Raw genomic sequence first — 55383 nt, forward strand, 5'->3', positions numbered from 1 at the left:
GTGCGCCACCTTGCAATCCACCATCACCGCGCGCAGGTCGCGCTTGTATTTGGCGAGCGCCGCGTACAGCAACAGCTTGCGCTCATGCTCGGGCAAGTCCAGCACATGGCTGAGCATGTCGATATTGCGTACCAGCAGCACGCGCTCGCCGTCGAGACGCGCTGCCAGCGCAGCCGCCGACGCGTCGAACACGGCAAACATATCCTTGGCGTGATGCTTGACGTACTCATCCAGGTAGTAGAACAGCGCGCTCTCATCGAACGCGCTGTTCCATTGCCCGTGCCGCTCCAGGAATTCTTCGGGCGTGAGGCGCGCGGCGCCCTTCCAGGCCGGCATATCGGCGCAGCGCGCGGCAAGGAAGCGCTGGACGCGCAGCACCACGCCGTACGGCCACACCATCTCCTGGGCGCTGACCGTCAGGATGTCGTTGATATTGCTGCGCAGGTTGAATCTTGGCCCGAGCGAGCACACGACCCGCAGGGCGAACTGGGCGCACATCCAGTCAAGCGCGGAGGTGCATGGCGCGCCGGTAGCGGCACGCAGGAGGGTCGAGCGGTCGTCTTCGGCGAAACGGGTGAAGTCCATGGCCTGGTCCTCTCGCACGGGGGAGCGCCGTGGCCGGCGCGGCGAAATGCTCGAATGGCTCGTCTTTTTCCTATGCTAGCGCGCTTTGTGGCAGATCGGGCATTGCCGGCAACCCTGTGCCGTGCGAGAGCGCGCATTTTGTCGCAGCCGCGGGAAGACATCGCCAAATCGGCGTATAAAGACGGCTGCGCGGCAGCGATTCAATGCATTGCACAAAATTCCACCAAATAAGAATCATTATCGTTTATACTGGGCACCTGACACGCTGCCTCGAGAGCGGCGCTCCCACCGGCATCACTGTTGAAGGAGCGTTTATCATGGAATTGCTGCTTAGCTTGCTGGTCGGTTGTGGCATCTCGCTGATCCTGTTCTATCGCAAATAGGCCCTATCGCTAATAAAGCCGGCGCCGCGCCAATTCGCCGACATCTGCTGTTTTCTCATGTTCGATCAACGTTTTTTCAAGATCACGCTCGCCGTCCTGCTGTTCCACGTCGGCCTGCTTTACCTGATCCAGAGCGGGCTGGGGCGCAAGATCACGGAGGCCGTGATCTCGCCTGAAATCGTCGCCCGCATCATCCCGCTCGAGCCGCCTCAAAAGCCCGCCGTCGAGACGCCCAAGCCAAAGCCGGAAGCCCCGCCCAAGCAGGTGAAGGTGACCACACCCAAGCCTGCCACGCCGCAACCGCGCCCCACGCCGACGCCGGTGGCATCGCTGCCGCCTTCGCCCAATGCCGTGGAAGCGCCGCCCGCGCCGCCTGCACCACCGGCGCCGCCTGCGCCCGCCCCCGAGCCGCCCGCCGCTGTGTCGGCAGCGCCACGCGCGGTTGGCATCGGCGAGATCCAGTGCAGCCCGCCGCAACCTGCCTATCCGTCGCAATCGCGCCGCATGGGTGAAACTGGCAAGGCCGTGGTGCGTCTGACTACAGACGAGACCGGCAAGGTGGTCAAGACCGCGGTCGTGACCTCTAGCGGGTCCTCCAGGCTGGACCAGGCTGCCGTGGACGCGGTGCAACGCATGCGCTGCAAGCCCTATCTGGACAACGGTCGTGCCGTGGCGGTTACCGCCCAGCAGCCGATCGGGTTCGAACTCAACTGATTTCAATACCGACCTTACCAGGAACCCAACATGCAGGACCTCGGACTTTCTCACCTCTGGACGCAAGGCGATTTCGTCATGCGCACCACCGCCATCATTCTGCTCATCATGTCGCTGGCTTCGTGGATCGTGATTCTCACGAAGGCGTGGGATCTCTTCCGGCTCAAGAAGATGGCGAATGGCGCTGAAAAGCAGTTCTGGCACTCCGACGATTTCGACCACGCCCTCGAAACCCTCGGCAGCAGCGAAGCCAACCCGTTCCGCACGCTCGCCATGACCGGCAAGGAAGCCGCGCAGCACCATCGCGCCAGCCAGCCGCAACTGCACGACGTGATGGACATCTCTGACTGGATCACCCGCTCGCTCAAGAGCGCCATCGACGAGGCCGTTGCACGCATGCAATCGGGCCTGGCCGTGCTGGCTTCCGTCGGTTCCACGGCGCCGTTCGTTGGCCTGTTCGGCACCGTGTGGGGCATCTATCACGCGCTGATCAACATTGGCGCCTCCGGCGTGCCAACCATCGACAAGGTGGCAGGCCCGGTGGGCGAGGCACTGATCATGACCGCTTTCGGCCTGGCCGTTGCGATCCCCGCCGTGCTCGGCTATAACGCACTGACCCGCGGCAACAAGGGCGTGATCTCGAAGCTCAATCGCTTCGCCCACGACCTGCACGCCTACTTCGTCACCGGCGCCCGCGTACGCCCGACCAGCGCCGGTGCGCGCGCCGCTGATGACAACAATGTGCGCCTCGCAGTCAAGAATCAGTAAGGCCGCAAGCAAGGCAAAAAGGAAGTCATCATGGCATTCGGCACCCTCGACTCGGACGAAAACGAAGTAATGAGCGAAATCAACATGACGCCGCTGGTCGACGTCATGCTGGTGCTGCTGATCATCTTCATCATCACCATCCCCGTGATCAACCACGCGGTCAAGATCGACCTTCCGCGTGCCACCAACACGCCCAACGATCCCAAGCCGCAGAATATCAACCTGTCGATCGACGCCAGCGGCAAGGTCTTCTGGAACCAGGCCGAGATCGATGAGCCCACGCTCGAGGCCAACATCGCGCAGGCCGCGCAGCAGCAGCCGCAACCCGAACTGCACCTGCGGGCCGATCGCGACGTGCGTTATGAGCGTGTGGCAGAAGTCATGGCAGCCGCGCAGCACGGCGGATTGGGCAAGATCGGTTTCATTACGGAACCCAAGCACTAGCGTTAGTCGCGCCGCACCCTTTGGGCCGGCAGCGAACATCGACAAAAAGGGCACTCCATGGAGTGCCCTTTTTGTTTGCGTCGGCCCGCTAGCCCGATTAAAAATCCCTATTGTAATGATAACAATTCTCATTTAAGATTGGACCAACTTGAACCCGGTCGTGACAGCACGCAGTCCCGCGTTGCCGCCACAGACCACCGGACCGGAGCCCACCCATGAGCACCCTGACCCTGCCGCTGTCGCAACCGCATGAAGTCACCCGCCGCCGCCTTTCCCTGCGCCGCGTGGAAGTCAATTCCAACAAGGCTGCGCAGGCGCGGCGCGAAAACCCCGCCAGCGCGGCTATCGAATCGATGAAATCTGCCGTAGCTGCCCTGCCCGCCCGGATCGAAGCTCTGGTGCGCGATAGCCTTCCCGCAGCGCCCGCCGGCGATGCAGTGCCCCTGGATTCGTTGATGCGCGGCACCAACCTGCTGCCGATCCTGCATAACGGCGAGGTCTACACGCTGCGCATCACGCGCTATGGCAAGCTGATCCTGACGAAGTAACCGCGCACAGGCGTAAGCCCGCGCCAGCGCAAGCCATGCCGCGGGAGACCATGTAACGCTGTATGGATTTCTATGGATGCAGGAAGGGCTACCGGAACCGGCAGCCCGGCGCTAATGCCCCTCGACAGGCTTCAGCATCAGGGAGCAACAGCAATTTGTTCCGCAATAAGCAGGAGGTGCCTGGACAGTGAGCCGCGCTCACTGTCGGCACTACGCCCGCCTCTGCTTGCAGACGAGTATCAGACGCCCAGGGCGGCAATGCCCGCGCGCGCGATCTGTGCGTCTTCGGTCGACTTCACGCCCGACACGCCAACCGCACCCACTACCTGGTCATTGACCACGATAGGCACACCACCCTCCAGCATGCCTTGCAACACCGGCGCGGTCATGAACGAGTGACGGCCGTTGTTGATCATGTCTTCGTAGACCTTGGACTCGCGACGGCCCAACGACGACGTACGTGCCTTCTCGGTGGCGATATAGCTCGAGATCGGTGCGGCGCCATCCAGGCGTTGCAGTGCCAGCAGGTGACCACCATCGTCAACGATGGCAATCGAAACCGCCCATTGGTGATTCTTGGCTTCCAGCTCGGCTGCGGCCAGTACCTTCTTCACATCATCTGCCGTCAGCACGGTTTTTTGCTGCATACCACTCTCCTCGAAGATCATTTCAGTGAGCCGGAAGTATAGCGCCACGGCCCTTGGCATGACCATGCCACCACCGTCCTGGCACCTGCCCGCAAAAAGCAAAAGACCCGCTCGACGCGGGTCTTTTGATGATTCACGGCGTTGCTGAATGCGGACTGCCGAAGCCCTCAGGGCTGCGGGCTTGTGTCCGGCAAACTCAGGCTCCGTCGCTGAACTGGTCGCGGCGATCGCCAACCTTGGCGCCGTCGGTGAACGGATCAACCTTGCGTGCGCCGTCGGTGTACGGGTCAACCTTGCCAAGCTTGGCGCCATCGGTGTAGGGATCGACCTTGCCGATCTTGGCGCCATCGGTGTAAGGGTCTGCCTTGGCAATACCGGCTGCAAAGGCGGAGGCGGAGAGTGCGGAGAGGGCGGTCAGGGCTGCGATCGCCACCAGGCTGTTTTTGATCTTCATGGGCGGATCCTCTTGGGAATTAGGTCGTGCTGGAGGGGCGCTGGATGATGAAGCATTGCGGAATCTTGTCATCACGGCGTCACAGCAGCAGTATAGGGGGAAACCCTAATAACGATATGAGCGCCGGTTTGACCTGTCTCTTCAAATTTTTTGAACCTGCTGATAACTATGGAACCTTGTCCCGACTGCCGCCTACAGTTTGTCTCCCAGGGCTATGCCTGAAAAACGAAAGGGCCCCGCAGGGCCCTTTTCACCAGCCTGCGCGAGGCAGGTCGTTCATGCTTATCGCCAGTGGCGTCCATGTCCCGGGCCATAGTGGCCCCGGCCATAGTAGCCCCGCTCGTAGTAGCCGCGGCCGTAGTAACGCGGGCCATAGTAGCCCGGGCCGTAGTAGCCCGGGCCCGGACCGTAATAGACCGGAGGCGGACCATAGTAGACAGGAGCAGGCGCCATGATCACGGGCGGCGCGGCAATATAGGCTGGGGGCGGATAGTACGCCGGGCCGCCGACAACAACGCCAGGCACGCCAATCGCCACGCCAACGCTCACATGGGCCATTGCCGCACTGGATGCCAGCGCCCCAAGCAAAGCGAGTCCTGCGAGCCACCAACGTTTCATGATCCTTGCCTCTTGCAATGCGTTATTCGATACAAGGTATTGTAGGTTCTTGAAAAAAAGCAGGTGAAACCGAGAACGTTACATTGTTACCAGGAGTAACAATCGACACATAAACACGCTGCCCCCGCCCACTTGGCTGCCTGCGGCGCAAATCCCGCGCGGAGCTTGCATCACCGCGCCCAACCGACCACAATATCGGGCTTGCCGTGCGGCCGTGGAGAAATTGGTAGACTCAGCAGACTTAAAATCTGCCGCCTTTACGGGCTTACGGGTTCGACCCCCGTCGGCCGCACCAGCATCCACCCTTCCCTCGGCTTCGCGTGCTCAGGCCACCGCCGCGCACAACAGCGCGCCACCGCACACCAGGAACACAAACAACAGACCGGCCAGAACCAGGGGCTTGCGCCCGGCGCGCAGCAAGGTGCCAATGCGGGTGTGCAAGCCAATTGCCAGCATCGCGCAGGCAAGCAGCCAGTTATCGAAGTCAAGCAGGGCAGGCTTCCAGTCCTGGGGCACGAGGCCCGCGGAATGCACGGCCATCACCGCCACAAACCCCACCGCGAACCACGGAATCGCCTTCAGGATAGCGCCCCAAGGACGCCCGCCTGCCGCCTTCGCGCCTTTGCCCTCTTCCTCGAGCCCGATGCCGGCCTTCGGCAACAGCGCCAGCACCAGCAACAGGGGGCCCAGCGCCAGCACGCGCACCATCTTGGTCACCACGGCGGCATCCGCGGTGGCATCGCTGACCATCTTGCCCGATGCGATGACCTGTGCCACTTCGTGCAGCGTGGCGCCGGTGTAGATGCCAAACGTGCGCTCGCTGATGGCCAGGTGCCAGTGCTGCGTGGCCAGCTCGAACAGATAGGGATACAGCAGCATGCCGGCCGTGCCGAACAGCACCACCGTAGCCACGGCCACGGCCGTCTGGCGGTCGTCGGTGCGCACCACCGAAGCCACCGCGATGGCTGCAGCGGCGCCACATACCGCGCTGCCCGCGCTGACGAGGATGGCTTCCCGGCGGCTCAGCCCCAGCAGCGAAGAACCGATCCAGATCCCCAGCAGCATGGTCGACACCAGCATGGCCAGCGGCACCAGCACGCCTGCCAGGCCCAGGTCGGCGATAGCGCCGAAGGTGAGGCGCAGGCCATACAGCGCCACGCCGAGGCGCAACAGTTGCTGGCGCGCCAGCTGCATGCCCGGCGCAAGCGGAGTGAGCCAGCGTTGCGGGAGCGTGTTGCCCGCCACCATGCCGGCGAACATGGCCAGCGTCAGCGCGCTCATGCCGAGGTGGGAGACCGCCGGGTGTGCCGAGAACACCATGGCCAGCCAGGCGATGAAACCCAGCGGCACCAGCGTCAGGATCCGGGTCGGCCACGAGGGGGGTTCGACGCCGAGATTGGCAACTGCGGACGAAGGAGTGGAAGACATGGCGGGGGTCCTGCCCGTAACGCCGGAGGGCTTCGGGGCGCATATTGAGTATGTCCGAAGCGTACTTAGCTGGCCTAAATCTGTAAAACAGGTAATATCGCTATACGTTACCTGTTTTGCAGATATGAACCATCGCCCGCTTCGCCTGACCCTTCGCCAGCTCTCCGTTTTCGTCGCGGTGGCGCAGCACGGCAGCACCGTGGCTGCGGCCGATGCGCTGGCCATGTCGCAATCCGCGGTCAGCGCCGCGCTGGCGGATCTGGAGGCCGCACTGGGCGGCGCGCTATTTGACCGGGTCGCGCGCCGCCTGAGCATCAATGAGACCGGCCGGCTGTTTTTCCCGCGCGCGCTGTCGCTGCTGGACCAGGCACAGGAACTCGAGCGCTTCACCGTGCAACCCGGGGTACAACTGCGCATTGCCGCCAGCAACACCATCGGCAGCTATATCCTGCCGGGCCTGCTCGCGGGCTTTCGACATGCGCAGAGCGGGCCCTGCGCGCTCGACATGCGCATCGGCAATACGCGCGAGGTCCTGCAGGCGCTGCTGCATTTCGAGGCAGATATCGGGTTGATCGAGGGCACATGCCACGAGCGCGACCTGCGCAGCGCCCACTGGCGGGACGATGTGATGGTGGTGGTGGTCAGCCCGTCACACCCGCTCGCAAGCTACCCTGGCAATCTGGCCGCCTTGCGCGACGCCGACTGGGTCGTGCGCGAACCCGGCTCGGGCACGCGCGAGATCATCGAGCAGCGGCTGGCACCACTGCTGGGCGAGTTGCGCTTCGCGCTGGAGCTGGGCAACTCCGAAGCGATCAAGCGCGCCGTGATGAGCGGCTACGGGGTGAGCTGCCTGTCGCTGCAGGTGGTGGAAGACGAATTGCGGCACGGCACCCTGGTGGCGCTGCGCGACGGCCTGCCCGACGTGGTGAGGCCGCTGCATCTCGTGGTCCACCAAGACAAATACCCTACGCAGGGCCTGCTGGCCTTTACGGAGTATCTCCGCCGCGATGCCGCGGCAACCAGCCAGTGAGCCGCAAAATCCGCGGCAAGCCCACGATCAGGCGGGCTGGGGATCCGCTTCGCCTTCCTGCTTGGCGGTATAGCGATCGAGCAGGTGGAACAGCAGCGGGTTGAGCACGATGGACAGCAGCGCGCCGGCCAGGATCAGGGCGTGGCCCCGCTCGGGGAGGATCTTCAGGTAGACGCCGAGGCCCGCGAGGATAAAGGAGAACTCGCCGATCTGGGCCAGGCTGACCGCAATGGTCATGCCGGTACGGGTGGAATGCCCGAACACCCGAACGATGCAAAGCGCGGCGAGCGATTTGCCCACCACGATGATGAACAGCGTGGCCAGCACGCCCCAAGGATCATTGATCAGCACCTTGGGGTTGAACAGCATGCCGACCGATACAAAGAACAGCACCGCGAACGCGTCACGCAGGGGCAGCGACTCCTCTGCCGCGCGGTGACTGAACTCCGATTCCGCCAGCACCATGCCGGCAAAGAATGCACCTAGCGCAAACGACACGCCGAACAGCGAGTACGCGCCAAAGGCCACGCCAAGCGCCGTTGCCAGCACCGCCAGACGGAACAGTTCGCGGCTCCCGGTCCAGACGATGCGCTCCAGCATCCAGGGAATAAAGCGACGGCCGATTACCAGCATCACCGCGACGAAGGCGGCCACCTTGCCCAGGGTAGCGAACACGGCGAACACGATGTCACCTGACTCCGGTGCGGCCGCGCCTGAAGCCGTGGCGTCTGCGGACGGCGTGAGCAGGCCGGCCAGCGCCGGCAGCAGCACCAGCGTCAGCACCATGGCCAGGTCCTCCACGATCAGCCAGCCCACCGCGATCCGGCCCTGCGGCGACTCCACCAGCTCGCGCTCCTGCAAAGCCTTGAGCAACACCACGGTACTCGCCACGGAAAGCGCCAGCCCGAAGACCAGGCCTGACCCCCATTCCCAGCCAAAGCCCCAAGCTGCGCCCATCCCGAGCAAAGTGGCAATGCCAATCTGCACCACCGCACCCGGAATGGCGATCGTTTTCACCGCCATCAGGTCCTTGAGCGAGAAATGCAAGCCAACCCCGAACATCAGCAGAATCACGCCAAGCTCCGCCAGCTCCGGTGCCAGCGCCTGATCCGCGGTGTAGCCCGGCGTATACGGGCCGACCACGATGCCCGCGCACAAGTAACCGATCAGAGGCGGAAGCTTTAGCCGGTTGGCCAGCGCGCCCAATATAAACGCCAGGACGAGACCGCCGACGATGGTGCTGATGAGCGGGGTAGCGTGATGCATGCGATCTGGGTTCCTCGTGCTTGGCCATGGCGGCGGTGACTGGATGCCCCGCCCGCCCCCAGCGGCAATACGGCGGGGACCACAAAGCGCCCTCTGGGCTGCGTGGCGGCGTTGAACGCCGGGCGCAGGCCGAGAGGTACCGCACTGATTGAGGGAAAACGGGAACGGGGGTTTTACAGCAGCCCGGGGGCGAAAAGCGTGGCATGGGTCCAAGCGGACGACGATGGCACGCTGTTCAGGTCGGATATCCCCTGAACGCCCCGTGAAGACTACACCATGGAATGTAACACGATCACCACAATGGCAAAGCGCGGAATCGGGGCAGGATGTACCCCCCATCACCGCAGAAACTCTCTGCCGCCCCCTGCCACCCTGCCGCCTGCAGTCCTATCGCCCAGCTAGATGGAACGTCGCCACGGTATCGCGCAACTTGTGGGACTGTTCCTCCAGCGAGTGCGCGGCCGCTGCCGCCTGCTCCACCAACGCCGCGTTCTGCTGCGTGACCCGGTCCATCTGCCCGACGGCCTGGTTGACCTGCTCGATCCCGGTGCTCTGCTCGCGCGAGGCCGCGGCAATCTCCCCAATGATGTCGGACACGCGCCGCACTGCCTGGCGAATCTCGCTCATGGTCCTGCCCGCATCCTCGGCCTGTGCCGAACCCTGGCGAACCGTGCCGACCGAGGTGTCGATCAAGTCCTTGATTTCCTTCGCCGCGCTGGACGAGCGCTGGTCCAGGCTGCGCACCTCGCCGGCCACGACCGCAAAGCCACGGCCCTGCTCGCCGGCGCGAGCGGCTTCGACCGCCGCATTGAGCGCGAGGATATTGGTCTGGAAGGCGATGCCTTCGATCAGCGTGGTGATTTCAGCGATGCGGGTGGAGCTGCTGCTGATTGCACCCATGGTTTCCACCATCTGCTGCACGGCCGTGCTGCCGTACTCCGCCACCTCGGCGGCATTGTCCGCCAGGCCGCTGGCCTGGCGCGCATTGTCGGCATTCTGGCGCACGGTCGCGGTCAACTCCTCCATGCTGGCGGCAGACTGCTCCAGCGATGCCGCCTGCTGCTCGGTGCGCGTGGACAGGTCCTCGTTGCCCGCCGCAATCTGATGGGCGGCCGTACTCACCGAATCGGTCGCCAAGCGGACTGCACGCAGTGCCGACGCCACGCGCTCGATCAACTGGTTGAAGGCAACCGCCGTGCGCCCGATCTCATCCTCGTGGCGCACCGACGCGCGGCGATCGAGGTCCAGCGACGCGCTCACATAGCGCAGGGTCTGCTCGATCTCGGCCAGGCTGTTGTGGATGCGGCGGTAGAGCGAATAGCCCAGCGCACCGGTGACAAGGAAGGCGCAGGCAATGATCGCCGAGAAGACCGTCAAGGCCAGTCCGTACGCCTTGCCGTTGCTCGTCACCACCTGCTCGCCCAGACCCGCGTTGTACGCCACGTGCTCGTTGATGGCCGTGCGCAGCGCCTTGGTCGCGGCAAAGAGCGAGCCCCCCCGTCAGCATGCCCCGCGCGCCTTCGTCGTCGCTGGCGGCGAACCGTTCCAGGAAGCGCTCCCGCTCCGCGCGATATTGCTTCACCGCAGCGCGGTCCACCTCCAGCAGCTTGCGGTCGGTCTCGTCGGAAAGATCGCTGCGCTCGTAGTTGGCGACCGCGCTATCGAAGGCCTCGTCCGCCTTGGCCAGAGCCGCCACGGCTTGCGCGCGGCTGCTTGCCTCCGGCGACAAGGCATAGCGGTAGAGCGACACGCGCATGGTGCTGACGGTATCGCGCAGGTCGCTCAGCGTGCGCACGCTGGCGAGCGTGTTGTCATTGAAGTAGGTAAAGCGCTCCTGCGACTCGCGGAGCTGCCAGAGGCCGCCAACTCCGACGGCAAGCATGGCAAGCAAGGCCAGCGACAAGGTGGCCAACAGGCGTTGAGTAATGTTCATGGCACATGATCAGTGCGCGCGAGGGCGACACCGATTCTCCAGGAAAGGTGGACGATGACATGCCTCCCCGTGGGCAACGGGAACGGGGCCAGGCAACCTGCTTTCGAAGCGCGCTTGCAACAATCTCGGGATCCGGCGGGCCGTCTTTTGAACGACTCTCACCTCCGCCTTTACGGCAGCCGCCGGAATAGCTGAAGCAGAATCGTGAAATAAAACGAAAATAAGCGATGATCTTAGGAGTAATCCTAAAAATCGAAGAGGATAAGAGACAATGAGAGGGAACGAGATGCCTGATCAGGCGGAAACTCGAAGAGGGAAGGAATCGCCGCAGCGGATGGCGTCCGTGATCGGATCGCCAGAAAGCAAAAAGCGCCACCGGTGAGGGTAGCGCTCTGTGCTTTGACTATCTTGGAGGCGGGGGTCGGAATCGAACCGGCGTACACGGCTTTGCAGGCCGCTGCATGACCACTCTGCCACCCCGCCGGGTGACGGCTGCTGGATTGTAACCGCATTCGCCAGACCCTGCCGGGCTGCGCTTGCGCATTACCATCACAAACAAAAAGGGAAGCGGTGCTTCCCTTTGGGATTGGAGCGGGAGACGAGGCTCGAACTCGCGACCTCAACCTTGGCAAGGTTGCGCTCTACCAACTGAGCTACTCCCGCATTGACTACTCTGCGTGCCAATCTGGAACCACACGACAAACACCGTGGGCTTCCACATCTAACCGAAACCTGGAGCGGGAGACGAGGCTCGAACTCGCGACCTCAACCTTGGCAAGGTTGCGCTCTACCAACTGAGCTACTCCCGCAGGATCCTGCTAACTTCTTACTTAAAACGCAGTTTCTGTGCCGATACCGCTCACTTCACGCTACGTTCTTGCTGCTTTTCGCTTCGTTCGGTTTGTTTCGTCAGAAGCGAGAACAGGATTATTGCAAATCAGCGGCGTGGTCGTCAAGCATATTTTTCATCGGATCATCACTTTTGTGCGGTGGCCTCGCTACTCAGCCCACTGCGTTCGCGAATCTGCGGCCACGCCAGCTTCATGTAATAGAACATCGACCACAGGGTCAGCACCGCTGCCACATAGATCAGCCACGCGCCGAGCACGGAAGCATCGACGATGCCGAGCAGGCTGTCGTTGAAGAGCAGCAAAGGGATCGCGATCATCTGGAAGGTGGTCTTGAGCTTGCCGAGGAAATTCACCGCGACGCTCTTCGATGCCCCGATCTGCGCCATCCACTCGCGCAGCGCGGAGATGGTGATCTCCCGGCCGATGATGACCAGCGCGATCAGGTCGGCCACCCGGCCCAGCGCCAGCAGCGACAGCAGCGCTGCCGCCACCATCAGCTTGTCGGCCACCGGATCGAGGAACGCGCCGAAGGAAGACGTCTGGTTCCAGCGCCTGGCCAGGAAGCCATCCAGCCAGTCCGTGACCGCGGCCACGATGAAGAAACCGGCTGCCGTCATGTTTTTAGCATGCATCGGCAGCCATGCTTCGGGCAGGTAGAACACGCCCACCACGAGGGGAATCATGGCAACACGGAGCCAGGTCAGCAGGATCGGTATATTCAGCGGCATGGGGGCTCGGAACGAGGCAACAGCAATGGGCAACGCCGAGATTGTCGCCTATTTCAACGATGGCCGAGCATTTCCTGCCACATGGGTGTCGGATTTGGCCGGATCAATGCAGCTGCCGATAGATTTCCTCGGCCAGCGCGTGCGAGATGCCATCGACGCTGGCCAGCTCGTCGATGCTGGCCGCGACCACCCCGCGCAGGCCGCCAAAGCGCGTGAGCAGCTTCTGCCGGCGGCGGGCGCCGACGCCCTCGATCTCCTCCAGCCGCGAGGTATTGCGCACCTTGGCGCGGCGCGCGCGCATGCCGGTGATGGCAAAGCGGTGCGCCTCATCGCGGATCTGGGCCACCAGCATCAAGGCCGCACTGCCCTGCCCCAGCTCGAGCGAAGGACGGCCATCGGCGAAGATCAGCGTCTCCAGCCCGACTTTGCGGCCCTCGCCCTTGGCCACGCCGACCAACAGGCCGATATCGAGGCCAAGCTCCTCGAACACTTGGCGCGCGACCTCCACCTGGCCCTTGCCGCCGTCGATCAGCACCACGTTCGGGACCAGCGTCAGCGCGCTGGATGCACTGGACGCACTGGACGCACCCGCCTCGCCGCCTTGCCCGCCGCCCTCGGGGCCGGGTTCCTGCGCCTGCTCCAGCATCTCCACCAGCTTCTGGTAGCGGCGGGTCAGCACCTGGCGCATGGCGGCGTAGTCGTCGCCAGGCGTGATGTCCTGGATGTTGTAGCGGCGGTATTCCGCGTTCTGCATCTCGTGATGGTGGAAGACCACACAGGACGCCTGAGTGGCCTCGCCAGCCGTGTGGCTGATGTCGAAGCATTCGGCCCGCAGCGACGCCAGGTCTTCCATGTCGATGCCGATCGTATCGGCCAGCGCCCGCGTGCGGGCCTGCTGGCTACCCTGCTCCGCCAGGCGCCGCGACAACGCCAGCTCCGCGCCCTTCTGGGCCATCTCCAGCCAGGAGCGGCGTTGCCCTTGTGGCTGGCGCACCAGCGTGACCTTGCGCCCGGCCTGCATCGAGAGCGCCTCCAGCAGGGCCTTGTCCGGCGGCACGTGGCTCACCACCAGGATCGGCGGCACGGCCTGGTCCAGATAGTGCTGCGCCATGAAGGCGGACAACACCTGCGCGGCGATCCGCTCGACCGGTATGCCGGCCGGGCCGCCGGGCACTGCCGCGCCTTCGCCACCCGCCTCGCCCGGCTCGATCACCGCGCTGGCGCCGACATCCTCGTCCTGGTGCTCGACAATCATCGCGCCTTCCTCGGCGTGCGCCGGGAAGTAGGCCTTGTCGCCAAGATGGCGCCCGCCGCGCACCATCGCCAGGTTGACGCACGCACGGCCACCCTCCACCGCCACCGCCAGCACGTCGATGTCGCTGGACTGCCCGACCTCCTCCACGGCCTGCCGCTTGAGCACGGTGGACAGCGCGCCGATCTGGTCGCGCACCGCCGCCGCCTGCTCGAACTCCAGCCGCCCGGCGTGCTCTTCCATCTTCGCCTGCAAGCCGTCGAGCACCTCGTTCTGACGGCCTTGCAGGAAGCGCGCCGCATTGCTGACGTCGCGCGCGTAATCCGCCTCGCTGATGGCGCCCACGCAAGGCCCGGTGCAGCGGTGGATCTGGTGCAGCAGGCACGGCCGCGTGCGGTTGGTGAAGACGGTGTCCTCGCAGGTGCGCAGCTGGAACACGCGCTGCAGGATCTGCATGCTTTCGCGCACGGCGCCCGCGCTGGGGAACGGCCCGAAGTACTGATGCTTGCGATCGGTGGCGCCGCGGTAATAGGCCATGCGCGGGAAGCGATGGCTGGTCAGCTTGACGAACGGATACGACTTGTCGTCGCGGAACAGGATGTTGTAGCGCGGCGCCAGCGCCTTGATCAGGTTGTTCTCCAGCAGCAGCGCCTCGGCCTCGGTGCGCACCACCGTGGTATCGATGCGCACGATCTTGGCCACCATCATGGCAATGCGCGGCGACAGCAGCGTCTTGTTGAAGTAGCTGGAGACGCGCTTCTTCAGGTCGCGCGCCTTGCCCACATAGAGGACATTGCCCTGGGCGTCGAAGTAGCGGTAGACCCCGGGCAGGCCGGGCAATTGCGCAATCACGGCCTTGGCGTCGAACGGCGCCTCCGGCACTGGCTCGGGAGGTGCCGCGCAAGGGGTCGCCAAGGACGCCTCGGCCGGCTGCTCGGACAGTCCTTCCGGCTGGGCGGCGGCGGACGCGCCCTGATCGTGGGTTTCAGGTTCCTGCTGGGACATCGGGAGCGAATTGACCGTGGGATGGCACGCGGCGCGCATGACCGGCAGGGCCATGGCGCAACAAGCTTTAAAATCGCAAGTTTAGAGCAAATCCTTGCGGAATCACGTCACCATGCCCACTCAGCCCGATCGCGCCATCCGCTCCTGGGACATCTTCTGCACCGTGATCGACAACTATGGCGATATCGGCGTCTGCTGGCGGCTGGCGCGCCAGCTGGCCCAGGAACACGGCCACACCGTGCGCCTGTGGGTGGACGACCTGGCCAGCTTCGCGCGCCTGGCGCCAGGTCTGGACATCGCCGCCCCGGAGCAAGCACTTGCCGGCGTGACGATTCGTCCGTGGCGGCGCCCGGACCAGGAGAGCGCGCAGGAGAGCGCCGCGCGCTTCGCGGGTGTCACGCCGCACGATGCGGTGATCGAATCCTTCGCCTGCGACCTGCCGGCCACATTCCTGGCCGCCATGGCCGCATGCGAGCCCAAGCCAGCCTGGATCAATCTCGAATACATGAGCGCCGAACCCTGGGTCAGGGAACACCACGGCATGGCCTCGCCCCACCCGCGGCTGCCGCTGGTCAAGCATTTCTTCTTCCCCGGCTTCGAGCCCGGCACGGGCGGCCTGCTGCGCGAAGCCATGCTGGGCTCGCAGCGCGAACACCTGCGCACCAGCCCCGCCGCCCAGGCGGCGCTCTGGCATCGCCTTGGCTTCCAGCCCGTCGACGGCGCCCTGAAAGTCAGCTTGTTCGCCTATGCCAATGCCGCCTTGCCCGCGCTGCTGGCCCAATGGCGCGATGGCCCCGAGCCCGTCCAGTGCCTGGTGCCGGCAGGCCTGGCCGCCCAGCAGGCAAGCGCATGGTTCGGGGGCGCCGGCTGCGCACCTGGCAGCGCCTTCGCGAGCGGCAACCTGGTCGTGCAGGTGGTGCCCTTTGTGCGCCAGGAGCACTACGATGAACTGCTGTGGCTGTGCGACCTTAACTTCGTGCGCGGCGAAGATTCGTTCGTGCGCGCGCAATGGGCCGGCCGTCCCTTTATCTGGCATATCTACCCCCAGTCGGACGAGGCGCACATGGTCAAGCTCGATGCCTTCCTCGCTTTGTTCCTGCAGCGGCTGGAACGAAGCGGCAAAATCGAGGTTGCCAATGCACTTTCCACCTTCTGGCACGGCTGGAATAAGGACGATGAATCACCTGACTGGGCGCGCCTGCGCGCCCATCTGCCCGTGCTGGGCGCCGCCACGGAGCAATGGCAGCGCAGCCTGCAGCACCTTGGCGACCTGGCCGCAAATCTCGTGGCCTTTTGCGAAAATCGGGTAAAATAGTGGGTTATTTTGATGGTGACCAGGCCGGAAGACGGAAACGCCCCGCGCAAGCTTGCGCGCAAGTGTGTCGGCAGAGCGCCTTCGCCATACCGAATTCCGAGACATTCTTTTTCAGGAAATAGTTCAGATGAAAACCGCACAAGAACTCCGCGTCGGCAACGTATTCATGATCGGCACCGACCCGATGGTCGTGCAGAAGGCTGAGTACAACAAGTCGGGCCGCAACTCCGCCGTGGTCAAGATGAAGTACAAGAACCTGCTGACGGAAGCCCCGGGTGAATCCGTCTTCAAGGCTGACGACAAGTTTGAAGTCGTGATGCTGGAACGCCGCGAATGCACCTACTCGTACTTCGCCGACCCGATGTACGTGTTCATGGACACCGACTTCAACCAGTACGAAGTCGAGCAGGACAGCATGGGCGACTCGCTGAACTACCTCGAAGACGGCATGACCGTCGAAGTGGTGTTCTACAACGACAAGGCCATCTCGGTGGACATGCCGACCACGCTGGTCCGCGAGATCACCTACACCGAACCGGCCGTCAAGGGCGACACCTCGTCGGGCAAGGTGCTCAAGGGCGCCAAGATCAACACCGGCTTCGAGCTGCAAGTGCCGCTGTTCTGCAGCATCGGCGACAAGATCGAAATCGACACCCGTACCGGCGAATACCGCAGCCGCGCAAACTAAGCGCAGCTGGTTCGCCGCCATCCGCGGCGCGGGTGGCGCAACGAAAAAAAGGGCAGCCTCGGCTGCCCTTTTCTTTTCCCTGCTGCCATCGGCTTTCAGCGAATGCCTTCAGCGAATGAAGCCTCAGGCAATCAGGCAATCAGGCCGTGGCTCTTGAGCACGCGCATGGCGGCGGCGTACTCCCCCTCCTGCATCAGCTTGTTCCAGTCCAGCGGCTTGCGGCGCCCGAACAGGCGGCGGATGCGGCGTTGCGAGGTCTTGCCGATGCGCACATCGAGCTCACCCAGCAACTGGTCGGCCCGCTCCGGATGGTTGCAGATCAGCACCATGTCGCATCCCGCGCCCAGGGCAGCGCGCGCGGCCTCGGTCACCGTGCCGGCCACGCTGGCGCCTTCCATGCTCAGGTCGTCGCTGAAGATCACGCCTTCGAAGCCAAGCTGGGTGCGCAGCACGTCCTGCAGCCAGTAGCGCGAGAAGCCGGCCGGATGCGGGTCGACCTTGGGGTAGATCACGTGCGCCGGCATCACCGACGATAGCGCCATCCCCATCCACTCGTACGGACGCGCGTCCTGCGAGAGGATCTCGTCGAGGCCGCGCTCGTCCACTGGCACGGCCACGTGCGAATCCGCGGCGACAAAGCCGTGCCCCGGGAAATGCTTGCCGCAATTGGCCATGCCGGCCAGCAGCAGGCCGTGGGTCAGGTGGTTGGCGAGCAGGGTCACCACGCGCGGGTCGGCGTGGAAGGCGCGGTCGCCGATCACGGCGCTGAGTCCGTAGTCCAGGTCGAGCACCGGGGTGAAGCTCAGGTCGATATCGCAGGCGCGCAACTCCGCCGCCAGCACATAGCCGCAGGCCACGGCCGCCTTGGTTGCCGCCAGCACATCCTGGTCCCACAACGCGCCGAGCCGGGCCATGGCCGGCAGGTGCGTGAAGCCATCGGTCCTGGCGCGCTGCACCCGGCCACCCTCGTGATCGATGCAGATGAGCACATCGTCGCGCACGGCGCGGATGTCATGCGTCAGCGCCTGCAGCTGCGCGCGCGACTCGAAGTTGCGCGCGAACAGGATCACGCCGCCGGTCAGCGGATGAGAGATGCGGCGGACATCGTCCGCATCGAGCTGCTTGCCTTTGACATCGAGTACAACCGGGCCCGGCCGTTTGCCGGAAATCTTCTTGATCATTTGGAGTCTTCACTAGGCTGGGAGGCGAGCGGCAAGCCGGCGCTGACGCCAGCGCCACCCGGCTCGGCGATCGCAAAAGCGACCGCGTAATCGTGTTCGTCGCTGACACTGACCCGTACCACGAGGCCGCGTTCCCGCAGCCAGGCATCGAGCTCGCCGTGGCAATGCGGATACGGCTCGCCGGAGGGCAGGTTCAGCAGTTCCATCGCGCGCCAGGTCATCGGCCAGCGCATGCCCAGGCCGATCGCCTTGGAGAAGGCCTCCTTGGCGGCGAAGCGCGTGGCCAGGAAGGCGAGCCCGCGTTTTTCCGAGCGCGCCTTGCGGGCGTGGTACTTCTGGAATTCCTGCGGGCCGAGCACCTTCTCGGCAAACCGGCCGCGCGTGCGCTCCATCACGCCCTGCACGCGATCGATCTGGATGATGTCGGTGCCGATGCCGTAGATCACGCTGCGGCGTCCGGACGCGGATAGGTGGTGCCGAGACGCGCCGCCACCATGATGGCCTTCATCTCGCGCACGGCGTTCTGCCAGCCGACAAAGACCGCATGCGCGACGATGGCGTGGCCGATGTTCAGTTCCTTGATGCCGTGCAGCGCGGCAACCGGCTGCACATTGGTGTAGTGCAGGCCGTGGCCGGCGTTGACCACCAGGCCAAGCCGCACGCCGGCATCGACGCCTTCGGCCACGCGGCGCAGCTCGGTGGCCTGCTCCTCGGCCGAATGCGCATCGGCATAGCGCCCGGTGTGCAGTTCCACCACCGGCGCGCCGCAAGCGGCGGCGGCTTCGATCTGCTCGATCTGCGCGTCGATGAACAGCGAGACGCGAATGCCCGCGTCGGCCAGTTGGCGGCAGGCGGCCTTGACCTGCTCGAAGCGCCCGGCCACGTCCAGGCCGCCTTCGGTGGTGACTTCCTCGCGCCGCTCGGGCACCAGGCAGACATCCTGCGGGCGGATCCCGCAGGCGATGTCGAGCATCTCCTGGGTGATCGCGCATTCCAGGTTCATGCGTGTGGCCAGCAGCGGACGCAGCGCGTGCACGTCGGCGTCGCGGATATGGCGTCGGTCTTCACGCAGGTGCAGCGTGATCAGGTCGGCGCCGGCCTGCTCGGCCTGCAGCGCTGCCTGGATCGGATCGGGATAGACCGTGCCGCGCGCATTGCGCAGCGTGGCCACGTGGTCGATATTGACGCCAAGGTCGATGACGCCGGGATGCGCGTGGAAGATCATGCAGGTGGGCTCGAAGGGCTCAGAAGTAAATCAGAGATAGTGCAGGTCGATCAGGATCTGGCGCGTCTTCAGCGGCGCGCCTTGCAAATAATAATGCAGCAGGAAGCGCATCAGGGCACGACTTTGCGTGACAGTTTGTGTCCGGCTATAGTCGTCCTGCGACATGTCGAGCAGCGTCTGCCCGGAAACCACCGGCCAGGATGACGGATCGCTGGCCTGCGCGCGGCGCACGCCACGCTCGGGCTGGTAGACATAGTCCAGCTCCGGCTCGACCGTCTCGCCGGAATTGGCGCATTCATCGAAGGCCACCGCAAAGCCTGTTTCCTGCAGCAGCACACGCTCGAAGCCGCGCAGCACCAAGCCAGCCGGCTCGCCCTGCGAGAGCTGGGTCAGCGTGGCCATGTACTGGCGGAACAGGGTAACGTGGGCGTCTTCGCGGGCGCAAAAGCGCAACAGCAATTCGTTGAGATAGAAGCCCGAGAGCAAGGCGTCGCTTGCCAGCGGCAGCATGCCGCCAACCCACTCCGCGCGCGTCAGCGTCTTGACCTCGCCGCGGCCGCTCCATGACAGGGAGATCGGCTGGAAATGCTGGAGCACCGGGCGCAGCGCCGAATGCGGCCGCTTGGCGCCCTTGGCCACCATGGCCACGCGGCCGTGGTCGCGCGTGAACACATCGAGGATCAGGCTGGTTTCGCGGTAGGGCCAGGCATGCAGCACGAAGCCGGGCTGGTTGGCGACGCGCAGCTCCGTGCGCGCCGGCACGATGCGCAACGCGCGATCCATCATCGCGCGTTGCTCCGCCACCGCCATGCCGGGCACGGCGTGGCTGTCCAGCAGTTCGGCGGCTTCTTCCACCACCGGGTCAATGCGGCGGGCCTTCAGGGCAGGCCCGCCCGCTCTCTCACTCATAGCCGTAGGCGCGCAATCCAGCTTCGTTGTCGGCCCAGCCGCTCTTGACCTTGATGAACATCTCCAGGTAGACCTTGCCGTCGAACAGCTTCTCCATGTCGATGCGGGCCTCCGTGGAGATGGTCTTGAGCTTGGCGCCCTTGTTGCCGATGATCATGGCCTTGTGCCCGTCGCGCTCGACCAGGATGGTGGCAAAGATGCGCCGCAGCCGGCCTTCGGTCTCGAACTTTTCGATGATGACCGTGCTGGTGTACGGCAACTCGTCGCCGGTCCACCGGAACACCTTCTCGCGGATGATCTCGGAGGCCATGAAGCGCTCGCTGCGATCGGTCATGGAGTCGGCGTCGTACATCGGCTCGCCTTCCGGCAGGTAGGGCCGGATGATGGCGAGAAGGCGCTCGATGTGGTCGTGCGTCTTGGCCGACATCGGCACCACTTCCGCGAACTGGAACTGGTGCCCCATCTTTTCCAGGAAGGGCATCATCACCTCGGCCCGGTCCGCGCCAAGGCGATCCAGCTTGTTGGTGACCAGCAGCACCGGCACCTTCTTTGGCAGCAGCGACAGCACCTTCTCGTCGTCGGCGCCGTAGTAGCCGGCCTCAACCACGAACAGCACCAGGTCCACCGACGACAGGGTCGAGGTGACGGCGCGGTTCAGCGAGCGGTTCAGCGCGCTGGCATGGCGGGTCTGGAAACCCGGCGTATCGACGAAGACGAACTGGGCGTCCTCGGTGGTCTGGATGCCAACGATGCGGTGGCGCGTGGTCTGCGCCTTGCGGGAGGTGATGCTGACCTTCTGGCCAACCAGCGCGTTCATCAGCGTGGACTTGCCGACGTTGGGACGCCCGACAATGGCCACGGTGCCGCAGCGGAACGCTGCGGTAGGGGTACCCGCGGCGTCTTGCTGCGGATCGGTAGATTCGGTCATTCCTTCAACCTGAGAGACAACTGGGGATCGGGTGGCACCGGTTGCTTGCGCGTCTTGCCGGTGCGCTCGGCCCGGCTGCGCTTGAGCAACTGGGGCACGAGCTTTTGCACCTCGTCGAGCGCCAGCTTGGCGGCGGCTTGTTCGGCGGCACGGCGCGACGCGCCGGTACCGAACACCCGCACTTCCAGTTTAGGCACGGTGCACTCGACTTCAAACTGCTGGTTATGCGCGGCGCCATGGGTGGCGATCACGTTATATTGCGGCAGGGCTATCTTGTGGCCTTGCAGGTACTCCTGCAACAGCGTCTTGGCATCCTTGCCCAGCGTGCGCGGATCCACTTGCTCGAGGATGGGGATGTAGAGCTTGCGGATCAGCGTGCGCGCGCCTTCGAAGCCGGCATCGAGGAAGACGGCGCCGACGATGGCTTCCAGCGCATCGGCAAGGATCGAAGGGCGGCGGAAACCGCCGCTCTTCAGTTCGCCCTCGCCCAGGCGCAGCGCCTCGGACAACTGCAGCATCTGGGCAATTTCATACAGCGCCTGCTGCTTGACCAGATTGGCGCGCACGCGGGAGAGATCGCCTTCGTCGAGCTTGCTGAACATGCCGTACAGCATATCGGCCACGGCGCAGTTCAGCACCGAATCGCCCAGGAATTCCAGGCGTTCGTTGTGCAAGGCACTGTGGCTGCGGTGCGTCAGCGCCTGCTGCAGCAATTCTGGCTTGCTGAAGCGGTAGCCGAGGCGTTGCTGCAAGGCATCGAGGTTCATGTCAGTACTGCGTTCCCGAATAGGTAATCATAAGGCTCAGAGGGCCGTATAACGGCACCTCGTTACGGTAGGAAAAGCCCACCGAGCGGATCGTGCCATTGTCGTCTTCGTGAATATCCAGATCGTCGCTGCGCACAGCGGTAATACGGTCAATCTGTGCCTGCTTGGCGAAATAATCGGCCACTTCGCGCTTGTTGGATGCCTGTTGCTTGGCATAACTGACGGCGCGCTTGACCGAAAAGTACTCCAGCAAGCTTGGGATCGCCCTGACCGCCGGGATCACGATGCCCCCGACGACCAAGATGACGATCAGCAAGCTGCCAAGGGAGAATCCGCGCGCCTTGTACCGCCCCGCCAGACGCGCTTTCCCCCTCTTTGAACCAACCTCCCGACGCGATTGATCCACTTGTTCCACTTGTTCTGCTAGTGCCGTTTGACCAGCTTGACCAGCTTGACCCTTTTGACCGTTTTGACCGTTTTGACCGTTTTGACCCATGTTGCGCTTTCCCTCGCTTGACTGGAGTGATTTATTCGCGCCGCGGAAGGCTTACTTGAACGCCCCCACGCGTCCGATATTGCCGAGGTTCATCCAGATCAGGAATGCCCGGCCGACAATATTCTGATCGGGCACGAAGCCCCAATAACGTGAATCCAGGCTGTTGTCGCGGTTATCGCCCATCACAAAATAGTGACCTTGCGGCACCTTGCAGGTCAGCCCTTGCTGATTGTAAGTGCAGTTTTCGTGGAACGGAAAATCGGGATCCGCGCCGGAGACAAACGACGGCCGGTCGGCGTCGTTGAGGATACCGTGCTCCGGGCCGTCGGGCAGCTTCTCGTGGAAGTGCTTCGAATACGAAAGCCGTTCTTCATCCAGGTAGTCGGGCAGCGAGCCGTAATCCGCGGCCTTGCCGTTGATGGTCAGGCGCTTGTTCTGGTAGCTCACCACATCGCCCGGTACCCCGATGACGCGCTTGATGTAGTCGAGGGACTGATCCTTCGGGTAGCGGAACACCATCACGTCGCCGCGCTTCGGGTCGCCGACCGAGAGGATCTTCTTGTTCACCACCGGCAGCCTGATGCCGTAATCGTACTTGTTGACCAGGATGAAGTCGCCGATCAGCAGCGTCGGGATCATCGAGCCGGACGGGATCTTGAACGGCTCGACCACGAAGGAGCGCAGCACGAACACGGCCAGGATCACCGGGAAGAAGCTTGCCGAATACTCCAGCCACCACGGCTGGCGCAGCTTTTCCTCGGCGAGGCGGCTACGCGACGTGTCGATCTCGCCGACGCCGTAGCGTCCCTGGAGATCGGATTTGCGCGCATCGAACTCGGCCAGCGCCGATTGGGCGGAAAGCCGCCGCTGCTTCTCGAACACCAGTTTGTCGGCCACCCAGGCAATGCCCGTAATAACCACCAGCACAAAAAGGATCAGTGCAAAATTCATGTCGGCTAGATCTTCGTGTTGTTTTGATTGAGTCCGCGTCAACCACTGCCGAAGAGCCTGCCGGCAGCGCCGGCGCGGCCCTGCCGGCTTACTTGTCGCCCACCTGCAGGATTGCGAGGAAGGCCTCCTGGGGAATCTCGACCGAGCCCACCTGCTTCATGCGCTTCTTGCCCGCCTTCTGCTTCTCCAGCAGTTTCTTCTTACGCGAGATATCGCCGCCGTAGCACTTGGCAAGCACGTTCTTGCGCAGCGCCTTGACGTTCTCGCGCGCGATGACGTTGACGCCGATGGTGGCCTGGATGGCTACGTCGTACATCTGGCGCGGGATGATCTCGCGCATCTTGGATACGACTTCGCGGCCACGGTATTGCGAGTTGGAGCGGTGCACGATCACGGACAAGGCATCGACCTTGTCGCCGTTGATCAGGATGTCGACCTTGACCACATCGGCGGCGCGATATTCCTTGAACTCATAGTCCATCGAGGCATAGCCGCGCGACACGGACTTCAGCCGGTCGAAGAAGTCCATGACGATTTCCGCCATCGGGATCTCGTATGTAAGCTGCACCTGCTTGCCGTGGTAGCTCATGTTGATCTGCGTGCCGCGCTTCTGCGTGCACAGCGTGATCACCGAGCCGACGTAGGCCTGCGGCATGTACAGGTTGACCGTGACGATCGGCTCGAGGATGTTCTCGATACGGCTCGGGTCCGGCATCTTGGCCGGGTTCTCCACGATCAGCTTGGTCTTGTCGCGCATGTCGACCTCGTACACCACCGTCGGTGCGGTGGTGATGAGGTCCATGTCGAATTCGCGCTCCAGGCGCTCCTGCACGATCTCCATGTGCAGCAGGCCCAGGAAGCCGCAGCGAAAGCCGAAGCCAAGCGCCTGCGACACCTCGGGCTCGTACTGCAGGGACGCGTCGTTGAGCTTGAGCTTTTCCAGGGATTCGCGCAGGGCTTCATACTGGTTGGCTTCCACCGGGTACAGGCCGGCGAACACCTGCGGCTTGACTTCCTTGAAGCCAGGCAGCGGTTCGGCCGCCTTGCGCGCCATGGTGGTGATGGTGTCGCCCACCTTGGCAGCCTTCAACTCCTTGATGCCGGCGATCACGAAGCCCACCTGCCCTGCCTGCAATGACTCGCGCGGCAGCGACTTGGGCGAGAATACGCCGACCTGCTCGACCAGGTGCTGCGAGCCCGTGGCCATCAGCAGGACCTTGTCCTTGGGCCTGAGGGTGCCGTTGACCACGCGCACCAGCATCACCACCCCCACGTAGTTGTCGAACCACGAGTCGATGATCAGGGCCTGCAGCGGGGCAGCGGGATCGCCCTTGGGCGGCGGCACGCGGGCGATCATCGCCTCGATGACGTCCTCCACGCCAAGGCCGGTCTTGGCCGAGCAAGGCGTGGCGTCATGCGCGTCGATGCCGATCACTTCCTCGATCTCGCGGATCGCGTTTTCGGGATCGGCCGACGGCAGGTCGATCTTGTTCAATACCGGCACCACTTCCACGCCCAGTTCGATCGCCGTGTAGCAGTTGGCGACGGTCTGCGCCTCCACGCCCTGCGAGGCATCGACCACCAGCAGCGCGCCTTCGCAGGCGGACAGCGAGCGGCTCACTTCATAGCTGAAGTCGACGTGTCCCGGGGTGTCGATGAGGTTGAGGTTGTAGATCTTGCCGTCGCGCGCCTTGTAGCTCAGCGCCGCGGTCTGCGCCTTGATGGTGATGCCGCGCTCCTTCTCGATGTCCATCGAGTCAAGCACCTGCGCCTCCATCTCGCGATCGGACAGGCCTCCGCAGAGTTGGATGATGCGGTCGGCCAGGGTCGATTTACCGTGGTCGATGTGGGCGATGATCGAGAAATTGCGGATATGGTCCATCTGATGCTCAGGGGTGCGCCGTTTCAGGCCACGAAGTGCCCGCGTGGGCACGCCGGGCGGCGCAGCAATTATGAACGACCTGGAACTGGCGCCCTGCGGGGCGCGCGCCGATCCCGGTCGCAGGTTGGTGACGCAGACTTTACGCCAAAGCGCGATTTTACCGTATTTTCAAGGGCTTCCGTATTGCGAAATGGGCCGCGGCGCTAGCCCTGCGGCCAGACCAGGCTTCGCCGGGCGCACTTATGTGCCATCGACCGTCCCATTGCCCACCCGTTCGACCGCCCGCGGCCCCACATGTGCGGCCAACCACGCCCTCACCCGCGTTTCATCGAGAAAGTAATGGCACAACTCCACGTCCGGGCCGGCCGGGGAACCGGCCATCAGCACGGGCACCAGCTCGTCGAAACGGGCGACGGCCGCCGGATCGGTATCCACGTCCACCTCATGCAGGACAAAGGAAAAATCGCGCCGGAGCGGCTCCAGCGCGATTTTCATGTCCTCGCACAGATGGCAGTAGCTTCTGCCATACAGTGTGAGATCGGCCATGATGGCTGCGCCGGTCAGCGCGAGGACATCGTGCCCGGCCGCAAGGTGAGCACCTGGGTGGCATCCCCACGGCGCACGAACACCGCGGCGATCTTGGCCTTGTCGAGTCCCTTGACCAGTTCGTTGAACTGCTTCGGGCTGGTCACATCGCTGTCGCCCAGGCGCAGGATGATGTCGCCCGGGCGAATGCCGGCGCGCATCGCCGGCCCATCCGCCTGCTCGACCTCGACCCCCGACTTGATCTTGAGTTCTTTGAGCTTAGCGTCGGGAATCTCGTTGACGATCAGGCCAAGCGCATTGGGCTTGGCCGCCGGCGGGCTGCCTTCGTCGCGCTGGCTGTTGCCGCGGGTTTTCACCTTCGCATCCGCATCCAGCTCGGCCACGGTGATGGACACCTCGCGCGTCGCGCCCTTGCGCCAGAGTTGCAGCGGAACACGCGTGCCCGGCTTGATGTCGCCGACCATGCGCGGCAGGTCCGACGCCTTCTCGATGTCGCGGCCGTTGAACTTGAGGATGATGTCGCCAGCCTCGATCCCGGCCTTCTCGGCAGGGCCACCGGGCTCGACGCTGCCGACCAGCGCGCCCCGGGCACGGCCCAGTCCGAGCGAATCGGCAACTTCCTTGGTCACGTCCCCGATTGCCACCGCGATACGTCCGCGCGTGACCTTACCGGTCGCCTTTAGCTGCTCGGTGACCCGCAAGGCTTCATCGATCGGGATGGCGAAGGAGATGCCCATATACCCGCCGCTACGGCTGTAGATCTGCGAGTTGATGCCGATCACTTCGCCGCGCAGGTTGATCAGCGGGCCGCCGGAATTGCCGGGGTTGACCGCCACATCGGTCTGGATGAACGGCAGGTAGTCACCGGTATCGCGCCCCTTGGCGGAGACAATGCCGGCAGTCACGGTGTTATCGAGGCCAAAGGGAGAACCGATGGCCAGCACCCACTCGCCAGCGCGGACCTTGTCCGAGTCGCCAAGCGGCAGCTTGGGCAGGCCAGTCGCGTCAACCTTGAGCAAGGCGACATCGGTGCGCTTGTCCGAGCCGATCAGCTTGGCCTTGAACTCGCGCTTGTCAGGCAGCGTGACGTAGATGGTTTCGGCATCCGCGACCACGTGAGCATTGGTCATCACATAGCCATCCTGGCTGATGACGAACCCCGATCCCACCCCGCGGCTCTGCTCCTCGCCCTGTGGCGGCTGGCCGCGGCGCGGGGCGCCCGGCGGCGTGGGTGCGCCAGGCATGGGCACACCAAAGAAACGGCGGAAGAACTCTGCCATTTCGTCGTCTTCGGTCCCGGGAGTGCCGCGCGAGCGCACGCGCTCGGTGGTACGGATGTTCACGACAGCCGGACCAGCCTTTTCCACCAGGTCGGTGAAATCGGGCAGGTTATAGGACGGCGCGGCAGCCTGTGCGTGGCTCAGCTCGGCGGCAAAGGGCGCAAAGGCGAGAATGGCAGCCATGAGCACGGTCCGAGCCAAGGCTGGAGATCTTGGTGACATCGTCGACTCCTGGGAAATCAGCGAAAAGAGGAAGAAAGCACAGGCAGCAGGGTTGCCGGCCGGCGGCGACCCGGTGGCGATGTTCACGCCTCCGGCAACGCCGCGATTCGGCTTAATGGGCCTTCGGTGGTTTGTATTCTACCGCCGAGGCAAACTGCCTCACTGTGGCAGGCGGGACTTCGCCCACCACCGTGATCCAGAAATCGGCTACGCGGCGTACCACGACCTGCGTGGCACCCAGCGAGGCGACGCCCTCGCGGCGCACGCGCTGCTCGGAAACCGGCTCGATAAACACCGACAGGCCGGTCAAGCCATCGCTGTAAACGATCTGGAGCACTTCGAAGACATTGCCGCGCGGATTGGCCTGCGGCGCGCGCAGCTCTCCCAGTGGGCGGCGAACCTCGCGGATCTTCAGGAACCCCTTGACCGGAACCGCGATGCTCCAGCCTTCGTCGGCAATATTGGCCGGATGGTTGGTCACCTCATAGTGCGTCCAGGAGCCGGAGTTCTTGATGGCCGTGAGAATGCGCTGCTTTTCCGATGGCACGCCAATATCGACTTGCGAGAAAGCCACCTGTTCCAGCACCTTGCCGCCCTCGCCCAGGGTCTGGGCACGCATCAGCAAGCCGGAATTCTTCTCCGCCCAGAGCCGCACAGCGTAGCGCGCTGCGTCATGCGGCTCGAGCGAGAAGACCTCGCACTCGACGCCAGCCACGCGCTCGTCCGGGAGCTTGCGCATATCGTAGATATCGAGCACATCGCTCTTGTTGGTGGCCAGCAGCGCCGGGAAACGATCCTTGGCCTCCTGCTTCTCCACCACCACCAGCTTGGCCTCGGGAATCAGGCTGTGGACGATGTCATTCTGGCGCAGCACTTCGCGCGGCTTGCCGTCGAGCGTCTCAAGCCGTTCGTACTCGTTGTTGACGAGATCGCTGTAGTGCTGGATGCGTGATGCATGCATCACGCTGCCGCGCTGATAAATCAGTGTGCCGACATAATTCTCGCGCTGGGCCGCGCGATGGATCTTGTTGAGCCAGGCCGTTGCGTCGCGACGGGCCAGCGTATTGTCCGGCGGCTGCGCAGTTGCCGCAGCCGCAGTCAGACACAAGGCCAGAAAAAAGGACCTGCGAAGGGCCCCAATTCTGTGTGCGCCCGCTACGTTGGCGGGCGACCATCCTTTATGCATGTCCGGCATTATTCCTGCGAATTGTCCTGAGAGAAGTTTGCGCTGTTAGCCACTTGGCGCATGGTCGGCACTACCGCATCGGTGGCAACCGAGACGCGGTGGGCACGAAGATATTCGTCCAGACGGGGATCGCGGATCATCTGCGCGTTGTCGGCGGAGACGGTCACGATGCCGCCAGCCTTTGGCGCTGCAGGTTGTTCGACACGTGCCACTACCGCATCCGGCGTGCCGAGGTCGGCGGCGCCACGCATCTGCGGCACGGCCACCCAGCTGACGGCGGCCACTGCGGCGGCAATCGCGGTGCTCGGCATGACGCGCCGCACCCACGACGGCTTGAACAGCAGGCGATGGGCCGACGACGCCTTGGCGACGGCAGGCACCAGCACATGCGGTTCGCTGCCCAGACGAGCGGAAAACCGGGAAAGAAAATCATCGGTCGAGCCGGCATGCGTCAGTTCTTCCGAACGCAGGGCATCGCCAATCAATTGATAAGAGGCCCAGCTTGCCATGCCTGCCTCGCTTTTCGCGAGGTCCAGCACTGCGTTTACTTCGTGCGGCGCCAGCTCGCCATCCATCAGCACGGAGATTTGCTCCGCTGCTTCCACTTCATGAACCGACTGCTTATGAGCCTGACCCATTTCCCACCCCTAGAAAAACCATTGAACAACCGACAATCCCGTCTACCGCTTTGTCGTTTTTCGATGCAGGAATAGGCTGCAACGCTGGCCGCACGACATTTTATTTACTGCTCACCACTACATATAACTACCTACTACCACCGCTTGCCCTCTGCCGTTCCCAGCAGCGGGCGCAATTTGTCGGCAATCGCCTCGCGCGCCCGGAAGATGCGTGACCGGACCGTGCCGATCGGGCAACCCATGGCTTCCGCGATCTCCTCGTAGCTGAGGCCCTCGATCTCGCGAAGCGTGATGGCGGTGCGCAATTCCTCAGGCAGTGCTTCCATTGCGCGGTTGACCGTCTCGGCCACCTGGCGGGTATGGAGCATCGACTCCGGCGTATTGATATCTCTTAGTTGCTCACCGTCCGCAAAAGTTTCAGCCTCTTCGGCATCGATATCACTGGAGGCTTCCGGCCGGCGTCCCTGGGTCGCCAGGTAGTTCTTCGCCGTGTTAACCGCAATCCGGTACAACCAGGTGTAGAACGCCGACTCACCGCGAAACTGCGGCAAGGCACGATACGCCTTGATAAAGGCATCTTGTGCTACATCCTCCACTTCCGCGGAATCCCGCACCAAACGCGAAATGAGCCTGATGATCTTGCGGTGGTACTTCACCACCAACAATTCAAAGGCCCGCTTATCGCCCTGCTGGACGCGTTCAACGAGGAGCTGATCGGCTTCGCGTTCGCTCACGAATATTTCACCTGCAGTGTATCTCTTGGTATCGTCTTCACGACAAACGTTGTATTTTACCTACGTTGCGGGCCGCACGGTCAGTGCGTTGCAACGCATATTGTGAAGAATGGTTGAAATGGTCGCGCATCAACCGGCCTCGTCGGTCGCCGGGACTTCGCGGCGCGCAACCCGAATGGTGCGCCTCAAGGCGCGCAAAGCGCTGGCGCCGGCAAATGCACGATTGACCACCAGCACACGCGGCGGCCGTCCGGCCACCGGTTCCAGGGCCAGCACGAGCGCCAGCTTGCCCAGTTCCCAGCTGGATTCCACCCGCGCTATCGCGCGGCGGCCGTCCGGCATATCGACCAGGATGCCCGGCCGGCCCGTGCGGTCCCGCCCTTGCGCCAGGCCGCCGTACGTACAGGCGGCACCGCGCCAGAGCGTGGGCCAATGCCAGGCCAGCCAGCCGCACAACCCGGCCAGGCCGCCTACCAACAACCACTGCGTTGAATCCCAGCCTTGCGCCGAGCGCCCCAGCTCCCGCACGCCTTGCCGGGCCAGCAACGCGAACGTTGCCAGCTCGCAGGCCAGGAACAGCGCCAAGGCCCACCGCAAGGGATGGGCCCTGACCGAACGCAAAGGGGAAGCCACCCGGCGGCCGCCGGGTTCAGGCGCGACGGAAGACAAGCGTGCCGTTGGTGCCGCCGAAGCCGAAGTTGTTTTTCACCGCCACGTCGATCTTCAGGTCACGTGCCGTATTGGCCACGTAATCCAGGTCGCACTCGGGATCCTGGTTGAAGATGTTGATGGTCGGCGGCGACACTTGGTGGTGCAGCGCCAGCACGGTGAAGACCGACTCAAGCCCGCCCGCGCCGCCCAGCAAGTGGCCGGTCATCGACTTGGTCGAATTGACCGCCAGCTTGTAGGCGTGATCGCCAAAGGCCAGCTTGATAGCCTCGGTCTCATTCTTGTCGCCAAGCGGAGTCGAGGTGCCATGCGCATTCAGGTAGCCGACTTCGTCCGCATTGATGCCCGCGTCCCTGAGGGCGTTGGCCATGCAGCGGCGGGGACCGTCCATATTGGGCGCGGTCATGTGGTAAGCGTCGCCGCTCATGCCGAAGCCAATCAGCTCCGCATAGATCTTGGCGCCGCGAGCCTTGGCCGACTCGTACTCCTCGAGCATGACCACACCGGCACCCTCGCCCAGCACGAAGCCATCGCGATCCTTGTCCCAGGGGCGGGAGGCGGCAGCGGGGTCATCGTTACGGGTCGACAGCGCGCGCGCGGCGGCGAAACCGCCGATGCCCAGCGGCGAGACGGTGGATTCAGCGCCACCGGCCAGCATCACGTCGGCATCCCCCGCCTGGATCAGGCGGGCCGCCAGGCCAATGCTGTGCAGGCCGGTGGTGCAAGCCGTGACCGCGGCCAGGTTGGGGCCCTTGAGTCCATGGATGATGGACAGGTGGCCCGAGATCATGTTGATGATCGAGCCCGGCACGAAGAACGGGGAGATCCGACGCGGACCGCGATTGGTCAGCTCCGCGTGGGTATCCTCGATCATCGGCAGCCCGCCGATGCCCGATCCGACCAGCACGCCAATGCGGTCCGCATTGGCTTCGGTCACTTCGTAGCCGCTATCCTTCAGCGCTTGCGAACCCGCTGCGATGCCATAGTGGATAAAGGTATCCATATGGCGGGCTTCCTTGGCCGGGATGTAGTCCTCGGCATTGAACCCCTTGACCTCGCCGGCGAAGTGCACGGCAAGCGCGGAATGATCGAATTTGGTGACGGTGGCAATGCCAGACTTGCCGGCAACCAGGTTGGCCCAGCCTTCGGCAACCGTGTTTCCGACCGGAGACACAAGGCCAAGCCCAGTGACGACGACGCGACGACGGCTCACTATGATTTCCTACGGGTACGTGAAGCAAAACCGGATTGGGAATCGATGCCGGCCAACGGCCAGCAGCTGGCTGCACCGATGCCGGCGCAACGCATCCAATTGTGCTTCTTCGAACAGACGAAAGCCACAGAAAACAGCGCAGCGGACCCATGGGTCCACGCGCCTGCCTTCTGTGGCTCGGAATTCAGATACGACAGGCTTAGGCCTTGACGTGTGCAGTGGCGTAATCGATTGCCTGTTGCACGGTCGTGATCTTCTCGGCTTCCTCATCAGGAATTTCCATGCCGAATTCATCTTCCAACGCCATCACCAGTTCAACCGTGTCGAGCGAGTCAGCGCCCAGATCGTTCACGAACGAGGATTCGGTCTTGATGTCTGCCTCGGCCACGCCGAGTTGCTCTGCCACGATTTTCTTGACGCGTTGTTCGATATTGTCCATGTAACCCTCCAGGGAAGTTCGACAAAAAGTGGGCGCATTTTAGCAGGTTTGGGCCATAAAAATGCCCCCTGCCTTCTCTTGCAAGAACAGCGCCCGATCAGTTTTAAAAATAACCACTTCACACAGCTTCTACGGGCTTCTCCATCGAACCCGACGCTGCGCAAGGTGATCAATTCATGTACATGCCACCATTCACATGGAGCGTTGTACCAGTAATGTAGGCCGCCTGCGGACCTGCCAGGAAGGCCACCGCATGCGCGATGTCTTCCGGCTGGCCGAGCCGGCCCAACGGGATCTGCGTCTTCAGTGCCGCATGCTGCTCTTCCGACAGAACCTTGGTCATGTCGGTATCGATAAAGCCCGGCGCCACGCAGTTGACGGTGACGTTGCGGCTGCCGATCTCACGCGCCAGCGCGCGGCTCATGCCTTCCACGCCGGCCTTGGCCGCCGCGTAGTTCATCTGGCCCGGGTTGCCGGTCGAGCCGACCACCGAAGTGATGTTGATGATACGGCCACCGCGGGCCTTCATCATCGGGCGCAGCACGGCACGCGACAGGCGGAACACCGCCGTCATGTTGGTCTCGATCACCGCGCTCCAGTCCTCATCCTTCATGCGCATGGCGAGCTGGTCCTGGGTGATGCCGGCGTTGTTCACCAGCACGCCGAGGCTGCCATGCGTCTTGACCAGCTCGTCGATCAGCGCTTCGGAAGCCGCCGCATCATTGACGTTGAGCACGGCGCCGCGACCCTTGCCGCCGGCTGCCGCCAGGTACTCGCTGATCGCAGCGGCGCCCGCCTCGCTGGTGGCGGTACCCACCACAGTGGCGCCCTGGGCGGCCAGTTCCAGTGCGATGGCGCGGCCAATGCCGCGCGATGCGCCGGTCACCAGCGCGACCTGGTCTTCCAGAAATTTTGTCATTGCGTTGGTCCTTATTTACTTCAGCAGCGCCAGCGTTTCCTGCAGGGAGGCCGGATCGAAGATCGCCCCGCCCACCAGGTTGCCGTCGATACGCTTGGTCATGCCGGCCAGCACCTTGCCGGGGCCGCACTCGATCACATGGGTCACGCCTTGCGCAGCGATCTTCTGCACGCACTCGACCCAGCGCACCGGGGCTGCGGCCTGGCGGACCAGCGCGTCCTTGATGGCTTGCAGGTCGTTGACGATGGCGACATCGACGTTGTTCACCAGCGGAATCGACGGTGCGGCAAACGCCATGCCGGCCATGCGCTCGCGCAGGCGGTCCGATGCGGGCTTGAGCAGCGATGAGTGGAACGGCGCCGACACCGGCAGCGGCAGCGCGCGCTTGGCGCCACGTGCCTTGGCCAGTTCGCAGGCCTTCTCCACGGCAGCCTTGTTGCCGGCGATCACCACCTGCGACGGGGCGTTGAAGTTCACGGCTTCCACCACGCCGGCACCGGTCGCGGACGCTTCAGCGCAAGCGGCGCGCACGTCATCGTCGGACAGGCCCAGGATGGCCGCCATGCCGCCCTCGCCCACCGGCACGGCTTCCTGCATGGCTTGTGCGCGAAAGCGCACCAACGGCACCGCGTCAGCGAAGGGGATCACCCCGGCCGCCACCAGCGCGGAATACTCACCCAGGCTGTGCCCCGCCACCACGGCCGGAGCCGGGCCGCCGGCGTCGAGCCAGGCACGGTAGATGGCCACCGCGGCAGTCAGCATCACCGGTTGCGTGTTGGTGGTGAGGCTCAGGTCCTCGGCCGGGCCTTCGGTGATCAGTCGACCCAGGTCCTGCCCGAGCGCGGCGGATGCCTCGTCCAGCGTGGCGCGGACTACCGCATTGTCGGCAAAAGCATTGAGCATGCCGACTGCCTGCGAGCCTTGCCCTGGGAATACAAAGGAGAATTTCATCGCAATCGAATCGTAAAGATGAATGGCGCCAGGTCGGCGCAGCGGCATGACACCGCGGCGCCGGCCCGAATATTACATGCGTAGCAGTACCGCGCCCCAGGTGAAGCCGCCGCCGACGCCTTCCATCAGCACGTGATGCCCGGCGCCGATGCGGCCATCGCGCACCGCCACGTCAAGCGCCAGCGGGATCGAGGCAGCCGAGGTGTTGCCGTGCTCATGCACCGTAGCCACCATGCGCTCCACAGGCAGGCCAAGCTTCCTGGCCGTGCTTTGCATGATGCGGATATTGGCCTGGTGCGGGATCAGCCAGTCGACCTTGTCCGCCGGGAACTGCGCGCCGGCGAGTGCTTCACGCGCGACCTTGTCGAGCACGGTGACCGCCAGCTTGAACACCGCCTGGCCGTCCATGTGCAGGAATGGGTTGCCGGTGATATTGCCGCCGGAGACATTGCCCGGCACGCACAGGATATCCACATGGCTGCCGTCGGAGTGCATCGCCGACGACAGGATGCCGGGCTCCTCGGAGGCCGACAGCACGACCGCGCCGGCACCGTCGCCGAACAGCACGCAGGTGGTGCGGTCGTTGAAATCCAGGATGCGGGAGAACACTTCGGAGCCGATGACCAGCGCGTTGCGATGCGAGCCGCTGCGGATGAACTTCTCGGCCGTGGCCAGCGCGTAGACAAAGCCGGAACACACCGCCTGCAGGTCGAACGCCGCGCAGTGGTTGGTGATGCCAAGCTTTTGCTGCACCAGGCAGGCGGCGCTCGGGAAGACGAAATCGGGCGTGGACGTAGCGACGATGATCAGGTCGATGCTCTGGCGATCGATGCCGGCCGCCTCCAGCGCGCGCTCCGCTGCCTTGACCGCGAGGTCGCTGCTGGTGACATCCGGCTCTGCCCAATGGCGGGCAGAGATGCCACTGCGCGAAAAGATCCATTCGTCGCTGGTCTCGATGCCCTTCTCAGCCAGTTGCGCCGCGAGATCGTGGTTAGTGACACGCCGCGGAGGCAAATAGCTCCCGGTACCGATGATTTTTGCGTAGCTTGTCATGTAATGTCGGATCGATCGTGTGGCCACGGGTCGTTGCCCGTAGCATCTACATCAGGACCTCAGGCGGCGTGCGGGCTTGGACTGGAATCCTGGGCGCCTGACTGCGGGCCGGTAGCCGGGGTGCTGTTACCTGCCTTGTTGGCGAAAGCCTGGATGGTGCGTTCGATCACACCGTTCCTGGCCGCATCATACCCGCGTTTGATAGCCCACTCAAAAGCGTGGGCATCGGCGGAGCCGTGGCTCTTGATGACCAGTCCGCGCAGCCCGAGCAGGGACGCGCCGTTGTAGCGCGCCGGGTCCAGGCGCCGGGACAGCCGCTTGAGCACCGGCAAGGCCAGCACTGCCAGCAATTTGGTGAACCACGAACGCGTGAATTCTTCCTTGATCATGTTGGCGATCATCTTGGCCAGCCCTTCGCTGCTCTTTAGCGCGACGTTGCCGACGAAGCCATCGCAAACCACGATATCGGTAGTGCCTTTGAAGATATCATTGCCCTCCACGTTGCCGTAGAAGTTGAGCTCCGATGCGCGCAGCAGCTCACCCGCGCGCTTCACCACGTCGTTGCCCTTGATCACTTCCTCGCCGATGTTCAGCAGGCCGACGCTGGGTCGCTCCTTGTGATCCACCACCGCCACCATGGCCTCGGCCATGCGCGCGAACTGCAGCAGGTGCTCGGGCTCGCAGTCGGCATTGGCGCCGAGGTCGAGCACCGTGGTGCCCCAGCCCTGCTCGTTGGGGATGGTGGTGGCGATTGCCGGCCGCTCGATGCCTTCGAGCGTCTTGAGCACATAGCGCGACACCGCCATCAGGGCTCCGGTATTGCCAGCCGAGATGCACGCGCCAGCCAGCCCTTCCTTCACCTGGGTCACCGCCACGCGCATCGAGGAATCCTTCTTCCTGCGCAGTGCCACCTCAACGGGGTCATCCATGGTGATGACTTCGGACGCGGTCACAATGCGCACGCGCGGATGGTCGAGCGCGTGCAGCTTCTTGAGCTGCGGCTCGATGCTGTCCCGCAAGCCGACCAGCACCACTTCGGCGTCGCTATGGCTTGAGAGAAAACTGATCGCCGCCGGTACGGTCACGGAGACACCGTGATCGCCACCCATGCAGTCGATAGCTAGTTTGATCGTCATTGTTTCCTGGTGCAGAAGCGCTTGTCGGCGTGACTTGAAATCCTGGCTCCCGAGCCGGGCAGGCATGAGCCTGACCGGCCGGTGGCAACCCGACGGCACTCCCGGAGCGCTACACGGCAAGATCTGGCGCCGCCCTCGCCGCCGCGCATGGCGCGTAGCCATGCACTCAGCTTGAGCCGGCGGCGCAAATCGGCCTGATGGAAGCCTGCGCTACGGTTTGCGCTGCGAGCGCGCAACAAAAAAGCGGCAACGATTTTGCCGCTTTTTTGTTTTTGACCTACCAACGTGCGCGTACGAGACGCAAAGTCACGCCGAACGATCTGTCAGTCGTTCTTGGTCTTGATGACCTTGCGGCCACGATAGTAGCCGTTCGGGCTCACGTGGTGACGCAGGTGGGTTTCGCCCGTGGTCGGTTCCACTGCCAGCGCTGCCGTGGTCAGGTGGTCGTGCGAGCGATGCATGCCGCGCTTGGAGGGCGACTTCTTGTTCTGTTGAACTGCCATGATGACTCCTTCGAGAATTTTTCAATGGTAACACACGCATCCCGCACGAGGCGTAGCCGGGCCCGGCCGGATGCTGATCCTGGTGCCCTCAAACGCTGCCAGATGCCGGCGAACCGGCTTCAGTGCTTCGTCTTCAGGCCGGCCAGCGCCGCAAAGGGCGAAGGCCGTTTTTCTTCTTCCGGCAGAACCTCTGGTTCAGGTTCGGCCTGTCCGTCCACCCCGGTCACGAGACTTTCGTGCACCGTGGGGCAAACGTCATGCTTGGGCGCCACCGGCAAAGCCAGCAGCACTTCATCTTCAATCAGCGTCAGCAGGTCGAAACGCTTGGAGCCGACGATCACATCGAGTTCATCGTCGTCCATGGGCGCCGCATCGGCATCCGCCTCGCTGGCGACCACCTCGAAACACATGTCCGTGGCGATCGGCTGCTCGTAGACCCGCAGGCAGCGCTGACAATCGAGCCAGACCCGGCCATTCACCGCCAGGTCGATGAACAGGCGCTCCACCGCGGGCTTGCCGGGCTCGTTCGCCTCTTCCTCGACAAAGCCGGAGAGCGTGTAGCTGAACACCTCGTCCGGCGCCGATGCTGGCGCTTGCGCCGCGGTCTCGGCTATGATGCGCGGCAAATCGCGTGCAGCAACTTCGCCGGTGGCGGCGTCGCCAGCGCGGCAAAACGCGAAGAGATCGAGCGCGCGCAGGTCAATCGGCTGGGTCATGTCTTATCGTGCCGTCATGCCGGGAGGCCTCCCGGAGGATCGCGGTTTCGACGTGCTTTCTACGCATTTTCTGCGCTGCGTATACACATGCCACATGCGCGCACATGTATTGGCGCTATCGAAACGTGACTCGGAAGCTACACAACACCGAAAAAACACGGTATTGCGCCGGACTTGCTTGGCTAAACGGGAGATTATACGTCGATTCTTCTGCTGCGGTCAAAATTTTGGAAGACGCCCATTCGCCGCTTTCCCTTTTCGCTCAATTACTTATGTCGCAAACTTCCCGCCCCACCCTGATCCTGGGTTCCAGCTCACGTTATCGCCGCGAATTGCTGGAACGCCTGCGCATTCCTTTCGAGGTGGCGACTCCCGACATCGACGAAACCCCGCAGCCCGGCGAAAGCCCTGAAGCCACCGCACTCCGGCTCTCCCACGCCAAGGCACTGGCCATTGCCGAGCGGCATCCTGGCACCCTGGTCATCGGCTCCGACCAGGTCGCCACGCTGGACGGCAAGCAGATTGGCAAGCCCGGTTCCCACGAGAAGGCCTTGGCGCAATTGCAGTGGATGCGCGGGCGCACCGTCACTTTTCACTCGGCGCTGTGCCTGCTTGACAGTCGTAGCGGCGAGGCCCAGTTGGCGGATATCCAGACGCGCGCGACTTTCCGCGACCTTCCCGACCAGGAGCTGGATGCCTACCTGCGCATCGAGCGCCCTTATGATGTCGCGGGCAGCGCCAAATCCGAAGGACTGGGCATCGCCCTGCTCTCGCATATGGAGTCCGACGATCCTACCGCGCTGGTGGGCCTGCCCCTGATCGCGCTGACCAATATGCTGCGCCAGGCCGGCTACCCCTTCTTCCAGGACTGAGGGCTTCGCCCACCCTGCGCCTAAGCCACAGAAGACAAATGAGAACCCAAGCATGAGCGGCACCCTGTACCTGATCCCCAACACCCTGGGCAAACGCGACGAGTTCGACCCGCTGGCGGATGTCATTCCGGCGGGCGTGCAGCAAATCACTGCCAGCCTGGACTACCTGGTGGCGGAAAACGCCAAGACGGCACGCGCCTTCCTGAAGAAACTCAGCGAAACCTGCCCCCTGGCCAAACCGATCCAGCAGATCGAGATCCGCGAGCTCAATGTCAATACGCGGGAAGGCGAACTGGCCGCGCTGCTGGCGCCGATCCGCGAAGGGCGCGACGGCGGCCTGCTGTCGGAGGCCGGCGTGCCGGCGGTGGCCGATCCCGGTGCCAACCTGGTGCGCCTGGCTCACACCAAGGGCGTGCGCGTGCGCCCCCTGGTGGGCCCGAGCTCGATCCTGCTGGCCGTGATGGCGTCGGGCCTCAACGGCCAGAGTTTTGCCTTCAACGGCTACCTGCCGGTGGACGCCGGCGAGCGCGCCAAGCGCCTGCGCGAGCTGGAGCAGCTATCGCGCAAGGCACGCCAGACCCAGGTCTGGATCGAGACGCCTTACCGCAATGGCCCCTTGCTGGAGGCCATGCGCCAGCATTGCGCAGGCACCAGCCTGCTGTCGATCGCGGTAGACCTGACCCTGCCAAGCGAGGCCATCGTCACGCTGCCCATTTCCGATTGGCGCCCAGAGCGGCTGGCGCTGAACAAGCGCCCGGCCATCTTTTCACTGCTGGCAGCCTGAGCTGCCTGCCGGCAAGCGAAAAAAATGAACAGAAAATGGGGCGTTTCCGCCCCATTTTCTGCACCGAGCCGGCTTGCTTGTCTAGTGCATGGCCTGCACGCGCGTGCCGAACAACATGGTCTTCATCGCCGCCGTGCCCATCGCCGCGCCGAAACGCTTGGCCACTCGCTCCGCGATGTTCTCCTTGACGGTGTAGTCGACAATATCCCCGGCCTTGAAGAGATCCCGCGCCACATAGTCCGCATTGCCCAGGCCGTCGGCCAGACCCAGCTCAACGCTGCGCTCGCCGGACCAGAACAAGCCGGAGAACAGATCCGGATCATCCCTCAGGCGATCGCCACGGCCTTCCTTGACCACGTCGATGAACTGCTGGTGGATCTGCTTGAGCATGGTTTCGGCGTATTGCTTCTGCCGGGGCACCTGCGGCGAGAACGGGTCGAGCATGCCCTTGTTGGCGCCGGAGGTATAAAGCCGGCGCTCCACACCCAGCTTGTCCATCAGGCCGGTGAAGCCAAAGCCGTCCATCAGTACGCCGATCGAGCCGACGATACTGGCCTTGTCGACATAGATCTTGTCGGCCGCCGCGGCCACGTAATAGCCGCCCGAGGCGCAAATCTCCTCCACCACCACATAGAACGGCTTGGCGGGATAAAGCGTGCGCAGGCGGTGGATCTCGTCATTGATCATGCCGGCCTGCACCGGCGAGCCGCCCGGCGAGTTGATCTTGAGGATGATGCCAGCGGCATTGGTATCGGCAAACGCAGCCTGCAGGGCCGCGTTGATCGATTCGGCGCTGGCCGGCGTCCCGGCAGCGATCTCGCCGTCGAGCGACACCATCGCCGTGTGGCGACCGCTCGTGGCAATCGTGCCGTCGCCCTTGAAGTCGAAAACAGCAAGGAAAATCAGCGCTAGCAGGGCGAGCCCGGCAAAGCGGAAGAATATGCGCCAGCGGCGTGCCGCGCGCTGCTCGCGCAGCGTCGCCATCAGCACCCTCTCAAGCACATCCCGCTCCCAGCCAGTCCCCGTGGGGACCGGGCCGACGTCGCGGCCGGCCAAGCGCGCCTTGCGCTGACTGGCTTCCTTCTGCGAAGCAGCATCGCCGGCACGCAGCTCTTGCTCCAGCGGGAAATCCGCCTGCGAGGCGGTTTCCAGCCGGTCATCCCCCGCCCCGGACGCCCCGGCGCCGGCAGGAGCCGCCGGTTCCTGCGCCTTGCCGGATTCGTCCTGCGGCGGTTTTTGCTGTTCAGTCATGCAATTGGCTCTTGATTATGAATAGATAGGCTGGCCGGGCGCCGCGTCTGCCGGCTGCCCGCTAGCCCGCGGGTGCTTCGTATGGACTTTCCGGCAACCAGTACACATCGCCGTCGCGCTCTTCGACGCGCAGCTTGGACAATGAAGCGCCCCGACAAGGGCCGCCCACGCACAAGCCACTGTCCGGTGCATAAACCGCGCCATGTGTCGCGCACATCAAGTATAGGCCCGAGGACTCGAAAAACTGTCCCTCCTGCCAATCGAGCTCCATCGGCACGTGGGCGCACTGGTTCAGGTAGCCATGGACGCCCCCCTCAAAGCGCACGACAAACGCGCTCAACGAGCGCCCACCAACCTCGACCACGAAGCGGACCCCGGCGCCACCTTCAGCCAGGTCTTCGGCCGCGCACAGGCGGCGCTCGCCCGTCATCCCCGGGCCCATGGCGTCAAGCATGCGTCAGCAGCCAGTCCTTCAGGTCGGCGATGGACGACGCGCAATGCAGCGGCGCCATCGCGCGCAGGGCGTCCGCGGGATGGGCGCCATAGCCTACGCCGATCCCCGCCGCGCCGGCATTGGCCGCCATCTGCAGGTCATGGGTGGTATCGCCGATCATCACCGTGCGCTCCATATCCTGCCCAAGCTCGCGAGTCAGCTCTTGCAGCATGGCCGGGTGAGGCTTGGAGAAGGTCTCGTCGGCGCAACGCGTGCCGTCGAACAGGCGCACGAGGCCGGTCGCCTCCAGGGCGCGCTGCAGGCCGACGCGGGTCTTGCCCGTGGCCACACCAAGGAAATAGTGCTCGGCGTGCAGGGCTTCCAGCATCTCGCGCACTCCGTCGAACAACACCAGCTCGGCGTCGCGGGTCAGGAAGTGGAAGCGGTAGCGCTCGGCCAGCTTGGGATAGTCGACGGGATCCAGCGTCGGTACGGCGTACGACAGCGCGTCCTTAAGTCCCAGTCCGATCACGTGGCTGGCGGCACTGTCGTCGGGCACCGGCAGGCCAAGGTCGCGGCTGGCCAGCTGGATGCACTTGGCGATGGTCGGGGTGGAATCCATCAGGGTTCCATCCCAGTCGAACACGATCAGGTCGAAGCGTTGCCTGGCCATTTATATCCTCGTTAGCGCCTTAGTCAGCGGCGCGCTGGTTACGGGCTTGCTGCAGGAACGCTTCGCACTCCGGCGGCATGGGTGCAACGACAGTGGTGATTTCACCACTTATCGGATGCGTAAATGTCAGGCTGTGCGCGTGCAGGAACATGCGCTTGAGCCCGGGATTGGCGCCGCTGCGGGCCAGCGCTTTGTTGAGGGCGTAATCGCCGTATTTCTCGTCGCCGAGAATCGGGAAGCCCGCATGCGCCAGGTGGACCCGGATCTGGTGGGTCCGCCCGGTCTTCAGCTCGGCCTCGAGCAAGGTGTAGCCCGGCATCACCTCCAGCCGGTTGAACACGGTATGCGCGGCAATCCCGTCTTCCTGCACCCGCACGCGGCGCTCGCCTTCCGGGGTGGTGTACTTATATAGCGGGAACTTCACGTGCTGCCGGGCGTTCTCGAAATGACCAGCCACGCAGGCGAAGTAACGCTTGTCGAGTGCACTGCCGCGCATCTGCTCGTGCAGGTTCACCAGCGCCGTGCGCTTCTTGGCCAGCACCAGCAGGCCGGAGGTTTCGCGGTCGAGCCGATGGACGAGTTCCAGGAATTTGGCCTGTGGACGCGCGCGCCGCAACTGCTCGATCACGCCGAACGCCACCCCGGAGCCACCATGCACGGCGACCCCGGCAGGCTTGTTGATCACCAGCAGGTATTCATCCTCAAAGACCACCGGGAAGCTGGCCGGCGGTACGAACTTGCCGGCATCCGGTGCCGGAGCCGCCACACGCATGGGCGGAATCCGCACCACATCGCCCAGCTGCAGCCGATAGGTGGCATCGACCCGCCCCTTGTTTACGCGCACTTCACCCGACCTCAGGATGCGGTAGACATGGCTCTTGGGCACCCCTTTCGAGAGCCTCAGGAGGAAGTTGTCGATGCGCTGGCCATCGGCTTCGTCGCCAATCGTTACGTACGCCACTTGGGGGCCGGCCGCGGCGGGCCGCGCCTCTTTTTCAATTTGATGGCGTAACTCATTCATTTTCAATATAATTTCCTCGCTGTCCCGGCCAAAGACCGGTAGCGCAAGTCAGGTGTAGGCGATTCGTCGTATTTTACACTTCGGGTTGCCGCCAGCCCTGCCAGCCTCCCGCTTCTTTGCGTACCACGCGAGCCCCGGGCTGGTGAATGGCAGCAAAAAACGCAGCACGCACGGTATCGCCCGCGCAGGAAGTCGCCCAAAGGCAACTTCGGCGCTGATGGCGGTCACGTGGGAATAGAGTGTTCAGGTAGAACAGAATTTGATAGTGGATGCCCACCCGGCATCCGCTCTGGTGAGAGAAGTCCCGCCCGCACCGGGAAACGGTGCCGCCGGCATGCTTCCAACGCCACCTGACTGGTTATACCGGCGCCCGGTCGCAGAACTCCAAGAAGCAGTAGGTGCGCCCGCCAGGAGATGTCAGGTAGCGAAGCAGCATTGCCGTGACGACAAACTTGCTCTTTGACGCGTCTAGCCCTTCCGCGGCCGGCCGCGGTGTGATGGCGCCCCTTCGCGCCCGCACCGCCGCCATGCCAGCCGGAAACCCGCTGGGTCGCTGCGCAGAGCAGCACACCGGCGTTCTCTCCGACCATGCGGACGGCGCTTTCGACGTCGTTACCTCTCTTTCACCCGTGCCCAGCCGGCCGCGCTCATTTGCGCGACGGCGCTTTCGGCAATTCTCGCGCCCTCACTCGCTCCCTCGCGTGCTCCACGGAACGCCGCGGGCACCGCATGCCGGTGCAATCCGCGGCATTGAGTGAGGTAATGCGATGAAACGCATGCTTTTCAACGCGACGCAGCAAGAAGAACTGCGCGTCGCCATCGTCGATGGTCAGAAACTGATCGACATCGACATCGAAGCCGCCGGGCGCGAACAGCGCAAGGGCAATATCTACAAGGGTGTCATCACCCGGATCGAGCCCTCGCTGGAAGCCTGCTTCGTCAACTACGGCGAAGAACGCCACGGCTTCCTGCCCTTCAAGGAAGTAGCACGCGCCTTTTTCAAGGAAGGCGTGGACGTGCGCAACGCGCGCATCCAGGACGCACTGCACGAAGGCCAGGAACTGATCGTCCAGGTAGAAAAGGAAGAGCGCGGCAACAAGGGCGCTGCGCTGACCACCTTTATCTCGCTGGCCGGCCGTTACCTGGTGCTGATGCCCAACAACCCGCGCGGCGGTGGCGTATCGCGCCGCATCGAGGGCGAGGACCGCCAGGAACTGCGCGAGACCATGGGCCAGCTGGCCGTGCCCGAGGGCATGAGCATCATCGCCCGCACCGCGGGCATCGGCCGCTCCGCCGAAGAGCTCCAGTGGGACTTGAACTACCTGCTGCAACTGTGGAAGGCCATCGACGGCGCCGCCGGCGACAACAAGGCCCCGCTGCTGATCTATCTCGAGTCCAGCCTGGTGATTCGCGCGATCCGCGACTACTTCCAGCCGGATATCGGCGAGATCCTGATCGACACCGACGAAATCTACGAGCAGGCCCGCGCCTTCATGAGCGTGGTCATGCCCGACAACATGAACCGCGTGAAGAAGTACCGGGACGACGTCCCCCTCTTCTCGCGCTTCCAGATCGAGCACCAGATCGAGTCGGCTTATTCGCGCATGGTGATGCTGCCCTCGGGCGGCGCCATCGTGATCGACCATACCGAAGCCCTGGTGTCGGTGGACGTGAACTCGGCCCGCGCCACCAAGGGCGCCGACATCGAGGAAACCGCGCTGCGCACCAACCTCGAAGCCGCCGACGAAATCGCCCGCCAGTTGCGCCTGCGCGACCTGGGCGGCCTGATCGTGATCGACTTCATCGACATGGAAGCCAGCAAGGCCCAGAAGGACGTGGAAACGCGCCTGAAGGATGCCCTGCGCCATGACCGCGCCCGCGTGCAGATGGGCAAGATCAGCCGCTTCGGCCTGATGGAGCTGTCGCGCCAGCGCCTGCGCCCGTCGCTGTCGGAAGGCTCGCACATCACTTGCCCGCGTTGCAACGGCACCGGCCATATCCGCGATACCGAATCCTCCGCCCTGCAGGTCCTGCGCATCATCCAGGAAGAAGGGATGAAGGAAAACACCGCCGCCATCCACTGCCAGGTACCGGTGGAAGTGGCTGCGTTCCTGCTCAACGAGAAGCGCCAGGACATCAACCTGATCGAGATGCGCTTCAAGGTCAACGTACTGCTGATCCCCAACAAGCACCTGGAGACCCCGCACTACAAGCTGGAGCGCCTGCGTCACGACGACCCGCGCCTGGAAGACAGCATGGCCAGCTACAAGATGGTCGAGGCTGCCGCCAAGGAACTGGAAGCCGACACCAGCTACAGCAGCCGCAAGAAGGAAGACGCCAAGCCGCGCCAGGAAGCTGCCGTCAAGGGCATCACCCCGGAACAGCCGGCGCCCGTCTCCGTGCCGCGCGCCGAACGCGCCCCGCGCCCGGAGGCAGCCGCAGCAGCCGCACGTCCGGTGCCGGCTACCCAGCCCGTGGTCGGCGGTGGCTTTATCGGCTGGCTGAAGAACCTGTTCGGCGCCAAGCCCGCAGCACCCGCCGTCGAACCGGCCAAGCCGGTTGACGCGGAACAGCGCAGCGGTGAGAGCCGTCGCGAGCGCGGCCAGCGTGGCGAACGCGGCGAAGGCCGTGCCCAGCGCGGCGAACGTGGTGGCGAGCGCAGTGAACGCGGCGGCGAGCGTGGCGAGCGCCAGGGCCGCGGCCAGCGTGGCGAGCGCGCCCTCCAGGAACGTGGTGAGCGCACCGAGCGCACGGACCGTGGCGAACAGCGCACGGAGCGTGGCGAGCGCGTCGAAGCGCGCGGTGAACGTGGCGAGCGTGGTGAGCCACGCGGTGAACGCGGCGAGCGCAGTAGCCGCGCCCCGCGCCAGGCCGCACTGGAAGTCCAGCCGGCCCGCCAGCCCGAGGGTGCACCGTCCGAGCGTACGGAAGGCCGTGGCGAAGGCCGCCGCGACCGCAACCAGGAACGCCGCGAGCGCCAGCGCGACCGCCAGCGTGAACGAGCAGACGCGCCGCGCGAAGGCGAAGCCGCCGAAGGCCTGGCTGCCGAAGCCGTAGCCGCGACCGCAGCCGCTGTCGTAGCAGCACCGGCCGTAGCCGCAGCGTTTGCCCCGCACGACGACGCCGACAACGCACGCACCGACCTGCCGGAAGGCACGGAAGGCACGGAAGGCACCGAGAACGGTGAAGGTGAAGAACGCCGCCGCCGCAATCGCCGTGGCCGCAACCGCTATCGCCGCGAACGCGATGACAGCGTCCAGGCAACCGAAGGCGCGGAAAGCGCTGAAGGCGAGTACACGGCGGAAGTGCGCGAAAGCACCCAGGCCGCCGCCCCGGCTGTTGTCGCCCAAGCGCCCGCGGTCGAAGCCGCTGCCATGACGGTTGCCGAAGCCGCGCCGAGCGCTCCGGCCTACCAGCCCGCCGAAGCAGCTGCCGTGGCGCAACAGCCCTTGGCACTGCCGGCAGAGCCGGTGTTCGTGCAAGCCGCGCCCATCTCGGCGCCGGTCGCTGCACCGATCGTTGAAACGGTTGCCGAGCCGGTGGCTGAACCGGTGGTTGAAACGGTCGCAGCAAGCCCGGCCGCCTACCAGCCGGCACCGGCTCCGGTTGTGGCGGAAGCTATCGTGGAAGCCCCTGCTGTCGTGGCGCCTGCCATTGAAGTGCCGGCAGCAGCACCCGCGGCCGCACCGGCACCCGTGCCGGCCGCAGCCCCGGTGGCAACGGTAGCCCCGGTAGCCGCGGTGGCAGTCGAAAGCCTGCAACCCATGCTGGCTTCGGCTGGCCTGGAGTGGGTCAACACCGACACCAGCAAGCTGCGCGCCGCGCAGGAAGCGGCTGCCAGCATCCCGCCGGCGCCGCGCGTGGTGCGGGAGCGCAAGCCCCTGCCGCCGCTGCCTGAAGGTCCGATGATCCTGGTCGAGACCGGTGGCGATACCGCGCAGACGACGCCACAGAAGTAAGCGGCACCCTCTCGGGGTAGCAAGGAAAGGGACGGCGATGCCGTCCCTTTTTCATGCCCGCGGGCTATGTCCCGGGTGATGCCGGCGGTACCATGCCCGGCTCGGCTAGAATAACAAATAGAGGGCACCCGAAAGATGGTGCCCGGAACGGGCGTTGCTCGCCCCCACGCATCCGCGCTGGCGCCTAGAGCCCCCGTCACCTGCACTGCCACGCCCCCAGGCCATGACCGAATCCGTCATCCCCATTTTCGACCTGCGCGACCATCGCTACCGCTCGATGACGCCAAGCATTCCGGCTGTGCTCGCCGCACCGTCCGGGCTGGTTGCCGATACGCGCGGCCGGCCGCTGCATGATTTGCGCATCTCGGTCACGGATCGCTGCAATTTCCGCTGCGTCTACTGCATGCCCAAGGAAGTGTTCGACAAGGACTACACCTTCCTGCCGCACTCCGAGTTGCTGAGCTTCGAGGAAATCGAGCGCGCCGCCCGCCTGTTTGTTGCGCACGGGGTGGAGAAGATCCGCCTGACCGGCGGCGAGCCGCTGCTGCGCAAGAACATCGAGAAGCTGGTGGAAATGCTGGCGCGCATCGAGACGGTGTCGGGCAAGCCGCTGGACCTCACCCTCACCACCAACGCCTCGCTGCTGGCCCGCAAGGCGCGCGCGCTGCGCGATGCCGGCCTGACGCGGGTGAGCGTGAGCCTGGACGCCATCGACGACGCCACCTTCCGCCGCATGAACGATGTCGACTTCGCGGTGCGCGATGTGCTGGACGGCATCGAGACCGCGCAGGCCGTCGGGCTGGCGCCGATCAAGGTCAACATGGTGGTCAAACGCGGCACCAACGACGGGGAAATCGTGCCGATGGCCACGCATTTCCGTAACAGCGGCATCATCATGCGCTTTATCGAGTTCATGGACGTGGGCGCCAGCAACCACTGGCAGATGGACGAGGTACTGCCCTCGGCCGAAGTGGTACGCCGCATCCACGAGGCATTCCCGCTGGAAGCCATCTCCGCCAACTATAGCGGCGAGACCGCCGAGCGCTGGCGCTACCGCGACGGCGCCGGTGAGATCGGCGTGATCTCCAGCGTGACCCACGCCTTCTGCGGGGACTGCAGCCGCATCCGCCTGTCGACTGAAGGCCGGCTCTACCTGTGCCTGTTCGCCACCGAAGGCTACGACCTGCGAGCGCTGCTGCGCGGCGAGCACAGCGACCTGGAAATCTCGAATGCCATTGCCGGGGTCTGGCAAGGGCGCACCGATCACTACTCGGAACAGCGCAGCGACCCCGCGGTGCGGCAGGCACGCGCCGAGAGCAAGATCGAAATGTCGTATATCGGCGGCTGATGGCAGCCGCCCCGCCCAACCCAGCTCCCTACCCTCCCATCCCCCAATGATTTCTCGCGAAGACATTACCGGCCTGATCCTCGCCGGCGGCAGGGGTAGCCGCATGGGCGGCACCGACAAGGGTCTGCAACCGTTCCGGGGCGCGCCCATGGCGATGCATACGCTGATGCGCCTGTCTGCGCAGACCGGCGGCATGTTGATCAACGCCAACCGCAACCTGGCCGCGTATGAGTCTTTCGGCGTGCCGGTGGTCACCGATTCGGTGCCGGACTTCGCCGGACCCCTCGCCGGCATGCTGGCCGGGCTGGAGCAATGCCAGACGGGCTGGATGCTGAGCGCCCCCTGCGACTCGCCTTTCCTGCCATCCGACCTGGCCACGCGCCTGGCGAGCGCGATCGATGAGCAAGGCGCCGAGATGGCCATCCCCGTCACCATCGACGCGGATGGCCGCCGGCAGGTCCAGCCGGTGTTTTGCCTGATGCCGGCCACGGCGCTCGACGGCCTGGTGGCTTTCCTCAACGGCGGCGGCCGCAAGATCGAAACCTGGGCCGCCTCGCACCGCCTGGCCGAGGTGCTGTTCGAAGACGCCGGCGCCTTCGCCAATATCAATACCCTGGATGAGTTGCGCACGCTCGAAGCGCGCTGACAACTTAAGCCAGGCCGCTGCCCCGGGAACGGTCCATGCCATCACTACAATCCGTCATTTCCTGCCTGTCCGACTACGATCCCGGTGCGTTGCCGGTGGCGCAGGCCAACCAGATCATCGGCGAGGTGGTCGAACCGGTGCGCGGCACCGAGCTGGTCGCCCTGCGCACGGCGCTCGATCGCGTGCTGGCCGAAGACGTCATCTCCACGCTGGACGTGCCGGCGCACGACAACTCCGCCATGGACGGCTATGCGTTCGCCAGCAGCGAGCTGGCCGCCGGCGGCAACGTGACCTTGACGGTGGTCGGCAGCGCCTTCGCCGGCGCTGCCTGCGAGCAAGCGGTGGCACGCGGGCAGGCGGCGCGCATCATGACCGGCGCCATCATGCCAGCCGGCTGCGACACCGTGATTCCCCAGGAATTCGTCGACATCCAAGGCGAACAGGTTCGCTTTGAGGCCAGGGCGGTACGGGCCGGCGACAACCGCCGCCTGCGGGGCGAAGACCTCGCCATCGGCCAGCCGGCGCTGGCCGCCGGGCGCATCCTGCAGCCAGCCGACCTTGGGCTGCTGGCATCGCTGGGCGTGGCCGAAGTCAAGGTGCGGCGCCGCCTGCGCGTGGCGTTCTTCTCCACCGGCGACGAACTGCGCTCGATCGGCGAGACGCTCGACGCCGGCTGTGTCTACGACTCAAACCGCTACACGCTGCACGCCATGCTGCGGCGGCTGAACGTCGACCTGATCGACATGGGCGTGGTGCGCGACGATCCCGCCGCGCTGGAAGCGGCGTTCCGCAGCGCGTGCGAAAACGCCGACGCGGTCATCACCTCGGGCGGCGTATCGGTGGGCGAAGCCGACTACACCAAGCAGATCATGGCCCAGCTTGGCGATGTGACCTTCTGGAAGATCGCCATGCGCCCCGGCCGGCCCATGGCCTTCGGACGCATTGCCTCCCACGGCCACCAGGCGCTGCTCTTCGGCCTGCCGGGCAACCCGGTGGCGGTGATGGTGACGTTCTATCATTTCGTGCGGGCCGCCCTGCACCGCCAGATGGGCGCGAAGGTGGCGCCCCTGCCACTGATGCGCGTGCGCAGCGCCCAGGCGATCCGCAAGAAGCCTGGCCGCACCGAGTACCAGCGCGGCATCCTGGCGCCGGCCCCGGAGGGCGGCTGGCAGGTGAGCATCACCGGGCAGCAGGGCTCGGGCGTGCTGCGCTCGATGAGCGAGGCCAATTGCTTCATCGTGCTCGGGCATGAACAGGGCATGGTCGCGGCGGGCGATGAGGTCGAGGTCATGCTCTTCGACGGGCTGATGTAGGGGGTGCCCTCACTGCCCCCTTCATGGCGCCCTTGTTGGCTCCCACCAGGGCCGCCACGGTGCGCCGGCTTCACCTTTGTGTCGTTTTTGCGCAGCAGATTTGCCCGGGTTTAGCAAGCAGATCGGCGGTTTTCCATACCCCGCGAGTGCCGGACTATGCGCCGCCTCCCCCATTGGATACACTTGCGCAACATTACTTTGCTTACTGCCCAAGCTGTCATGAATCAGGAGATTGCGTACCTCCACCCGGTCAAAACCGCCCGCGCGCTCGTGCTCGTGTACCTGTGCTTTTCGGTACCCATCGTCTCGCTGGGCCTGTTCGTGGCCTTTATCCGTTATGGTGACCTGCCCGGCATCACCGTCTTCACGGCACTGATTCTCAATGCGCTGATCGGCTTTGGCCTGCTCTGGCTGGCCTGCAAGGCCTACAACTGGGTGGCAGCGCGTTTCGGCGGCATCGAAGTGACGATCCGCGACCTGTCCTGAAACAGCCAGCCGCCAGAAAGTAAAAAAGCGCATCGAATCGATGCGTTTTTTTTTGCTCGGCTTTTTGCGTCTCAACCGCCTGCGGCCTCGTCATCCGCCACGGCGGCCAAGCCCAGCAGTTCCTGCGCGTTCTCGCCCGGCAGCGCCTCCACGGTGCGCAGCTTGCGCTCCATCTGGCGCGTACGCACCTCGGCCTGCTCGATGTTGCGGGCAGCGCGCTCCAGCGTGTCGCGGGTCTTGGCCAGCACATCGCCGAACTTGCCGAACTCGGTCTTGACCGCACCCAGCACCTCCCACACTTCGCTCGAACGCCGCTCCAGCGCCAGGGTGCGAAACCCCATCTGCAGACTGTTGAGCAATGCGGCCAGCGTGGTCGGCCCGGCTACCGTGACGCGGAAATTGCGTTGCAGCAGGTCGGCCAGCCCGGGGCGCCGCAAGACTTCGGCATACAGCCCCTCGGTGGGCAGGAAGAGGATGGCGAAGTCCGTGGTAGCCGGCGGCGACACGTATTTCTCGGAGATCGTCTGGGCCTCGCGCTTGATCGCGGCTTCCAGTTCGCGCCCGGCCAGCACAACGCCATCGACATCGCCGCGCTCCTGCGCGTCGAGCAGGCGCTCGTACTGCTCCTTCGGAAACTTGGCGTCGATAGGCAGCCATACCTGCCCGCCGTCAGCGTCCTTGCCCGGCAGGCGAATCGCAAACTCCACGCGCGCACCGGTATTGCGCACCGTCTCCACGTTCTTGGCGTACTGCTCGGCGGTAAGCACCTGCTCGAGCAGCATCTCCAGCTGCACTTCGCCCCATGTCCCGCGCGACTTGACATTGGTCAGCACCCGCTTGAGGTCGCCCACGCCCTGCGCCAGCGCCTGCATTTCGCCAAGGCCCCGGTGCACCTGCTCGAGCCGGTCCGAGACCAGCTTGAAGGACTCGCCCAGCCGCTGCTCCAGCGTGGCGTGCAGCTTCTCGTCGACGGTGCGGCGCATCTCCTCGAGCTTGGCCGCGTTGTTGACCTCGATCTCCTTGAGCCGCTGCTCCAGCGTGGCGCGCACCTCGCCCAGGCGCCGCTCGTTGCCCTCGGACATCTGCGCCAGTTGCTGCTGCAGCCCGTCGCCGAAACGGCGCAGCGCGCTGCCTTGCTCGTCGCGTGCCTGCTGGCCCTGTTGCAGCAGGTTCTGCCGGACCTGCTCGAGCTGCTGGGCGTTGGACTCGGTCAGCTTGGCAAGCTGCTGCGCGAACATGTCGATCTGGTTGTTCTGCAGCGTGGCGATGCTGGTGAGCTGCGAGGACAGCGCCTGCTGGAAACGCATCATCTGCTGGCCGGCTTCGCCACGGCCGACGCGCGCGCTCTCGGTCACCTCGGTGCGCAGTTCGCGCTCCAGACGCTCATTGCCGCGCGCACCTTCGGCGCGCAGTTCGGCGAGCTGGCGCAGCAGCTCCGGGCCGGCGCCGTCCTGTGCGACACGCGGTCGCAGCAACAACACCACCAGCAGCAGCACGGCTGCCAGCGCAAGGGCCAGGGTCAACAGGGGAATCAAATTCATGAATGGGTTAGCAGGGGTTGGCAGCAAGAGAATCAGCGGCGGCGCGCCATCACTTCGGGATTGATCACCGAAGGCGGATGCCCTGCCTGCGGTCCCGTGTCGAGCGCGGCGATCAGGTTGTCGGCGGCGAGATCCGCCATGGCACGGCGGGTCTTCTCCGAGGCGCTGGCGATATGCGGGGTCAGCACCACATTGGGCACCGCCAGCAGGCCGGGATGGACCTGCGGCTCGCCCTCGAACACGTCGAGCCCGGCAGCGAAGATGCGCCGCTCTCGCAGCGCATCGGCCAGCGCGGCATCGTCGACCACGCCGCCACGCGCCAGGTTGACCAGCGTGGCCGACGGCTTCATCTGCGCCAGCTCGGCCGCGCCGATGCTGTGATGGCTCTGCGCGCTATAGGGCAGTACCAGCAGCAGGTGGTCGGACTGCGCCAGCAGCTCGGCCTTGCTGACATAGCGCGCGTTGAGCGCGCGCTCGGTTTCATCGGCCAAGCGGCTGCGGTTGTGATAGAGCACCGACATGCCAAACCCCGCCGCGCGGCGTGCAAGCGCCTGGCCGATGCGGCCCATGCCAAGGATGCCGAGCGTGCTGCGGTACAGGTCCATGCCGAGGAACATGTCGTAGCTCCACCGCTCCCACTTGCCGGCGCGCAGCCAGTGCTCGGACTCGGTCACGCGGCGCGCGGTCGCCATCAGCAAGGCCCAGCCGAAATCGGCCGTGGTCTCGGTCAGCACATCGGGCGTATTGGTGGCCACGATCCCGGCGGCGGTCAGCGCCGGCACATCGAGGTTGTTGTACCCCACCGCCATGTTGCAGACCGCGCGCAAGGCCGGCAGCCCGGCCACCAGCCCGGCATCGATGCGGTCCGCGGCATTGGCCAGCACACCGGACTTGCCGGCGAGGCGCGCCTTGAGCGCGGCGCCATCCAGCGCCACGTCCTGCTGGTTGTCGTCGACGTCGAAGTATTGCGCGAGCCGGTCGATCACCTCGGGAAAGACGGCGCGGGTCACAAGGATGGAAGGCTTGGTCATGCTCACACTCACACGTGGAAGAAGAGAAAGGTCATCACCAGGAACATCGGCACCAGCACGCAGATCGACCACAGCATGTAGCCGAAGAAGCTGGGCATGCGCACGCCGCGGCTCTCGGCAATCGCCTTGACCATCAGGTTGGGCGCGTTGCCGATATAGGTATTGGCGCCCATGAACACGGCACCGGCCGAGATGGCCGCGAGCGTCGAGGCGTCGCGCGTCATCAGCGTGGCGGGGTCGCCGCCCGCGGTGTTGAAGAACACCAGGTAGGTCGGCGCATTATCCAGGAAGGACGAGAGAATGCCCGTGGCCCAGAAATACATGCTGTCGATGGGCTGGCCGCCGGCATCGCTGACCATGCGGATCACGCCGGCGAAGGCGCCGTCGGTGCCGGCCTTGAGCATGGCGATCACGGGAATGATGGTGAGGAAGATCCCGGCGAACAGCTTGCCGACTTCCAGGATCGGTTCCCAGTTGAATTCGTTGCCCGTGCGCGCGGTGATCGGCGTGATCAGCAGGGACAGCAGCGCCACTGCCACCAGCAGCACATCGCGCACCGCCGCGGGCAGGCCGACCAGGGTGCCCATCAGGTTGAACTCGATGCCGGGCTTCCAGAGCCCGCTCATCAGCACCAGGCCAACCACCGCCAGCAGCAGCACGAAATTACGCTTGCCCTCGATGCGGATGCCCGCGGAGTCGGGCGTGGGATCGGCCGCTTGCGGCAGCTCTTCTTCCTTGTTCAGGTAGTAGTGGCGATCGACGAAATAGAAGATCACCAGCAGCGAGATGCAGATGAACAGCGTCTCGGGCAGGATGTTGCGCAGGGTCCAGAAAAAATCCACGCCTTTCAGGAAACCCAGGAACAGCGGCGGATCGCCCAGCGGCGTCAGCGCGCCGCCCGCATTGGCCGCCAGGAAAATAAAGAACACCACCACGTGCGCCACATGCCTGCGGTTGTCGTTGGCGCGCAACAGCGGCCGGATCAGCAGCATGGCGGCGCCGGTGGTGCCCATCAGGCTGGCCAGCACCGTGCCGAGCGCAAGCAGGCCGGTATTCAAGCGCGGCGTGCCGTGCAGGTTGCCACGCACGCAGATGCCACCGGCCACGATATAGAGCGCGGCGATCAGCGCGATGAAGGGGATGTACTCCGACAGCAACGCGTGCACGGCATTGGCGGCGGCGGCATGCACGCCGAAGGCCTGCGCGAACGGCACCAGGAACAGCACTGCCCAGCCTGCGATGATCTTGCCGTAGTGGTGATGCCAGAAGCGCGGCGCGATCAGCGGGAACAGCGCGATCGACAGCAAGGTGCCGGCGAAGGGCAAGGCCCACAGCGGCGACAGCGTGGCGCCATCGAGATCGGCGGCGTGTGCCAGGCTCGGCGCCAGCGAGAGCAACAGGGTGAACAACAACGGGGCCAGCAGGGATGGCAGTGCGGGGGCACGTCGCATCGGGCGGGGTCTCCTTGTATCGGATTGCGGCACCCGGGCCTGATGTTGGCCGCGAGCGGAGAAGGCGCACGAACCCGAGCGGCCCGGCGAGCGGGCCGCGGGCGCGTGGCGAGGCCCTCAAGTGTAAAGCAATCGCCGCGCGACTCCACCGATTCCGGACGCGCCGGCCAGCCGCGCTCAGTCTTGCTCGACCAGGATCACGTGCACGCGGTATGGGCCGTGCGCGCCGAGCACGATGGTCTGCTCGATGTCGCCGGTGCGCGAGGGCCCGCTGATGGTATTGGTGGCACGGGGCAACTCCCCGCGCTCGCTGCGCACCAGCGCGAAGGCGTCTTCCAGGCCATCGACGATGCGCGAGACCGGCACCACCGCGATATGTGTCTCGGGCAACAGCGCGGCTGACGCGAACGTCTGCGGGCCGGACAGCAGCATCAGCGAGCCGGTCTCGGCGATCGCGCAAAAACAGCCGGTGATGCCGACCATGTCGCCATGGTCGTGATCGGCCTGCGCATCGCGGATGGGTGGCCGGCACTCCACCGTCAAGCCCTGCCCTTGCCAGTCCAGCGCGGCCAGGGTGTCCCATGCCACGGCGCGGCGCCCAAGGCCGAGGCTGTCCAGGTAGCGCGCGGCCGCGGCCGGCACATCGGCCATCGTGGCCACCCGTTCCACCGTGGAGGCCATCTTCTGCGCCTGCTCGTGGAAGGCCTGGATCCGGTCCGCCGGCGCCAGCGGCCGGGGGCCGGCAGGATGGCGCGCGAGGTAATCGGCCACCGCGGCGCGCTCGCCGTTGCTCACCCCGGGCGCGCGGCCCTGGGCGGCGCGGATGCGGGCAAAGATGCGATCGCGGGCGGAGGTGGTATCCATGAGTCGATTTCCGGAGGTTGGATGCTTGGTGGCTTGGTGGCTTAGTGGATTTGGGGGCAGCGGCTGCGGCAGCGCGCTTGCATCAAGCGCTAGGCCGGCGCCTTGATGCCAAATACCTGCCGCAGGTACGCCAGGTAAGCGGGATCGTCGCACATGGTCTTCTCGGGCGTGTCCGACAGCTTGGCCACCGGCTGGCCATTGCAGCGGGTCATCTTGATGACGATCTGCAGCGGCGTGTAGCCGAGATCGTTGGTCAGGTTGGTGCCCACGCCGAAGGCAAGCCGGCAGCGCCCGCCGAAGCGTTCGTACAGCTCGATCACGCGCGGGATGTCGAGGCTGTCGCTGAAGATCAGCGTCTTGCCCAGCGGGTCGACACGGCCAGCGGCGTAGTGCGCCAGCATGCGTTCGCCCCAGGCGATGGGGTCGCCGGAATCGTGCCGCACGCCATCGAACAGCTTGCAGAAGTACAGGTCGAAATCGCGCAGGAAGGCATCGAAGCCATAGGTGTC

Annotated in this window: 54 protein-coding genes, 4 tRNA genes and 2 pseudogenes (1 of these 60 only partly in view); 15 read left to right on the forward strand and 45 right to left on the reverse strand. The window is 64.6% G+C overall.

All coding sequences use genetic code 11. From position 1 onward, the window contains the following. Positions 1-585 (reverse strand): annotated as a pseudogene (locus ACYP5B_RS36775) (ATPase); the annotation flags it as partial. Positions 586-1025: 440 nt separating this feature from the next. Here ACYP5B_RS36775 and ACYP5B_RS36780 point away from each other — a divergent pair. The 4 genes from ACYP5B_RS36780 to ACYP5B_RS36795 all read left to right on the forward strand — a co-directional run bounded on the left by ACYP5B_RS36780 (position 1026) and on the right by ACYP5B_RS36795 (position 3442). After that, positions 1026-1682, forward strand: a complete 657-nt coding sequence (locus ACYP5B_RS36780; RefSeq protein ID WP_459572881.1) for an energy transducer TonB — start codon at positions 1026-1028, stop codon at positions 1680-1682. 30 nt (positions 1683-1712) lie between these two features. Next, positions 1713-2450, forward strand: a complete 738-nt coding sequence (locus ACYP5B_RS36785) for a MotA/TolQ/ExbB proton channel family protein (protein WP_267603765.1) — start codon at positions 1713-1715, stop codon at positions 2448-2450. Positions 2451-2480: 30 nt separating this feature from the next. Beyond that, a complete protein-coding gene (locus tag ACYP5B_RS36790) occupies positions 2481-2894 on the forward strand; it encodes an ExbD/TolR family protein (RefSeq protein ID WP_267603766.1) in 414 nt (137 codons plus the stop codon). Between the two features lie 215 nt (positions 2895-3109). Continuing rightward, positions 3110-3442, forward strand: coding sequence for a hemin uptake protein HemP (locus ACYP5B_RS36795; protein WP_318231382.1), 333 nt, complete (start codon positions 3110-3112; stop codon positions 3440-3442). Positions 3443-3681: 239 nt separating this feature from the next. Here the strand turns inward: ACYP5B_RS36795 and ACYP5B_RS36800 are convergent, their stop codons facing one another. From ACYP5B_RS36800 to ACYP5B_RS36810, 3 genes are all read right to left on the reverse strand, one after another. Then, the gene (locus tag ACYP5B_RS36800; RefSeq protein WP_006158644.1) at positions 3682-4089 is read right to left on the reverse strand and encodes a heme-binding protein; all 408 of its coding nucleotides are present in this window, start codon (positions 4087-4089) and stop codon (positions 3682-3684) included. 196 nt (positions 4090-4285) lie between these two features. Further along, on the reverse strand, positions 4286-4543 hold the full coding sequence (locus ACYP5B_RS36805; protein ID WP_006158643.1) for a hypothetical protein: 258 nt from the start codon (positions 4541-4543) through the stop codon (positions 4286-4288). A 282-nt stretch (positions 4544-4825) separates the two neighbouring features. Next, positions 4826-5161, reverse strand: coding sequence for a hypothetical protein (locus ACYP5B_RS36810; RefSeq protein ID WP_459572882.1), 336 nt, complete (start codon positions 5159-5161; stop codon positions 4826-4828). Positions 5162-5369: 208 nt separating this feature from the next. Here ACYP5B_RS36810 and ACYP5B_RS36815 point away from each other — a divergent pair. Then, a tRNA-Leu gene (locus ACYP5B_RS36815) sits at positions 5370-5456 on the forward strand. Positions 5457-5485: 29 nt separating this feature from the next. Here ACYP5B_RS36815 and ACYP5B_RS36820 read toward each other — a convergent pair. Beyond that, positions 5486-6589, reverse strand: a complete 1104-nt coding sequence (locus ACYP5B_RS36820) for a YeiH family protein (protein WP_459572883.1) — start codon at positions 6587-6589, stop codon at positions 5486-5488. A 124-nt stretch (positions 6590-6713) separates the two neighbouring features. Between ACYP5B_RS36820 and ACYP5B_RS36825 the strand changes: the two genes are divergently transcribed. Next, complete coding sequence (locus ACYP5B_RS36825; RefSeq protein ID WP_318231385.1) at positions 6714-7619, forward strand: LysR family transcriptional regulator; 906 nt, start codon at positions 6714-6716, stop codon at positions 7617-7619. A 27-nt stretch (positions 7620-7646) separates the two neighbouring features. On the opposite strand, the gene ACYP5B_RS36830 is transcribed toward ACYP5B_RS36825, so the two are convergent. The 8 genes and pseudogenes from ACYP5B_RS36830 to uvrC all read right to left on the reverse strand — a co-directional run bounded on the left by ACYP5B_RS36830 (position 7647) and on the right by uvrC (position 14654). Beyond that, the gene (locus tag ACYP5B_RS36830) at positions 7647-8885 is read right to left on the reverse strand and encodes a cation:proton antiporter domain-containing protein (protein WP_318231386.1); all 1239 of its coding nucleotides are present in this window, start codon (positions 8883-8885) and stop codon (positions 7647-7649) included. A gap of 387 nt (positions 8886-9272) precedes the next feature. Then, positions 9273-10262, reverse strand: a complete 990-nt coding sequence (locus tag ACYP5B_RS36835; protein WP_459572885.1) for a methyl-accepting chemotaxis protein — start codon at positions 10260-10262, stop codon at positions 9273-9275. A 172-nt stretch (positions 10263-10434) separates the two neighbouring features. Then, positions 10435-10818, reverse strand: a pseudogene (locus ACYP5B_RS36840) (MCP four helix bundle domain-containing protein); the annotation flags it as partial. Positions 10819-11227: 409 nt separating this feature from the next. Further along, positions 11228-11301: transfer RNA gene (locus ACYP5B_RS36845), tRNA-Cys, on the reverse strand. Between the two features lie 104 nt (positions 11302-11405). Then, positions 11406-11481: transfer RNA gene (locus ACYP5B_RS36850), tRNA-Gly, on the reverse strand. 70 nt (positions 11482-11551) lie between these two features. Further along, positions 11552-11627: transfer RNA gene (locus ACYP5B_RS36855), tRNA-Gly, on the reverse strand. A 167-nt stretch (positions 11628-11794) separates the two neighbouring features. Further along, complete coding sequence (pgsA, locus tag ACYP5B_RS36860) at positions 11795-12397, reverse strand: CDP-diacylglycerol--glycerol-3-phosphate 3-phosphatidyltransferase (protein ID WP_459572886.1); 603 nt, start codon at positions 12395-12397, stop codon at positions 11795-11797. 103 nt (positions 12398-12500) lie between these two features. Further along, positions 12501-14654: an excinuclease ABC subunit UvrC gene (gene uvrC / locus ACYP5B_RS36865; RefSeq protein ID WP_459572910.1), complete on the reverse strand. Its 2154-nt coding sequence runs from the start codon at positions 14652-14654 to the stop codon at positions 12501-12503. Positions 14655-14766: 112 nt separating this feature from the next. Here uvrC and earP point away from each other — a divergent pair, with 112 nt between their 5' ends. After that, complete coding sequence (earP, locus tag ACYP5B_RS36870; protein ID WP_459572887.1) at positions 14767-15969, forward strand: elongation factor P maturation arginine rhamnosyltransferase EarP; 1203 nt, start codon at positions 14767-14769, stop codon at positions 15967-15969. A gap of 127 nt (positions 15970-16096) precedes the next feature. Then, positions 16097-16657, forward strand: coding sequence for an elongation factor P (gene efp / locus ACYP5B_RS36875; RefSeq protein ID WP_043347839.1), 561 nt, complete (start codon positions 16097-16099; stop codon positions 16655-16657). A gap of 131 nt (positions 16658-16788) precedes the next feature. On the opposite strand, the gene nagZ is transcribed toward efp, so the two are convergent. From nagZ to ACYP5B_RS36990, 23 genes are all read right to left on the reverse strand, one after another. After that, complete coding sequence (gene nagZ / locus ACYP5B_RS36880; RefSeq protein ID WP_400100924.1) at positions 16789-17838, reverse strand: beta-N-acetylhexosaminidase; 1050 nt, start codon at positions 17836-17838, stop codon at positions 16789-16791. Further along, positions 17835-18284: a holo-ACP synthase gene (gene acpS, locus ACYP5B_RS36885; RefSeq protein WP_400100926.1), complete on the reverse strand. Its 450-nt coding sequence runs from the start codon at positions 18282-18284 to the stop codon at positions 17835-17837. Before acpS ends, nagZ begins: the two co-directional genes overlap by 4 nt. Next, positions 18281-19063, reverse strand: a complete 783-nt coding sequence (gene pdxJ, locus ACYP5B_RS36890; protein WP_459572888.1) for a pyridoxine 5'-phosphate synthase — start codon at positions 19061-19063, stop codon at positions 18281-18283. Before pdxJ ends, acpS begins: the two co-directional genes overlap by 4 nt. Before the next feature lie 30 nt (positions 19064-19093). Beyond that, the gene (gene recO, locus ACYP5B_RS36895; protein WP_318231391.1) at positions 19094-19972 is read right to left on the reverse strand and encodes a DNA repair protein RecO; all 879 of its coding nucleotides are present in this window, start codon (positions 19970-19972) and stop codon (positions 19094-19096) included. Next, positions 19965-20900 (reverse strand): GTPase Era, encoded by a 936-nt coding sequence (gene era, locus ACYP5B_RS36900; protein ID WP_267603776.1) that lies wholly within the window; start codon positions 20898-20900, stop codon positions 19965-19967. The genes recO and era overlap by 8 nt, the downstream gene beginning before the upstream one ends. Next, the gene (gene rnc, locus ACYP5B_RS36905; protein WP_020205117.1) at positions 20897-21667 is read right to left on the reverse strand and encodes a ribonuclease III; all 771 of its coding nucleotides are present in this window, start codon (positions 21665-21667) and stop codon (positions 20897-20899) included. Before rnc ends, era begins: the two co-directional genes overlap by 4 nt. Before the next feature lies 1 nt (position 21668). Beyond that, positions 21669-21983: a DUF4845 domain-containing protein gene (locus ACYP5B_RS36910; protein WP_267606453.1), complete on the reverse strand. Its 315-nt coding sequence runs from the start codon at positions 21981-21983 to the stop codon at positions 21669-21671. Positions 21984-22214: 231 nt separating this feature from the next. Further along, complete coding sequence (lepB, locus tag ACYP5B_RS36915) at positions 22215-23114, reverse strand: signal peptidase I (RefSeq protein WP_400100929.1); 900 nt, start codon at positions 23112-23114, stop codon at positions 22215-22217. 88 nt (positions 23115-23202) lie between these two features. Next, positions 23203-24996 (reverse strand): translation elongation factor 4, encoded by a 1794-nt coding sequence (gene lepA, locus ACYP5B_RS36920; RefSeq protein WP_400100931.1) that lies wholly within the window; start codon positions 24994-24996, stop codon positions 23203-23205. Positions 24997-25236: 240 nt separating this feature from the next. Beyond that, positions 25237-25542: a glutaredoxin family protein gene (locus ACYP5B_RS36925; protein ID WP_459572889.1), complete on the reverse strand. Its 306-nt coding sequence runs from the start codon at positions 25540-25542 to the stop codon at positions 25237-25239. 14 nt (positions 25543-25556) lie between these two features. Then, on the reverse strand, positions 25557-27005 hold the full coding sequence (locus tag ACYP5B_RS36930; protein WP_400100935.1) for a DegQ family serine endoprotease: 1449 nt from the start codon (positions 27003-27005) through the stop codon (positions 25557-25559). A 151-nt stretch (positions 27006-27156) separates the two neighbouring features. Next, positions 27157-28230 carry a MucB/RseB C-terminal domain-containing protein gene (locus ACYP5B_RS36935; protein ID WP_400100936.1) on the reverse strand — a complete coding sequence of 358 codons (1074 nt, stop codon included), beginning with the start codon at positions 28228-28230 and terminating at the stop codon, positions 27157-27159. Between the two features lie 8 nt (positions 28231-28238). After that, the gene (locus tag ACYP5B_RS36940) at positions 28239-28868 is read right to left on the reverse strand and encodes a sigma-E factor negative regulatory protein (protein WP_267603781.1); all 630 of its coding nucleotides are present in this window, start codon (positions 28866-28868) and stop codon (positions 28239-28241) included. Positions 28869-29002: 134 nt separating this feature from the next. Then, positions 29003-29602, reverse strand: coding sequence for an RNA polymerase sigma factor RpoE (rpoE, locus tag ACYP5B_RS36945; RefSeq protein ID WP_006158605.1), 600 nt, complete (start codon positions 29600-29602; stop codon positions 29003-29005). A gap of 129 nt (positions 29603-29731) precedes the next feature. After that, complete coding sequence (locus ACYP5B_RS36950; protein WP_459572890.1) at positions 29732-30199, reverse strand: hypothetical protein; 468 nt, start codon at positions 30197-30199, stop codon at positions 29732-29734. A 52-nt stretch (positions 30200-30251) separates the two neighbouring features. Beyond that, positions 30252-31484, reverse strand: a complete 1233-nt coding sequence (gene fabF / locus ACYP5B_RS36955; RefSeq protein WP_267603784.1) for a beta-ketoacyl-ACP synthase II — start codon at positions 31482-31484, stop codon at positions 30252-30254. Positions 31485-31683: 199 nt separating this feature from the next. After that, positions 31684-31923: an acyl carrier protein gene (gene acpP, locus ACYP5B_RS36960; protein WP_009522116.1), complete on the reverse strand. Its 240-nt coding sequence runs from the start codon at positions 31921-31923 to the stop codon at positions 31684-31686. Between the two features lie 169 nt (positions 31924-32092). Beyond that, on the reverse strand, positions 32093-32842 hold the full coding sequence (gene fabG, locus ACYP5B_RS36965) for a 3-oxoacyl-ACP reductase FabG (RefSeq protein WP_318231396.1): 750 nt from the start codon (positions 32840-32842) through the stop codon (positions 32093-32095). A 15-nt stretch (positions 32843-32857) separates the two neighbouring features. Continuing rightward, the gene (gene fabD / locus ACYP5B_RS36970) at positions 32858-33793 is read right to left on the reverse strand and encodes an ACP S-malonyltransferase (RefSeq protein WP_459572891.1); all 936 of its coding nucleotides are present in this window, start codon (positions 33791-33793) and stop codon (positions 32858-32860) included. Positions 33794-33865: 72 nt separating this feature from the next. Then, positions 33866-34846, reverse strand: coding sequence for a beta-ketoacyl-ACP synthase III (locus tag ACYP5B_RS36975; protein ID WP_400100943.1), 981 nt, complete (start codon positions 34844-34846; stop codon positions 33866-33868). Between the two features lie 59 nt (positions 34847-34905). Further along, positions 34906-35982 carry a phosphate acyltransferase PlsX gene (gene plsX / locus ACYP5B_RS36980; protein WP_400100945.1) on the reverse strand — a complete coding sequence of 359 codons (1077 nt, stop codon included), beginning with the start codon at positions 35980-35982 and terminating at the stop codon, positions 34906-34908. Between the two features lie 323 nt (positions 35983-36305). Further along, positions 36306-36485, reverse strand: coding sequence for a 50S ribosomal protein L32 (gene rpmF / locus ACYP5B_RS36985; protein ID WP_006158597.1), 180 nt, complete (start codon positions 36483-36485; stop codon positions 36306-36308). Between the two features lie 119 nt (positions 36486-36604). Continuing rightward, positions 36605-37201, reverse strand: coding sequence for a DUF177 domain-containing protein (locus tag ACYP5B_RS36990; protein ID WP_459572892.1), 597 nt, complete (start codon positions 37199-37201; stop codon positions 36605-36607). A gap of 272 nt (positions 37202-37473) precedes the next feature. Between ACYP5B_RS36990 and ACYP5B_RS36995 the strand changes: the two genes are divergently transcribed. Further along, positions 37474-38073 (forward strand): Maf-like protein, encoded by a 600-nt coding sequence (locus ACYP5B_RS36995; RefSeq protein ID WP_267606455.1) that lies wholly within the window; start codon positions 37474-37476, stop codon positions 38071-38073. A 52-nt stretch (positions 38074-38125) separates the two neighbouring features. Next, positions 38126-38857 carry an SAM-dependent methyltransferase gene (locus tag ACYP5B_RS37000; protein ID WP_318231401.1) on the forward strand — a complete coding sequence of 244 codons (732 nt, stop codon included), beginning with the start codon at positions 38126-38128 and terminating at the stop codon, positions 38855-38857. Between the two features lie 81 nt (positions 38858-38938). On the opposite strand, the gene ACYP5B_RS37005 is transcribed toward ACYP5B_RS37000, so the two are convergent. From ACYP5B_RS37005 to ACYP5B_RS37020, 4 genes are all read right to left on the reverse strand, one after another. Beyond that, a complete protein-coding gene (locus ACYP5B_RS37005; RefSeq protein WP_400101152.1) occupies positions 38939-40108 on the reverse strand; it encodes a S49 family peptidase in 1170 nt (389 codons plus the stop codon). Positions 40109-40169: 61 nt separating this feature from the next. Continuing rightward, the gene (locus ACYP5B_RS37010; protein ID WP_318231403.1) at positions 40170-40562 is read right to left on the reverse strand and encodes a Rieske (2Fe-2S) protein; all 393 of its coding nucleotides are present in this window, start codon (positions 40560-40562) and stop codon (positions 40170-40172) included. Then, the gene (locus ACYP5B_RS37015; RefSeq protein WP_400101150.1) at positions 40555-41214 is read right to left on the reverse strand and encodes an HAD-IA family hydrolase; all 660 of its coding nucleotides are present in this window, start codon (positions 41212-41214) and stop codon (positions 40555-40557) included. The genes ACYP5B_RS37010 and ACYP5B_RS37015 overlap by 8 nt, the downstream gene beginning before the upstream one ends. 19 nt (positions 41215-41233) lie before the next feature. Further along, positions 41234-42235, reverse strand: coding sequence for an RluA family pseudouridine synthase (locus tag ACYP5B_RS37020; RefSeq protein WP_267603791.1), 1002 nt, complete (start codon positions 42233-42235; stop codon positions 41234-41236). A gap of 767 nt (positions 42236-43002) precedes the next feature. Between ACYP5B_RS37020 and ACYP5B_RS37025 the strand changes: the two genes are divergently transcribed. From ACYP5B_RS37025 to ACYP5B_RS37045, 5 genes are all read left to right on the forward strand, one after another. Further along, entirely contained in the window at positions 43003-46194 is a 3192-nt protein-coding gene (locus ACYP5B_RS37025) for an Rne/Rng family ribonuclease (RefSeq protein WP_459572893.1), read from the forward strand. 223 nt (positions 46195-46417) lie between these two features. Continuing rightward, positions 46418-47542, forward strand: a complete 1125-nt coding sequence (gene moaA / locus ACYP5B_RS37030; RefSeq protein ID WP_400101147.1) for a GTP 3',8-cyclase MoaA — start codon at positions 46418-46420, stop codon at positions 47540-47542. Positions 47543-47588: 46 nt separating this feature from the next. After that, on the forward strand, positions 47589-48188 hold the full coding sequence (gene mobA / locus ACYP5B_RS37035; RefSeq protein WP_400101145.1) for a molybdenum cofactor guanylyltransferase MobA: 600 nt from the start codon (positions 47589-47591) through the stop codon (positions 48186-48188). Between the two features lie 35 nt (positions 48189-48223). Then, a complete protein-coding gene (gene moeA / locus ACYP5B_RS37040; RefSeq protein WP_459572894.1) occupies positions 48224-49501 on the forward strand; it encodes a molybdopterin molybdotransferase MoeA in 1278 nt (425 codons plus the stop codon). A 219-nt stretch (positions 49502-49720) separates the two neighbouring features. Next, complete coding sequence (locus ACYP5B_RS37045; RefSeq protein WP_006158586.1) at positions 49721-49987, forward strand: hypothetical protein; 267 nt, start codon at positions 49721-49723, stop codon at positions 49985-49987. A gap of 71 nt (positions 49988-50058) precedes the next feature. On the opposite strand, the gene ACYP5B_RS37050 is transcribed toward ACYP5B_RS37045, so the two are convergent. The 5 genes from ACYP5B_RS37050 to pncB form a co-directional block, all read right to left on the reverse strand. Continuing rightward, on the reverse strand, positions 50059-51528 hold the full coding sequence (locus ACYP5B_RS37050; protein WP_400101141.1) for a DNA recombination protein RmuC: 1470 nt from the start codon (positions 51526-51528) through the stop codon (positions 50059-50061). A gap of 32 nt (positions 51529-51560) precedes the next feature. Further along, positions 51561-52559: a 2-hydroxyacid dehydrogenase gene (locus ACYP5B_RS37055; protein ID WP_318231410.1), complete on the reverse strand. Its 999-nt coding sequence runs from the start codon at positions 52557-52559 to the stop codon at positions 51561-51563. Between the two features lie 8 nt (positions 52560-52567). Then, positions 52568-54010, reverse strand: coding sequence for a sodium:proton antiporter (locus tag ACYP5B_RS37060; protein WP_400101139.1), 1443 nt, complete (start codon positions 54008-54010; stop codon positions 52568-52570). A 177-nt stretch (positions 54011-54187) separates the two neighbouring features. Then, positions 54188-54874 carry a LutC/YkgG family protein gene (locus ACYP5B_RS37065; RefSeq protein WP_400101138.1) on the reverse strand — a complete coding sequence of 229 codons (687 nt, stop codon included), beginning with the start codon at positions 54872-54874 and terminating at the stop codon, positions 54188-54190. An 89-nt stretch (positions 54875-54963) separates the two neighbouring features. After that, a protein-coding gene (gene pncB / locus ACYP5B_RS37070) for a nicotinate phosphoribosyltransferase (protein ID WP_400101136.1) crosses the window boundary here: on the reverse strand, positions 54964-55383 show its 3' portion. 759 nt of this gene lie beyond the right edge of the window; the window shows 420 of its 1179 coding nt (coding positions 760-1179); the start codon falls outside the window, past its right edge; its stop codon occupies positions 54964-54966.

Source organism: Cupriavidus sp. 8B, assembly GCF_054589115.1.

What these genes read in the sequence shown, in the direction of transcription:
- ACYP5B_RS36780 (WP_459572881.1), top strand. Translation starts at nt 1,026, where the DNA reads ATGTTCGATCAACGTTTTTTCAAGATCACGCTCGCCGTCCTGCTGTTC.
- ACYP5B_RS36785 (WP_267603765.1), top strand. Translation starts at nt 1,713, where the DNA reads ATGCAGGACCTCGGACTTTCTCACCTCTGGACGCAAGGCGATTTCGTC.
- ACYP5B_RS36790 (WP_267603766.1), top strand. Translation starts at nt 2,481, where the DNA reads ATGGCATTCGGCACCCTCGACTCGGACGAAAACGAAGTAATGAGCGAA.
- ACYP5B_RS36795 (WP_318231382.1), top strand. Translation starts at nt 3,110, where the DNA reads ATGAGCACCCTGACCCTGCCGCTGTCGCAACCGCATGAAGTCACCCGC.
- ACYP5B_RS36800 (WP_006158644.1), bottom strand. Translation starts at nt 4,089, where the DNA reads ATGCAGCAAAAAACCGTGCTGACGGCAGATGATGTGAAGAAGGTACTG.
- ACYP5B_RS36805 (WP_006158643.1), bottom strand. Translation starts at nt 4,543, where the DNA reads ATGAAGATCAAAAACAGCCTGGTGGCGATCGCAGCCCTGACCGCCCTC.
- ACYP5B_RS36810 (WP_459572882.1), bottom strand. Translation starts at nt 5,161, where the DNA reads ATGAAACGTTGGTGGCTCGCAGGACTCGCTTTGCTTGGGGCGCTGGCA.
- ACYP5B_RS36820 (WP_459572883.1), bottom strand. Translation starts at nt 6,589, where the DNA reads ATGTCTTCCACTCCTTCGTCCGCAGTTGCCAATCTCGGCGTCGAACCC.
- ACYP5B_RS36825 (WP_318231385.1), top strand. Translation starts at nt 6,714, where the DNA reads ATGAACCATCGCCCGCTTCGCCTGACCCTTCGCCAGCTCTCCGTTTTC.
- ACYP5B_RS36830 (WP_318231386.1), bottom strand. Translation starts at nt 8,885, where the DNA reads ATGCATCACGCTACCCCGCTCATCAGCACCATCGTCGGCGGTCTCGTC.
- pgsA (WP_459572886.1), bottom strand. Translation starts at nt 12,397, where the DNA reads ATGCCGCTGAATATACCGATCCTGCTGACCTGGCTCCGTGTTGCCATG.
- uvrC (WP_459572910.1), bottom strand. Translation starts at nt 14,654, where the DNA reads ATGTCCCAGCAGGAACCTGAAACCCACGATCAGGGCGCGTCCGCCGCC.
- earP (WP_459572887.1), top strand. Translation starts at nt 14,767, where the DNA reads ATGCCCACTCAGCCCGATCGCGCCATCCGCTCCTGGGACATCTTCTGC.
- efp (WP_043347839.1), top strand. Translation starts at nt 16,097, where the DNA reads ATGAAAACCGCACAAGAACTCCGCGTCGGCAACGTATTCATGATCGGC.
- nagZ (WP_400100924.1), bottom strand. Translation starts at nt 17,838, where the DNA reads ATGATCAAGAAGATTTCCGGCAAACGGCCGGGCCCGGTTGTACTCGAT.
- pdxJ (WP_459572888.1), bottom strand. Translation starts at nt 19,063, where the DNA reads ATGATCTTCCACGCGCATCCCGGCGTCATCGACCTTGGCGTCAATATC.
- recO (WP_318231391.1), bottom strand. Translation starts at nt 19,972, where the DNA reads ATGAGTGAGAGAGCGGGCGGGCCTGCCCTGAAGGCCCGCCGCATTGAC.
- era (WP_267603776.1), bottom strand. Translation starts at nt 20,900, where the DNA reads ATGACCGAATCTACCGATCCGCAGCAAGACGCCGCGGGTACCCCTACC.
- rnc (WP_020205117.1), bottom strand. Translation starts at nt 21,667, where the DNA reads ATGAACCTCGATGCCTTGCAGCAACGCCTCGGCTACCGCTTCAGCAAG.
- lepB (WP_400100929.1), bottom strand. Translation starts at nt 23,114, where the DNA reads ATGAATTTTGCACTGATCCTTTTTGTGCTGGTGGTTATTACGGGCATT.
- lepA (WP_400100931.1), bottom strand. Translation starts at nt 24,996, where the DNA reads ATGGACCATATCCGCAATTTCTCGATCATCGCCCACATCGACCACGGT.
- ACYP5B_RS36925 (WP_459572889.1), bottom strand. Translation starts at nt 25,542, where the DNA reads ATGGCCGATCTCACACTGTATGGCAGAAGCTACTGCCATCTGTGCGAG.
- ACYP5B_RS36930 (WP_400100935.1), bottom strand. Translation starts at nt 27,005, where the DNA reads ATGGCTGCCATTCTCGCCTTTGCGCCCTTTGCCGCCGAGCTGAGCCAC.
- ACYP5B_RS36935 (WP_400100936.1), bottom strand. Translation starts at nt 28,230, where the DNA reads ATGCATAAAGGATGGTCGCCCGCCAACGTAGCGGGCGCACACAGAATT.
- ACYP5B_RS36940 (WP_267603781.1), bottom strand. Translation starts at nt 28,868, where the DNA reads ATGGGTCAGGCTCATAAGCAGTCGGTTCATGAAGTGGAAGCAGCGGAG.
- acpP (WP_009522116.1), bottom strand. Translation starts at nt 31,923, where the DNA reads ATGGACAATATCGAACAACGCGTCAAGAAAATCGTGGCAGAGCAACTC.
- fabG (WP_318231396.1), bottom strand. Translation starts at nt 32,842, where the DNA reads ATGACAAAATTTCTGGAAGACCAGGTCGCGCTGGTGACCGGCGCATCG.
- fabD (WP_459572891.1), bottom strand. Translation starts at nt 33,793, where the DNA reads ATGAAATTCTCCTTTGTATTCCCAGGGCAAGGCTCGCAGGCAGTCGGC.
- ACYP5B_RS36975 (WP_400100943.1), bottom strand. Translation starts at nt 34,846, where the DNA reads ATGACAAGCTACGCAAAAATCATCGGTACCGGGAGCTATTTGCCTCCG.
- plsX (WP_400100945.1), bottom strand. Translation starts at nt 35,982, where the DNA reads ATGACGATCAAACTAGCTATCGACTGCATGGGTGGCGATCACGGTGTC.
- rpmF (WP_006158597.1), bottom strand. Translation starts at nt 36,485, where the DNA reads ATGGCAGTTCAACAGAACAAGAAGTCGCCCTCCAAGCGCGGCATGCAT.
- ACYP5B_RS36990 (WP_459572892.1), bottom strand. Translation starts at nt 37,201, where the DNA reads ATGACCCAGCCGATTGACCTGCGCGCGCTCGATCTCTTCGCGTTTTGC.
- ACYP5B_RS36995 (WP_267606455.1), top strand. Translation starts at nt 37,474, where the DNA reads ATGTCGCAAACTTCCCGCCCCACCCTGATCCTGGGTTCCAGCTCACGT.
- ACYP5B_RS37000 (WP_318231401.1), top strand. Translation starts at nt 38,126, where the DNA reads ATGAGCGGCACCCTGTACCTGATCCCCAACACCCTGGGCAAACGCGAC.
- ACYP5B_RS37005 (WP_400101152.1), bottom strand. Translation starts at nt 40,108, where the DNA reads ATGACTGAACAGCAAAAACCGCCGCAGGACGAATCCGGCAAGGCGCAG.
- ACYP5B_RS37010 (WP_318231403.1), bottom strand. Translation starts at nt 40,562, where the DNA reads ATGCTTGACGCCATGGGCCCGGGGATGACGGGCGAGCGCCGCCTGTGC.
- ACYP5B_RS37015 (WP_400101150.1), bottom strand. Translation starts at nt 41,214, where the DNA reads ATGGCCAGGCAACGCTTCGACCTGATCGTGTTCGACTGGGATGGAACC.
- ACYP5B_RS37020 (WP_267603791.1), bottom strand. Translation starts at nt 42,235, where the DNA reads ATGAATGAGTTACGCCATCAAATTGAAAAAGAGGCGCGGCCCGCCGCG.
- ACYP5B_RS37025 (WP_459572893.1), top strand. Translation starts at nt 43,003, where the DNA reads ATGAAACGCATGCTTTTCAACGCGACGCAGCAAGAAGAACTGCGCGTC.
- moaA (WP_400101147.1), top strand. Translation starts at nt 46,418, where the DNA reads ATGACCGAATCCGTCATCCCCATTTTCGACCTGCGCGACCATCGCTAC.
- mobA (WP_400101145.1), top strand. Translation starts at nt 47,589, where the DNA reads ATGATTTCTCGCGAAGACATTACCGGCCTGATCCTCGCCGGCGGCAGG.
- moeA (WP_459572894.1), top strand. Translation starts at nt 48,224, where the DNA reads ATGCCATCACTACAATCCGTCATTTCCTGCCTGTCCGACTACGATCCC.
- ACYP5B_RS37045 (WP_006158586.1), top strand. Translation starts at nt 49,721, where the DNA reads ATGAATCAGGAGATTGCGTACCTCCACCCGGTCAAAACCGCCCGCGCG.
- ACYP5B_RS37050 (WP_400101141.1), bottom strand. Translation starts at nt 51,528, where the DNA reads ATGAATTTGATTCCCCTGTTGACCCTGGCCCTTGCGCTGGCAGCCGTG.
- ACYP5B_RS37055 (WP_318231410.1), bottom strand. Translation starts at nt 52,559, where the DNA reads ATGACCAAGCCTTCCATCCTTGTGACCCGCGCCGTCTTTCCCGAGGTG.
- ACYP5B_RS37060 (WP_400101139.1), bottom strand. Translation starts at nt 54,010, where the DNA reads ATGCGACGTGCCCCCGCACTGCCATCCCTGCTGGCCCCGTTGTTGTTC.
- ACYP5B_RS37065 (WP_400101138.1), bottom strand. Translation starts at nt 54,874, where the DNA reads ATGGATACCACCTCCGCCCGCGATCGCATCTTTGCCCGCATCCGCGCC.